Annotated in this window: 51 protein-coding genes (2 of these 51 running past the window's edge); 22 read left to right on the plus strand and 29 right to left on the minus strand. The window is 72.2% G+C overall.

Annotation, left to right across the window (positions count from 1 at the left end; all coding sequences use genetic code 11):
- The 3 genes from ACFVTF_RS31260 to ACFVTF_RS31270 all read left to right on the plus strand — a co-directional run.
- Positions 1-506, plus strand: partial view of an aldehyde dehydrogenase family protein gene (locus ACFVTF_RS31260; RefSeq protein WP_363369190.1) — the end only. Its footprint begins 970 nt before the window's first position; 506 of the gene's 1476 nt are visible here — the last part of the coding sequence; its start codon lies off the left edge, out of view; it ends in the stop codon at positions 504-506.
- Positions 499-1401 carry an aldehyde dehydrogenase family protein gene (locus ACFVTF_RS31265; protein ID WP_350877287.1) on the plus strand — a complete coding sequence of 301 codons (903 nt, stop codon included), beginning with the start codon at positions 499-501 and terminating at the stop codon, positions 1399-1401. The genes ACFVTF_RS31260 and ACFVTF_RS31265 overlap by 8 nt, the downstream gene beginning before the upstream one ends.
- 268 nt (positions 1402-1669) lie before the next feature.
- Positions 1670-2293 (plus strand): ATP-binding protein, encoded by a 624-nt coding sequence (locus ACFVTF_RS31270; protein ID WP_387817634.1) that lies wholly within the window; start codon positions 1670-1672, stop codon positions 2291-2293.
- A 277-nt stretch (positions 2294-2570) separates the two neighbouring features.
- Here the strand turns inward: ACFVTF_RS31270 and ACFVTF_RS31275 are convergent, their stop codons facing one another.
- Positions 2571-3233: a SigE family RNA polymerase sigma factor gene (locus ACFVTF_RS31275; protein ID WP_107453068.1), complete on the minus strand. Its 663-nt coding sequence runs from the start codon at positions 3231-3233 to the stop codon at positions 2571-2573.
- Positions 3234-3824: 591 nt separating this feature from the next.
- On the opposite strand from ACFVTF_RS31275, the gene ACFVTF_RS31280 reads away from it, so the two are divergent.
- The 5 genes from ACFVTF_RS31280 to ACFVTF_RS31300 all read left to right on the plus strand — a co-directional run bounded on the left by ACFVTF_RS31280 (position 3825) and on the right by ACFVTF_RS31300 (position 7973).
- Entirely contained in the window at positions 3825-4502 is a 678-nt protein-coding gene (locus ACFVTF_RS31280) for a response regulator transcription factor (RefSeq protein ID WP_063349065.1), read from the plus strand.
- 156 nt (positions 4503-4658) lie between these two features.
- Complete coding sequence (locus ACFVTF_RS31285) at positions 4659-6203, plus strand: ATP-binding protein (RefSeq protein ID WP_387817602.1); 1545 nt, start codon at positions 4659-4661, stop codon at positions 6201-6203.
- Positions 6200-6514 carry a hypothetical protein gene (locus ACFVTF_RS31290; RefSeq protein WP_387817603.1) on the plus strand — a complete coding sequence of 105 codons (315 nt, stop codon included), beginning with the start codon at positions 6200-6202 and terminating at the stop codon, positions 6512-6514. The genes ACFVTF_RS31285 and ACFVTF_RS31290 overlap by 4 nt, the downstream gene beginning before the upstream one ends.
- Positions 6515-6776: 262 nt before the next feature.
- Positions 6777-7262, plus strand: coding sequence for a VanZ family protein (locus ACFVTF_RS31295; RefSeq protein ID WP_387817635.1), 486 nt, complete (start codon positions 6777-6779; stop codon positions 7260-7262).
- A 240-nt stretch (positions 7263-7502) separates the two neighbouring features.
- On the plus strand, positions 7503-7973 hold the full coding sequence (locus ACFVTF_RS31300; RefSeq protein WP_387817604.1) for a hypothetical protein: 471 nt from the start codon (positions 7503-7505) through the stop codon (positions 7971-7973).
- A gap of 75 nt (positions 7974-8048) precedes the next feature.
- Here ACFVTF_RS31300 and aspS read toward each other — a convergent pair whose 3' ends face one another.
- Positions 8049-9326, minus strand: a complete 1278-nt coding sequence (gene aspS / locus ACFVTF_RS31305; RefSeq protein ID WP_387817605.1) for an aspartate--tRNA(Asn) ligase — start codon at positions 9324-9326, stop codon at positions 8049-8051.
- Between the two features lie 504 nt (positions 9327-9830).
- Here aspS and ACFVTF_RS31310 point away from each other — a divergent pair.
- A complete protein-coding gene (locus tag ACFVTF_RS31310) occupies positions 9831-10016 on the plus strand; it encodes a PspC domain-containing protein (protein WP_371518512.1) in 186 nt (61 codons plus the stop codon).
- A 109-nt stretch (positions 10017-10125) separates the two neighbouring features.
- Here the strand turns inward: ACFVTF_RS31310 and ACFVTF_RS31315 are convergent, their stop codons facing one another.
- The 3 genes from ACFVTF_RS31315 to ACFVTF_RS31325 all read right to left on the minus strand — a co-directional run bounded on the left by ACFVTF_RS31315 (position 10126) and on the right by ACFVTF_RS31325 (position 13024).
- Positions 10126-10479 carry an ATP-binding protein gene (locus ACFVTF_RS31315; protein ID WP_387817606.1) on the minus strand — a complete coding sequence of 118 codons (354 nt, stop codon included), beginning with the start codon at positions 10477-10479 and terminating at the stop codon, positions 10126-10128.
- 213 nt (positions 10480-10692) lie between these two features.
- Positions 10693-11850 carry an adenosine deaminase gene (locus tag ACFVTF_RS31320; protein ID WP_387817607.1) on the minus strand — a complete coding sequence of 386 codons (1158 nt, stop codon included), beginning with the start codon at positions 11848-11850 and terminating at the stop codon, positions 10693-10695.
- A 196-nt stretch (positions 11851-12046) separates the two neighbouring features.
- The gene (locus ACFVTF_RS31325; protein WP_363624598.1) at positions 12047-13024 is read right to left on the minus strand and encodes a LysR family transcriptional regulator; all 978 of its coding nucleotides are present in this window, start codon (positions 13022-13024) and stop codon (positions 12047-12049) included.
- A gap of 92 nt (positions 13025-13116) precedes the next feature.
- Between ACFVTF_RS31325 and ACFVTF_RS31330 the strand changes: the two genes are divergently transcribed.
- Positions 13117-14394, plus strand: a complete 1278-nt coding sequence (locus tag ACFVTF_RS31330) for an MFS transporter (protein ID WP_387817608.1) — start codon at positions 13117-13119, stop codon at positions 14392-14394.
- 232 nt (positions 14395-14626) lie between these two features.
- Here ACFVTF_RS31330 and ACFVTF_RS31335 read toward each other — a convergent pair whose 3' ends face one another.
- The 10 genes from ACFVTF_RS31335 to ACFVTF_RS31380 all read right to left on the minus strand — a co-directional run bounded on the left by ACFVTF_RS31335 (position 14627) and on the right by ACFVTF_RS31380 (position 26030).
- The gene (locus tag ACFVTF_RS31335) at positions 14627-14965 is read right to left on the minus strand and encodes a helix-turn-helix domain-containing protein (RefSeq protein WP_387817609.1); all 339 of its coding nucleotides are present in this window, start codon (positions 14963-14965) and stop codon (positions 14627-14629) included.
- A complete protein-coding gene (locus ACFVTF_RS31340) occupies positions 14962-15345 on the minus strand; it encodes a type II toxin-antitoxin system RelE/ParE family toxin (protein WP_387817610.1) in 384 nt (127 codons plus the stop codon). The genes ACFVTF_RS31335 and ACFVTF_RS31340 overlap by 4 nt, the downstream gene beginning before the upstream one ends.
- Positions 15346-15391: 46 nt before the next feature.
- The gene (locus tag ACFVTF_RS31345) at positions 15392-16669 is read right to left on the minus strand and encodes a thymidine phosphorylase (protein ID WP_371518505.1); all 1278 of its coding nucleotides are present in this window, start codon (positions 16667-16669) and stop codon (positions 15392-15394) included.
- A gap of 96 nt (positions 16670-16765) precedes the next feature.
- A complete protein-coding gene (locus ACFVTF_RS31350; RefSeq protein ID WP_063349052.1) occupies positions 16766-17170 on the minus strand; it encodes a cytidine deaminase in 405 nt (134 codons plus the stop codon).
- On the minus strand, positions 17167-18432 hold the full coding sequence (locus ACFVTF_RS31355; protein ID WP_350877261.1) for an ABC transporter permease: 1266 nt from the start codon (positions 18430-18432) through the stop codon (positions 17167-17169). Before ACFVTF_RS31355 ends, ACFVTF_RS31350 begins: the two co-directional genes overlap by 4 nt.
- A complete protein-coding gene (locus ACFVTF_RS31360; RefSeq protein WP_387817612.1) occupies positions 18429-19595 on the minus strand; it encodes an ABC transporter permease in 1167 nt (388 codons plus the stop codon). The genes ACFVTF_RS31355 and ACFVTF_RS31360 overlap by 4 nt, the downstream gene beginning before the upstream one ends.
- Before the next feature lie 5 nt (positions 19596-19600).
- On the minus strand, positions 19601-21127 hold the full coding sequence (locus ACFVTF_RS31365; RefSeq protein ID WP_387817636.1) for an ABC transporter ATP-binding protein: 1527 nt from the start codon (positions 21125-21127) through the stop codon (positions 19601-19603).
- Between the two features lie 347 nt (positions 21128-21474).
- The gene (locus ACFVTF_RS31370; RefSeq protein ID WP_387817613.1) at positions 21475-22536 is read right to left on the minus strand and encodes a BMP family protein; all 1062 of its coding nucleotides are present in this window, start codon (positions 22534-22536) and stop codon (positions 21475-21477) included.
- 467 nt (positions 22537-23003) lie between these two features.
- Complete coding sequence (locus tag ACFVTF_RS31375) at positions 23004-24257, minus strand: amidohydrolase (protein ID WP_387817614.1); 1254 nt, start codon at positions 24255-24257, stop codon at positions 23004-23006.
- A gap of 183 nt (positions 24258-24440) precedes the next feature.
- The gene (locus ACFVTF_RS31380) at positions 24441-26030 is read right to left on the minus strand and encodes a methylmalonyl-CoA mutase (protein ID WP_387817615.1); all 1590 of its coding nucleotides are present in this window, start codon (positions 26028-26030) and stop codon (positions 24441-24443) included.
- 140 nt (positions 26031-26170) lie between these two features.
- Here ACFVTF_RS31380 and ACFVTF_RS31385 point away from each other — a divergent pair, with 140 nt between their 5' ends.
- The 3 genes from ACFVTF_RS31385 (at position 26171) to ACFVTF_RS31395 (ending at position 29450) form a co-directional block, all read left to right on the plus strand.
- On the plus strand, positions 26171-26926 hold the full coding sequence (locus ACFVTF_RS31385; RefSeq protein WP_387817616.1) for an SDR family oxidoreductase: 756 nt from the start codon (positions 26171-26173) through the stop codon (positions 26924-26926).
- Between the two features lie 67 nt (positions 26927-26993).
- Positions 26994-28649 (plus strand): alpha/beta hydrolase, encoded by a 1656-nt coding sequence (locus ACFVTF_RS31390; protein WP_387817617.1) that lies wholly within the window; start codon positions 26994-26996, stop codon positions 28647-28649.
- Between the two features lie 363 nt (positions 28650-29012).
- Positions 29013-29450, plus strand: a complete 438-nt coding sequence (locus ACFVTF_RS31395; protein WP_387817637.1) for a 2-oxo-4-hydroxy-4-carboxy-5-ureidoimidazoline decarboxylase — start codon at positions 29013-29015, stop codon at positions 29448-29450.
- Between the two features lie 43 nt (positions 29451-29493).
- Here the strand turns inward: ACFVTF_RS31395 and ACFVTF_RS31400 are convergent, their stop codons facing one another.
- The gene (locus ACFVTF_RS31400; protein WP_387817618.1) at positions 29494-30285 is read right to left on the minus strand and encodes a hypothetical protein; all 792 of its coding nucleotides are present in this window, start codon (positions 30283-30285) and stop codon (positions 29494-29496) included.
- A 254-nt stretch (positions 30286-30539) separates the two neighbouring features.
- On the opposite strand from ACFVTF_RS31400, the gene sdhC reads away from it, so the two are divergent.
- From sdhC to ACFVTF_RS31420, 4 genes are read left to right on the plus strand one after another with little or no spacing between them, the layout of a single operon-like run.
- Positions 30540-30920: a succinate dehydrogenase, cytochrome b556 subunit gene (gene sdhC, locus ACFVTF_RS31405; RefSeq protein WP_063349043.1), complete on the plus strand. Its 381-nt coding sequence runs from the start codon at positions 30540-30542 to the stop codon at positions 30918-30920.
- A gap of 8 nt (positions 30921-30928) precedes the next feature.
- Complete coding sequence (locus ACFVTF_RS31410) at positions 30929-31420, plus strand: succinate dehydrogenase hydrophobic membrane anchor subunit (RefSeq protein ID WP_371518499.1); 492 nt, start codon at positions 30929-30931, stop codon at positions 31418-31420.
- Between the two features lie 54 nt (positions 31421-31474).
- Complete coding sequence (sdhA, locus tag ACFVTF_RS31415) at positions 31475-33217, plus strand: succinate dehydrogenase flavoprotein subunit (RefSeq protein ID WP_063349041.1); 1743 nt, start codon at positions 31475-31477, stop codon at positions 33215-33217.
- Positions 33217-33990 (plus strand): succinate dehydrogenase iron-sulfur subunit, encoded by a 774-nt coding sequence (locus ACFVTF_RS31420; RefSeq protein WP_387817619.1) that lies wholly within the window; start codon positions 33217-33219, stop codon positions 33988-33990. Before sdhA ends, ACFVTF_RS31420 begins: the two co-directional genes overlap by 1 nt.
- A 66-nt stretch (positions 33991-34056) precedes the next feature.
- Here ACFVTF_RS31420 and ACFVTF_RS31425 read toward each other — a convergent pair whose 3' ends face one another.
- Complete coding sequence (locus ACFVTF_RS31425) at positions 34057-35670, minus strand: hypothetical protein (RefSeq protein ID WP_387817621.1); 1614 nt, start codon at positions 35668-35670, stop codon at positions 34057-34059.
- A gap of 91 nt (positions 35671-35761) precedes the next feature.
- Positions 35762-36019, minus strand: coding sequence for an SCO4848 family membrane protein (locus tag ACFVTF_RS31430; RefSeq protein ID WP_387817623.1), 258 nt, complete (start codon positions 36017-36019; stop codon positions 35762-35764).
- Between the two features lie 142 nt (positions 36020-36161).
- On the opposite strand from ACFVTF_RS31430, the gene ACFVTF_RS31435 reads away from it, so the two are divergent.
- On the plus strand, positions 36162-37373 hold the full coding sequence (locus ACFVTF_RS31435; protein ID WP_387817624.1) for a D-alanyl-D-alanine carboxypeptidase family protein: 1212 nt from the start codon (positions 36162-36164) through the stop codon (positions 37371-37373).
- A gap of 34 nt (positions 37374-37407) precedes the next feature.
- On the opposite strand, the gene ACFVTF_RS31440 is transcribed toward ACFVTF_RS31435, so the two are convergent.
- Entirely contained in the window at positions 37408-38352 is a 945-nt protein-coding gene (locus tag ACFVTF_RS31440) for a YihY/virulence factor BrkB family protein (protein WP_371518494.1), read from the minus strand.
- Positions 38353-38406: 54 nt separating this feature from the next.
- Positions 38407-39405, minus strand: coding sequence for a glycosyltransferase family 2 protein (locus ACFVTF_RS31445; protein WP_387817625.1), 999 nt, complete (start codon positions 39403-39405; stop codon positions 38407-38409).
- 134 nt (positions 39406-39539) lie between these two features.
- Here ACFVTF_RS31445 and ACFVTF_RS31450 point away from each other — a divergent pair, with 134 nt between their 5' ends.
- Together ACFVTF_RS31450 and ACFVTF_RS31455 are read left to right on the plus strand one after the other, a co-directional pair.
- A complete protein-coding gene (locus ACFVTF_RS31450) occupies positions 39540-43112 on the plus strand; it encodes a CDP-glycerol glycerophosphotransferase family protein (protein WP_387817626.1) in 3573 nt (1190 codons plus the stop codon).
- A gap of 318 nt (positions 43113-43430) precedes the next feature.
- On the plus strand, positions 43431-45941 hold the full coding sequence (locus ACFVTF_RS31455; RefSeq protein WP_387817628.1) for a CDP-glycerol glycerophosphotransferase family protein: 2511 nt from the start codon (positions 43431-43433) through the stop codon (positions 45939-45941).
- 20 nt (positions 45942-45961) lie between these two features.
- Here ACFVTF_RS31455 and ACFVTF_RS31460 read toward each other — a convergent pair whose 3' ends face one another.
- The 6 genes from ACFVTF_RS31460 to ACFVTF_RS31485 form a co-directional block, all read right to left on the minus strand.
- On the minus strand, positions 45962-46450 hold the full coding sequence (locus ACFVTF_RS31460; RefSeq protein WP_347878545.1) for a 2'-5' RNA ligase family protein: 489 nt from the start codon (positions 46448-46450) through the stop codon (positions 45962-45964).
- Positions 46451-46512: 62 nt separating this feature from the next.
- Positions 46513-47553, minus strand: a complete 1041-nt coding sequence (gene trpS, locus ACFVTF_RS31465) for a tryptophan--tRNA ligase (RefSeq protein WP_371518488.1) — start codon at positions 47551-47553, stop codon at positions 46513-46515.
- 30 nt (positions 47554-47583) lie between these two features.
- The gene (locus tag ACFVTF_RS31470; protein WP_387817629.1) at positions 47584-48909 is read right to left on the minus strand and encodes a hemolysin family protein; all 1326 of its coding nucleotides are present in this window, start codon (positions 48907-48909) and stop codon (positions 47584-47586) included.
- A 125-nt stretch (positions 48910-49034) separates the two neighbouring features.
- The gene (locus ACFVTF_RS31475) at positions 49035-50027 is read right to left on the minus strand and encodes a malate dehydrogenase (RefSeq protein WP_371518484.1); all 993 of its coding nucleotides are present in this window, start codon (positions 50025-50027) and stop codon (positions 49035-49037) included.
- Positions 50028-50231: 204 nt separating this feature from the next.
- Complete coding sequence (locus ACFVTF_RS31480; RefSeq protein ID WP_063349030.1) at positions 50232-50657, minus strand: DUF3017 domain-containing protein; 426 nt, start codon at positions 50655-50657, stop codon at positions 50232-50234.
- A 35-nt stretch (positions 50658-50692) separates the two neighbouring features.
- Complete coding sequence (locus tag ACFVTF_RS31485) at positions 50693-51547, minus strand: bifunctional methylenetetrahydrofolate dehydrogenase/methenyltetrahydrofolate cyclohydrolase (RefSeq protein WP_371518483.1); 855 nt, start codon at positions 51545-51547, stop codon at positions 50693-50695.
- Between the two features lie 521 nt (positions 51548-52068).
- Between ACFVTF_RS31485 and ACFVTF_RS31490 the strand changes: the two genes are divergently transcribed.
- The gene (locus ACFVTF_RS31490; RefSeq protein ID WP_371518481.1) at positions 52069-52695 is read left to right on the plus strand and encodes a hypothetical protein; all 627 of its coding nucleotides are present in this window, start codon (positions 52069-52071) and stop codon (positions 52693-52695) included.
- A gap of 160 nt (positions 52696-52855) precedes the next feature.
- Here the strand turns inward: ACFVTF_RS31490 and purH are convergent, their stop codons facing one another.
- Positions 52856-54433: a bifunctional phosphoribosylaminoimidazolecarboxamide formyltransferase/IMP cyclohydrolase gene (gene purH / locus ACFVTF_RS31495; protein WP_350877213.1), complete on the minus strand. Its 1578-nt coding sequence runs from the start codon at positions 54431-54433 to the stop codon at positions 52856-52858.
- Entirely contained in the window at positions 54430-55089 is a 660-nt protein-coding gene (purN, locus tag ACFVTF_RS31500; protein ID WP_387817630.1) for a phosphoribosylglycinamide formyltransferase, read from the minus strand. The genes purH and purN overlap by 4 nt, the downstream gene beginning before the upstream one ends.
- Before the next feature lie 368 nt (positions 55090-55457).
- On the opposite strand from purN, the gene ACFVTF_RS31505 reads away from it, so the two are divergent.
- On the plus strand, positions 55458-56090 hold the full coding sequence (locus tag ACFVTF_RS31505) for a hypothetical protein (protein ID WP_371518478.1): 633 nt from the start codon (positions 55458-55460) through the stop codon (positions 56088-56090).
- Positions 56091-56160: 70 nt separating this feature from the next.
- Here ACFVTF_RS31505 and ACFVTF_RS31510 read toward each other — a convergent pair.
- Positions 56161-56794 carry part of the coding region annotated (locus tag ACFVTF_RS31510) for a DUF6350 family protein (RefSeq protein ID WP_387817631.1) on the minus strand (this coding region is incomplete at its 5' end). 291 nt of the annotated region lie beyond the right edge of the window, so 634 of the 925 annotated nt are shown.

Raw genomic sequence — 56794 nt, forward strand, 5'->3', positions numbered from 1 at the left:
CCCTGAAGCGCCGGATGTCCACCCTGCGGGTCGGCGACCCGCTGGACAAGAACACCGACATCGGCGCCATCAACTCGGCCGCCCAGCTGGCCCGGATCACCGAGCTGACCGACGCCGGCGAGGCCGAGGGCGCGGACCGCTGGTCGCCCGAGTGCGAACTCCCGGGCACCGGCTTCTGGTTCAAGCCGACCCTGTTCACCGGCGTCAGCCAGGCCCACCGGATCGCCCAGGAGGAGATCTTCGGCCCGGTCCTGTCGGTGCTGACCTTCCGCACCCCCGACGAGGCGGTCGCGAAGGCCAACAACACCCCGTACGGCCTCTCCGCCGGCATCTGGACGGAGAAGGGCTCGCGCATCCTGTGGACGGCGAGCCGGCTCAAGGCCGGCGTGGTCTGGGCCAACACCTTCAACAAGTTCGACCCGACCTCGCCGTTCGGCGGCTACAAGGAGTCGGGTTACGGCCGCGAGGGTGGCCGCCACGGTCTGGAGGCCTACCTCGATGTCTGATGTCGCCACGCGTCTTGACGTCTTCAAGACCTACAAGCTGTACGTCGGCGGGAAGTTCCCGCGCTCCGAGAGCGGGCGGGTGTACGAGGTGACGGACGCCAAGGGCCAGTGGCTCGCCAACGCCCCGCTGGGCACCCGCAAGGACGCCCGCGACGCCGTCCTGGCCGCCCGCGCGGCGGTCAAGGGCTGGGCCGGCACCACCGCGTACAACCGCGGCCAGGTGCTGTACCGGGTGGCCGAGATGCTGCAGGGCCGCCGCGAGCAGTTCGCCGCCGAGGTCTCCGCCGCCGAGGGCATCGGCCCGAAGAAGGCCGCCGCGCTGGTGGACGCCGCGATCGACCGCTGGATCTGGTACGCGGGCTGGACGGACAAGGTCGCCCAGATCGCGGGCGGCGCCAACCCGGTCGCCGGCCCCTTCTTCAACCTCTCCACCCCGGAGCCGACCGGCGTGGTCGGGATCGTCGCCCCGCAGGCCGGGTACGGGCACTCGCTGCTCGGCCTGGTCTCGGTGATCGCCCCGGCGATCGCCACCGGCAACACGGTCGTGGTCGCGGCCGCCGCGGACGCCCCGCTGCCGGCCCTGTCGCTGGGCGAGGTGCTCGCCACCTCGGACGTCCCCGGCGGCGTGGTCAACATCATCTCGGGCAGGACCGCCGACATCGCGCCCACCCTGGCCTCGCACCAGGACGTCAACGCCGTGGACCTCACCGGCGCGATCGCCGCCGACGGCCCCGGCGCGGCGCAGGCGCTGGAAGCGGCCGCCGCGGATACCCTGAAGAGGGTGGTCCGTCCGGAGCTGGACCCGTTCGCCCAGGACTGGACCAATGCGCCCGGTACCGACCGGCTACTCTCGTTCCTGGAGACGAAGACGGTCTGGCACCCGATGGGGATCTGACCGCCCCGTCGACCACCGAGTAACAACTCCACAGACTGGCCGTCCCCAGTGCCCTCTCCCCCCCAGGGCCCGGACGGTCATTGGACGGACCCGCGCCTCTCCCCCCCTGGCGCGGGTCCGTCGCCTTTCCGTGCCGTTCCGACCTTCCGTGCCGTTTCGACGCCGTCCTCCGGCTCGCCGGTCCCCGGAGCTCGCAGAAGGTGTGATCCAGCGGGTTTCGGCATCGGGCCCGGATGCGTCAGACTGGTGTCCCGTGAGTGACGACCCGCTGAATCCTGTGCCGACGACCCACGCCCGGGTCGTCCTGCTGTCCGGCCCCTCCGGCTCCGGGAAGTCCTCGCTCGCCGAGCGCAGCGGGCTGCCGGTCCTGCAACTGGACGACTTCTACAAGGACGGGGACGACCCCACCCTGCCGCTGCTGCCCGACGGCGCGGTCGACTGGGACTCCCCGCTCGCCTGGCACCGCGACCAGGCCGTCGCCGCGATCCGCAGCCTGTACGAGACCGGCCGCGCCGACGTCCCGGTGTACTCGATCCCGGACAACGGCCGGATCGCCACCCGCGCCCTGGACCTGGACGGCGCCCCCGCGTTCATCGCCGAGGGCATCTTCGCCGCCGAGATCACCGCCGAGTGCGCCGCCGAGGGCCTGCTCGGCGATGCCCTGTGCCTGCGCAACGGCGCGCTCACCACGGCCTGGCGCCGGCTGCGCCGGGACGTCCGGGAGGGCCGCAAGTCGCTGCCGGTGCTGCTGCGCCGCGGCTGGCGGCTGATGCGCGCCGAGCGGTCCATCGTCGGGCGGCAGGTCACCCTGGGCTCCCACCCGTGCGCCGGGGCCGAGGCCGAGCGCCGGATCCGCGCCGCGGCCGGGCGGCGGGAGCTGTCCTCCGTCTGAGCCGTCATCCGGTTGGGCCGTCATCCGGCCGGGCCGTGCTCCGTCGGAGCCTGCTCCGTTCGGGTGGGCCGTCTCCGGACGAGGGCTCGACGCGGAACGAAGACACGAAGAACGACGGGCCCGGTGCGTCTCCCCCGCACCGGGCCCGTCGCCTTCCCCGAACGGCCGTCGGGCTCCCCGTGTTCGTCGCTCCCCCGAGCCGGCGTCCACGCACCGCGACCGTTCGCTACCCGTCCCCCGACGGGAGTTCCACTCCTTCGCGTCACCCGCGTCCGCGTCAGGCGACCAGCTCGCCGAACGCCCGGACGGTGTCGCCCGACTTGTTCAGGTGCTCGTCCTCGCGCAGCCGGCGCAGCGCCCGCCAGATGCTGCTCTTGACCGTGCCGACGCTGATCCCCAGCACGTCGGCGATCTCCGGGTCGGTCTTGCCCTCGTAGTACCGCAGCACCAGCATGGTGCGCTGGTTCTCCGGAAGCTTCGCCAGCGCCTGCCAGAGCACGGTGCGCAGCTCGGTGCCGCCCATCGCGTCGGTGTCGCCGGCCGTCTCCGGCAGCTCCTCGGTCGGGTACTCGTTGACCTTGCGGCGCCGCCAGGCGGAGATGTGCAGGTTGGTCATGGTCCGGCGGAGGTACCCGCCGACCGCGGCCTTGTCGGTGATCCGGCCCCAGGCCCGGTAGGTGCTGAAGAGCGCGCTCTGCAGCAGGTCCTCGGCCTCGTAGCGGTCGCCGGTGAGGTGGTACGCCGTGGCGTAGAGGGAGGCGCGGCGCTCCCGCACGTACGCGGTGAACTCCGTGATGTGGTCCTCCGCGACGGCCGGGTGCTCGCCCTGCGCGTCCGCCCGTCCCGCCTCGGTGGTGCGGGCCGCCGCAGGGTTCAGCTGCAGCAGCGTCGCACCGGCGGCCTCGCGGCCGGCCGACTCCCCCGAGCCGACCGTCCGCAGGCCGTTCCCGCCGACGCCCCGGTTCCCCGCCGGAGCGTCCTTGCCCTCGACGCGGACGGGGAGGATCCCCCGCAGCGTGAGGGTGTTGCCGGAGTCGGCCGCGTTCCCCACCCGGCCGATCCCGTACAGCTCCCCCGTCCTTGCGCCGCCGCTCACCCGGCGGGCGACAGGGTTTCCACCGGTGCTGTGCGCGCACCCCCGTACGGTCACGGCACCGGAGTTCTCGTCGGTCCTGACCTCGTACCGGGTCCGCGGGGCGGTGGCTGACGAACGCGCGGTGCGGACAGCCGGGTTGGTCCGGGTCTGAAGCATGGCGTTCATCGTGCGCCCCCTGGGTCGGTACGAGCGGTTCCTGTTGCCGCCTTCCAGCCGGCCGGGTTGGCCCGCTGTCCTGCGGCGACATGGAAAATCTTGCCCGCCGGTTGTGATGGCGCTGTCCGCCGACTGTCACAGGGGTGTCACAGGGGCGGGCCTTTCGTCCCGGTCCGCCTCCCTCCGTACCGGACGCCGGTAGTGCTCCTTCCGGTTCCCGTACGGGCGGTGACCGGTCCTGGGGGTGATTCGACGCTTCGAGTGGGCCAAAATGGGGCCGTGCCTTTCCTCCTTCTGATCGAGGACGACGACGCCATCCGGACCGGCCTCGAACTCGCCCTCACCCGCCAGGGCCACCGCGTGGCCACCGCCGCCTCCGGCGAGGACGGTCTGAGGCTCTTCAAGGAGCAGCGGCCCGACCTGATCGTGCTGGACGTCATGCTGCCCGGAATCGACGGCTTCGAGGTCTGCCGCCGCATCCGCCGCACCGACCAGCTGCCGATCATCCTGCTGACCGCCCGTTCGGATGACATCGACGTGGTGGTCGGCCTGGAGTCCGGCGCCGACGACTACGTGGTCAAGCCGGTGCAGCCACGGGTGCTGGACGCCCGGATCCGGGCCGTGCTGCGGCGCGGCGAGCGGGAGAGCTCCGACTCCTCCGCGTACGGCACCGTGGTGATCGACCGGGCGGCGATGACCGTCACCAAGGACGGGCAGGACCTCCAGCTCACCCCGACCGAGCTGCGGCTGCTCCTGGAGCTCAGCCGCCGCCCCGGCCAGGCGCTCTCCCGCCAGCAGCTGCTGCGGCTGGTCTGGGAGCACGACTACCTGGGCGACTCCCGCCTGGTGGACGCCTGCGTGCAGCGGCTGCGGGCGAAGGTCGAGGACGTCCCGTCCGCGCCGACCCTGATCCGCACCGTCCGCGGCGTGGGCTACCGGCTGGACCCGCCGGCCTGAGCGCCTCCCCCGTTCCCCTGTTCGCCGTCCTCCTGCTTCCCGCCCTCCCGCTTCCCGTCCTCCTGGTTGCCGCCCTGCTGGTTGCCGCCCTGTTGACCCGCCTGGGTTGCCCGAAATTCCTGAACTCCCTGAACTTCCGTACGACGACAGGCTCTTGTGACTGATCATCAGACGACGGCCCGCCGCTTCGCCGCGGGCCCGTGGCGCAGGCTGCGTTCCCTGCGCGTACGGCTGATCGCGGTGTTCGCGGCGGTCGCGCTGCTCGCCGCCGTCTCGGCCTCCGGCATCGCCTACTGGCTCAACCGCGACGCGGTGCTCAAGCGAGCCCAGGACAACGCGCTCAACGACTTCCGGGTCTCGCTCAGCCGCAACGTCTCCGAGCTGCCGCTGAACGCGAGCTGCCCGGACCTGACCACGCTCGCGTCCACCGTCGCCAGCTCCGGACTGAGTTACGACGTGGTGGTGGCCGACCCGGCGCACCCGGAGTGCACGGCCTCCTCCGACCCGGGGCAGTTCACGCTGGCCGACGTCCCGGCGGCGCTCCAGTCCACCGTCGCCAGGCAGCGCGAGGTCACCGAGAGCAACCCGTACCCGTACCACCTGTACTGGCAGCGGCAGAACCTGGCGGGCCAGCCGTTCCTGATCGGCGGCACCAAGGTGGTGCCGACCGGCCCGACGGCGTACATGTTCAAGTCGCTGGAGAACGAGCGCAAGGACCTCAACACGCTGGGCTGGTCACTGGCCATCGCCACGCTGCTCGCGCTGATCGGCTCGGCGCTGCTCGCCCAGGCGGCCTCGTCGACCGTGCTGCGGCCGGTCAAGCGGCTCGGCGACGCCGCCCGACGGCTCGGCGAGGGACACCTGGACACCCGGCTGGAGGTCGAGGGCGGGGACGAACTCGCGGACCTGGCGCGGACGTTCAACCGGGCCGCGGAGTCGCTGCACGAGCAGGTCGAGGAGTTGAGCGCGCGCGAGGCGCAGAGCCGGCGGTTCGTCGCCGACATGTCGCACGAGCTGCGCACGCCGCTGACCGCGATGACCGCCGTCACCGACATCCTGGAGGACGAGGCCGAGTCGCTGGACCCGATGATCGCACCGGCCGTACGGCTCGTGGTCAGCGAGACGCGGCGGCTGTCCGACCTGGTGGAGAACCTGATGGAGGTGACCCGCTTCGACGCCGGAACCGCCAAGCTGGTCGCCGACGAGGTGGACATGGCCGACCTGATCATGTCCTGCATCGACGGCCGGGCCTGGTACGACGCCGTCGAACTGGACGCCCCGCGCGGCATCCTGGCCGTCGTCGACCCGCGCCGGCTCGACGTGGTCTTCGCCAACCTGATCGGCAACGCGCTCAAGCACGGCGGCTCCCCGGTGCGGGTCAAGGTCCGGCAGACCGCGGGCTCGGTCGTCATCGAGGTCTCCGACAGCGGCCCGGGCATCCCCGAGGACGTGCTGCCGCACGTCTTCGACCGGTTCTACAAGGCGGACCGGGGACGGGCCCGCTCGGAGGGCAGCGGCCTGGGGCTGTCGATCGCGATGGCCAACGCACAGATCCACGGGGGCACGATCACGGCGGCGAACGGGGAGGTCGGGGCGGTGTTCACGCTGACGCTGCCGCTGGCCCCGCCGCCTCCGCCGAACGAGGGCGACACCGGTGACGGCCCCGTCGGCGACGCCGCCCAGGACAAGGACGCCACGTGACCGCCCCCACCCGCACCGCCCTGCGCCGCACCGCCGGCGCCCTGCTGCTGCTCGCGCTCGCCTCCGGCTGCGGCATCCGGCCGACCGCCGTCCCGGTGGACGCGGGCGCCCCGGCCAGCCGGACGGCCTGCCCGACCGCCCCGCACATCCCGACCGCCCTGGCCACGCCGCCGGCGCCCACGCCGGCCCCGCCGGCCCGCGGCGGCGCCAAGGCCGGTGCGAGCCCGAGCCCGTCGCCCACGGTGGTGCCCGCCACCCCGCCGGCCGACAACGTGTTCGGCGCGGTGCCGACCTCGGCGCCCTGCCGGTAGTCCCGCCTGCCCGTCTGCCTGTTTGCCCGTCGCCCCGCCGTTCCGCCGTTCGGCGCCGGGGCGGCGGGCAGCCGGGGGCGCGCCTCGGAATGTTCACGCCCGGGGTGGAACCACTGCGCCACCGGCCCACGTCCTTCCCCCCGTGCAGCGAGATGGCACCAGGACACGCGACGAGCGTTCCGGCGCACGGACCAGGAACCGGCCGGCGACGGCCGTCCACCGTCCCCTTCGAACAGCCGGACTGGCGGGCCTGACCTGTCACCTGGCCCTCGTCCTCTGGCTGGTGGTGCTGAGGCCGCTGCCGGTTCCCTGGGTGTACGACACCAACCTGACGCCGCTGGCCTCCCTCCGCTCCTCCACCGGCTGGCAGGTGCTCGGCGAGCTCCTCCTGCTGGCCCCGCTCGGCGTGCTGCTCCCGCTGGCCGGCGGCCGGCTGCGGGCCCCCTGGCTGCCGTCCTTCCTGCGCACCACCGGCGCCTCCGCCCTGCTGGCGACCGGCCTGGAGTTCCTCTCCTCCTGGACGCCCGGGCACGTCCTCAACGTCGACCACATACTGCTCGCCGTGATCGGCGTGGCCATCACCCACCTGGCCCTCGTCCCCGGCCTGCGACGGCTGCTGCGCGACTGGCGCCCGCGGGTCCGGGTGCCGGCGCCCGGAGCTGCGCCCGCGCCCAAGGTGACCACCCTGGTCGGCCCACCGGTCGCCCGCGCCCGCGCCTACGCCGAGCCCACACCCCCCGCCCGCTGAGGCCTTACCTCCCGCACCCCGGCGAGTGCGCTCCCGCACTCGCCGCCGGTGCCACCGGGGCCGCAAAAGACCCGCAGCATCTCATAGCCAGTCATTTCCCACCTCGTCAATTGCCGTTCCGTCGGGGTGCGACGACTCCGTGATGAAAAGGCGACGCCGAATGTCGGCCGCCTCCGGTAATCTGCGCTGTCGCCCCAAAGGCCTCACCGCCTTAATCCCCCCGTCCCACAGGAATCCCCCTTGAACAATCTCGATTTCAGCGCCGAGCCGCTTTTCTCCTGGTACGTCGTCGCGCTGGCGATCAGCGGTGCCGCCATGCTGGTCCTCGGAGCGGTCAATCCCGGTAGCGGCCTGAAGGTCGGCTGGCGGATCATCAACGTCCTTGCCGGCCTCGGATTCCTGGGGTACGCCTACTACCTCGCGTTCGTCTTCGAAGGCGGCCGGTACGAGATCTTCTTCAAGGCGTTCATCCTGCCGATCGCGCTGATCGCCAACTCCGTGAAGGCGATCGTCGAACGCGGCAACGCCAAGAACCAGCAGCCGGCCCCGCAGGCGGCACCGTACGACCCCAACGCCCCGCAGGCGCCGTACGGCCAGCCCGTCCCGCCGCAGGGCGCCGCGCCGCAGGCCGCACCGTTCGCTCCGTCGGCGCAGCCCGTGCCGGACAACCCGTACGCGCAGCCGGTGCCGCCGGCCGGGCAGGCGCAGTAGCTGCTCGCCGATCCGCCACTGACGGGCGGGGGGCTCCGGTTCGTCCGGCGCCTCCCGCCCGTCGGTGTCAGGGCGTCAGGGCGTCAGGCGGTGCAGGTCGCGGGGGAAGAGCGTGGTCCGGCGGATGTTGTCGGTGCCGGTGAGCCGCGCCGTCCAGCGCTCCAGCCCCAGCGCGAACCCACCGTGCGGCGGCATCCCGTGCGCGAAGGAGCGCAGGTAGCCCTCGTACGGCTGGACCGGCTCGCCGCGGGCCGCCAGCGCGGCCAGGTAGTCCTCGTGCCGGTGCAGCCGCTGGCCTCCGGTGACCAGTTCGAGCCCGCGGAAGAGCAGGTCGAAGCTGTTGGAGTACTCCGGGCGGCCCGGTTCCGGGTGGGTGTAGAAGGGCCGCTTGCGCATCGGGTAGCCGACCACGAACAGGAACTCGCTGCCGTGCTCGCGCAGCGCCCACTCGCTGAGCCACCGCTCGTGCGCCGGGGCGAGGTCCGGCTCGTCGACGCCCAACAGCCGCATCGCCTCGGCGAAGTGGAGCTGCGGGATCTCCGCCGGGACCTCGGGCAGCTTCACCTCCAGCAGGTCGACGGCGGCGCCGGCCCGCTCGGCCACCGAGGCGACCATCCCGGCGACCACCTCGCGCAGCACGGCCATCACCTCGCGGTGGTCGGTGATGAAGCCGAGCTCCGCGTCGAGGCTGGTGTACTGCGCCAAGTGCCGTGCGGTGTCGTGCGGTTCGGCCCGGAACACCGGCCCGGTCTCGTAGACCCGCTCGAACACCCCGACCATCGCCTGCTTGAAGAACTGCGGCGACTGCGCGAGGTAGGCGGGGCGGCCGAACCAGTCCAGCGCGAAGACGTTCGCCCCGGACTCGGTGGCCGAGGAGACCACCTTGGGGGTCTGGATCTCGGTGAAGTCCAGGCCGTCGAGGGTGGCCCGGAACCCGCCCACCGAGGCCGCCGTGATCCGGTGCAGGGCGGCCAGGCGCGGGTGGCGGAGGGTGACGGGGGCGCCGTCGAGGATCACCGGGAGGGTGGTCTCGACGGTCGGCCGGAACAGGCTGAACGGGGGCGCCTCGGCAAGGCCGGACAGGACCTCGACGGTGGGCGAGGTCAGCTCGACGCCGGCCGGCGCCTGCGGGTTGGCGGTGACGGTGCCGCGGATCCGCAGGACGGTTTCCTCCGGCAGGTCGGGGCCGGCGCCGGTGGCGACCACCTGGGCCGGTCCGGAGCGGTCCCGGATCACCAGGAAGGTGACGGACTTGAGTGCGCGGCGGCGGTGCAGCCAGCCACTGATCTCTACGGATTCGCCGATGTGGCCGGGTAGTTCGGCGGCCAGGACACGGGTCGTCGGGTGGATCATCGCGGCCCTCCAGGGGCGTCGTGGTGATCCCTTCGGAGTGCGGGCGAGAAGGGCAACTCGCGGTGCCACCGCACTTTCGCCGCCGCCCGCGCGGGCGGCGGCCTCGTTGTGGCCCGTTGACGGGGGCCGGTCGGCGGGGCATTTCCTCCCCGCACTCGGGAGTGTCTTCGCTCCGGGGCGCGGGGCCGCCTTCACAGCTGCCGGCGGCTCTCTCGGCCCGCTGGGCCCGGAGGTACTCGTCTCCCTCGACGTGTTGCCGGAGAGGCTAGACCGGCCCGCCGCCGGACCGCAACGGGCTTTCCCGCCGCCGGGCGGGCGCCACCTGGGGCATCCGCGCTCCGGGCGACCCTGAGACGGACCCCGACACCCGGCTACGCCTCACCGGCGAGTCGGCGGGGTGTCGAATCGACTGCCAGGTGGACGTTTCCGGGGGCGCGGTGGCGGAGAGTGGAAATTAAGCCCGCCGGATCGGCCGGATCGGGTGCCACGACACGGAGTTGACCCATGAGCGCCCGTCTCGCCCGTCCCCGTCACAACCGCGTCATCGCCGGCGTCTGCGCCGGTCTTGCCGAGCGCTACGGCGTGACGCCGTGGACCGTGCGACTGATCTTCCTGATCTCGATCATCCTGCCCGGGCTCCAGTGCCTGGTCTACCTGGTCCTCTGGGCGGTGCTCCCCCAGGAGCCGTAAGCCCGGGAGCCGTACGCCCGGCGCCGTCGCGCCGGGCCCGGTACGACGGCGGGCCGCCCGCTCCCGGGATCACCGGGGCGGACGGCCCGTCGCCGTGCCTGCGGCCGGATCAGCCGGTCAGGCCCGGCAGCGGCAGGGTGTGGGTCAGCCCGCCGATGGGGGTCTTGTCGACGCCCGGGATGGTCGGGAGGGCGCCACGCGTGGCGGCACCGGCCTCGGCGGCCGGGGCGGGCGCCGCCTGGCCGGCGGCCGGGGTGAGGGTGCCGAGCGTGCCGGTGACCTTGTCGCCGCCGGGCAGCTTGGCGGCGGTGTCGGTGACCGCGCCGGTCACCGCGGGGTTCGTGACCGCGCCGGTGGGCAGCCCGAGGCCGCCGGGGGCGGCGGCGGAGGCGGTACCGGCGCCCACCGCCGCGATGGCGATGCCGAGCGCCGCGGTGCCGGCGGCCTTGAGAGCCTGCTTCATGGTTCGTCCCTTGGGTCGTCGTCGGTGGCCGACATCGGGACGGGGCGGACGGGCTACCGCCGCCACGGCCTGTCAGCATGGACGGGCACACCGTAGTGAGTGCGCCACGCGAGGACCAAAGGGCGTTCACTCACCCGAGTGAGTAGTCGGATGAACGCCAACTCCCCTTCGGGACATGGGCGTTCACCCGACCATTCGAACGGGAAAGGCCGCTCAGCTGTCGCCGGTGCCCGAGCTGAACAGCCACTCCGCCTTCAGTTCGGCGTACCCCGGCTTGATCACGTCGCTGATCATCGCCAGCCGCTCGTCGAACGGCAGGAACGCGGACTTCATCGCGTTCACCGTGAACCACTCCATGTCCCCCAGCGTGTAGCCGAAGGCCTCCACCAGGTGCCCGAACTCGCGGCTCATGCTGGTGCCGCTCATCAGCCGGTTGTCGGTGTTCACGGTGACCCGGAACTTCAGCCGGCTGAGCAGCCCGATCGGGTGCTCGGCGTACGAAGTGGCCGCCGCGGTCTGGAGGTTGGAGGTCGGGCACATCTCCAGCGGGATGCGCTTGTCGCGCACGTACGCGGCCAGCCGGCCGAGCTCGACGCTGCCGTCCTCGGCCACCGTGATGTCGTCGACGATCCGCACGCCGTGGCCGAGCCGGTCGGCGCCGCAGCACTGCAGGGCCTCCCAGATCGACGGGAGGCCGAAGGCCTCGCCCGCGTGGATGGTGAAGTGGTTGTTCTCGCCCTTGAGGTAGTCGAAGGCGGCCTGGTGGCGGGTGGGCGGGTGGCCCGCCTCGGCACCGGCGATGTCGAAGCCGACGACGCCCTGGTCCCGGTGGCGGTTGGCCAGTTCGGCGATCTCGGTGGAGCGGGCGGCGTGCCGCATCGCGGTCAGCAGGGTGCCGACCCGGATCCGGTGGCCGGCCGCGCGGGCGTTGGCCTCGCCGAGGCGGAAGCCCTCGTTCACGGCCTGGACGACCTCGTCCAGGGACAGGCCGGCCTCCAGGTGCTGCTCGGGGGCGTAGCGGACCTCGGCGTACACGACGCCGTCGGCGGCCAGGTCCTCGGCGCAGTCGGCGGCGACCTTGATCAGGGCCTCGCGGGTCTGCATCACGGCGCAGGTGTGCGCGAAGGTCTCCAGGTAGCGGACCAGCGAGCCGGAGTCGGCGGCCTCGCGGAACCACTCGCCGAGTTCCTTGGCGTCGGTGGTCGGAAGGCCCTCGTAGCCGACCGCGGCGGCCAGCTCGACGACCGTCTCCGGGCGCAGCCCGCCGTCGAGGTGGTCGTGCAGCAGCACCTTCGGCGCGCGGCGGATCTGGTCGGGGGTGGGGATGCGCGGGCCGGCGCCCGCGGCGGTGACAGGGATCTGCTTCTCCATTGCGGAAATATAGCCCCTACGCGCGTAGACCCACCACTGTTAACACGGCCGGTTCGACGAAAGTCCACCGGGAATTCCACCGCCCGGGTCATCCGCGGCACATTCGGCCCCGCTGCGGCCCCATTGCGGCCCCATTGCGGGTCAGTCGTGGCCTCATTGCGGCCCCATTGCGGCTCAGTCGTGGCCCAGCGGCGGCTCAGTCGTGCTGCAGCAACCGGCCCCGCCGGGACAGCACGAAGTCCCGGAACGCCGCCACCGGCGGGGTCAGCGGCCGCCCCGCCGCCCAGGCCAGCCCGATCGCCCGCCGGGTGCGCGGCGCCGTCACCTCCAGCTCCACCACCCCCGGCCGCGGCACCAGCGCCGGCGGCAGCAGCGCCACCCCCAGCCCGGCCGCGACCAGCCCGCGCAGCGTCTCCGCCTCCTCCCCCTCGAAGGCCAGCCGCGGCACGAACCCGGCCTGCGCGCAGAAGCCGTCCGTGATCGCGCGCAGCCCGTACCCCTGCTCCAGCCCGACGAACGGCTCCTCGGCCACCTCCGCCAGCCGGATCCGCCGCCGGCCCGCCAGCCGGTGGTCCGCCGGGACGACCAGGTGCAGCCGCTGCTCGTCCAGCGGGCGGGCCGTGAAGGCCGGATCGTCCGGCAGCGGCGCGACCAGGCAGAGGTCCAACTCCCCCGCCCGCAACCGCTCCAGCATCGCCCCGACGTAGTCCTGCACCAGCTGGAACCGGACCTGCGGATGCCCCGCCCGGAACCCGCGCAGCAGCGCCGGCACCGCGTCCGTCCCCATCGTGTGCAGGAAGCCGAACGCCACCCGCCCGGCCGCCGGATCGGCCTCCGCCCGGGCCGCCTCCGCCCCCCGCTCGACCTCCGCCAGCGCCCGCTCCACCGAGGCCAGCAGCAGCCGGCCCGCCCTGGTCAGCCGGACCGTCCGGCCCTGACGGGCCAGCAGGTCCACGCCCAGCTCCTCCTCCAGCCGGGCCACCGCCCGCGACAGCGTCGGCTGCGGCACCCCGAGCAGCGCGGCCGCCCGCGTCACATGCTCCAGCCGGGCCACCGCCGCGAACTGGGCCAGCCGGGGCGCCAGCAGTACCGCCGGCTCGTCCGGCCCCAACTCCGCCACCCGGTACCGCGGCTCCGTGCCGTCCGTCACGTCCGCCCTGTCCGCCCCGGCCATCCCGCCACCACCTCGACTCATACGACAACGCATCGATCATCCACCGTTCATGCATTGGACGCATCAACCGCAGCGCGCCTACCGTCGACGACATGCAGCCCGCCGATACCAGGGCATCCGTGACCACCCCGGATGCCCCCGCCCCCGCCGCCCCGCACGACGACCGCCACCGCCCCGGCCAGCGCGCCTTCCGCCGCGCCAACCTCGCCCTGTTCGCCGCCGGAGTCGCGACCTTCGTCCTGCTCTACTCCACCCAGGGCCTGCTGCCGATCCTCTCGGCCGACCTCGACCTCACCCCCGGCCAGGCCAGCTGGACGGCCTCCGCCGCCACCCTCGGACTCGCGCTCGCCCTGCTCCCCGCCAGCGCCCTGTCCGACCGGTACGGCCGCACCGCCGTCATGACGGCCTCCACCCTCGCCGCCGCCACCCTCGCCCTCGCCCTGCCGTTCGCGCCCGACCTCACCACCCTCGTCGTGCTGCGCGTCCTCCAGGGCGCCGCGCTGGCCGGGCTGCCCGCCACCGCCATGGCCTACCTCGCCGAGGAGGTCCACCCCAGCGCCCTGGCCTCCGCGATGGGCCTGTACGTGGCCGGCAACAGCATCGGCGGCATGGGCGGCCGACTGCTCTCCGGCTGGACCGCCGCGGCCTTCGGCTGGCGCTGGGGCCTCGCCGCCTCCGCCGCCCTCGCCCTGCTCGCCGCGCTCGCCTTCCGGCTGCTGATCCCCGCCGCCCGGCACTTCACCCCGGCCCCGGTGGACGCCCGCGCCCTGGCCCGCACCGTCGGCCGGCACCTGCACAACCCGCTGCTGGTGCGGCTGTACGCGCTCGGACTGCTGTTCATGGCCGTGTTCGGCGCGGTCTACAACACCGTCGGCTACCGGCTGATCTCGGCGCCGTTCCACCTGCCCGAGTCCGTCGCCGCCTCGATCTTCGTCGTCTACCTGGTCGGCACCGGCACCTCCGCCGCCGCCGGCCGCCTCGCCGCCCGGCTCGGCCGCCGCGGCGCGCTCTACGTCTCCATCGGCGTGACCGCCGCCGGGCTGCTGCTCTCCCTCACCGAGTCCCTGGTCTGCGCCCTGCTCGGCCTGGTCCTGATCACCGCCGGCTTCTTCGCCGGCCACGCCACCGCCTCCTCCGCGGTCGGCCGCACCGCCACCGAGGGCCGCGCCCAGGCCTCCGCCCTCTACCTGATCGCCTACTACCTCGGCAACAGCCTCGGCGGCACCCTCGGCGCCGACGCCTACCACGCCACCGGCTGGCCCGGCGCCGCCACCGTCGGCCTCACCGCCATGACCCTCGCCGCCGCCGTCACCCTCTACGCCACCCGCCAGGCCCACGCCGCGGCCCGCCCGACATCGGTAGGCTCCTGAAACGTCCTGGTCGATCCCCGCAAGGGCACCGGCGTCGTCCACGACGAGCCCGGGTACACCCGCCGCAAGGACTTCGTCTTCGGCGACAAGATCACCGTCGGCCCCTGGACGCTCGACACCAGCGTCCTGCGGACTTACGCCTGAGCCCCCGCGCGCAGGACACCGGCCGACCGGGCCTGAACACACGGAAAGAGCCCCTACCCGACAACCAGGTAGGGGCTCCGTCGGTCCCTCATGCAGCCGGCGCGTGAAAGCGAAGCTTCGTATCGGCGCCGGGCACCACGTGGAGGTCCAACTCGGCTTCCAGAGCCACCGCCAGCTTTTCCAGCAGCAACAGGGTGGGGACTGTGTCAGCTCCCTCGATGTTCTCGATCTCCGCCTCGGTCATGTTCGCGCGGCGGGCCACTTCGGCCTGCGACAAGCCGAGAGCAGTGCGGCGGTCGTAGAGAGCCTGTCCGAAGGCCAGCGCATAGCGGATCTCCCGCCGGTGCTCGACCACCTCGGGCGGTTCTTCGACCTGCTCGCCCAGCAGCGCACGCGTGCGAGCGGTCTTCCACTGGAGGTGGTTCATCGCTGCTCTCCCTTTCCGAAGATCCGGCTGAACTCTTCGTGCGCAGGGTCGTGCTCTGACTCGCAGATCTTCTGCGCCCACATCGCCCGGGTGACTTCAGCAGTCTCCCTCATCCGGGTTTTGGCGAACACCGTCAGAAGAATGATCCGCCGCTCAGGCCCGAGCCAGTACGTGACCCTGGTAGCCATACCCGCGAGGCCGAAGCGCAATTCTCGCAGCGGACCCGCCAGATGGCGCGTATACGGCTCACCGAGTGTCGTGGGGTGGTCGGCCAGCAGATCGACGGTCTCTTCGACCTTGCGATAGCACCGGTCCGGCAGCTCGCAGAGCCACTGTCGGACCTCCGGTTCGATCTCGACCGTGAAGCGGTCAACTCCCATGTGCGGCAGCCTAGGACACGCTGCCGCACATGGGGTAATCAAGCCGTCACGCGATGCGGTCGAGGACGATCGGGTTCGGGGTGAAGGCCGTGCCGGCCGGGGAGACCGCGATGCCGCCGGCCAGCGCCTCGATGGCGTAGTCGTAGCGCTCGGGGGTGTCGGTGTGCAGGGTCAGCAGGGGCTGGCCGGCCACGACGGTGTCGCCGGGCTTGGCGTGCATCTCGACGCCGGCGCCGGCCTGGACCGGGTCCTCCTTGCGGGCGCGGCCGGCGCCGAGGCGCCAGGCGCAGACGCCGACGGCGTAGGCGTCGAGCTCGGTGAGGACGCCGGAGGCGGGCGCCGGGATGACGTGCTGCTCGCGGGCGACCGGGAGCGGGGCGTCGACGTCGCCGCCCTGGGCGGCGATCATGCGGCGCCAGTGGTCCATCGCGGAGCCGTCGCGCAGCGCGTCGGCCGGGTCCTTGCCGTGCACGCCGGCCGCGGCGAGCATCTCGCGGGCGAGGGCGAGGGTGAGCTCGACGACGTCGGCGGGGCCGCCGCCGGCCAGCACCTCGATCGACTCGCGGACCTCCAGCGCGTTGCCGGCGGTGAGGCCGAGCGGGGTGGACATGTCGGTGAGCAGGGCGACGGTGTTCACGCCGGCGTTGGTGCCCAGGCCGACCATGGTGCGGGCGAGTTCGCGGGCGTTGTCGATGTTCTTCATGAAGGCGCCGGAGCCGACCTTGACGTCCAGGACCAGGGCGCCGGTGCCTTCGGCGATTTTCTTGGACATGATCGAGGAGGCGATCAGCGGGATGGCCTCGACGGTGCCGGTGACGTCGCGCAGCGCGTAGAGCTTCTTGTCGGCGGGCGCGAGGCCGTCACCGGCGGCGCAGATGACCGCGCCGGTGGAGCGCAGGACGTCGAGCATCTCCTCGTTGGAGAGCAGGGCGCGCCAGCCGGGGATGGACTCCAGCTTGTCGAGGGTGCCGCCGGTGTGGCCGAGGCCGCGGCCGGAGAGCTGCGGGACGGCGGCGCCGCAGGCGGCGACGAGCGGGGCGAGCGGGAGGGTGATCTTGTCGCCGACGCCGCCGGTGGAGTGCTTGTCACTGGTGGGCAGCGGCAGCGAGGAGAAGTCCATCCGGACGCCGGAGCGGATCATGGCGTCGGTCCAGCGGCTGATCTCGTGCGGCTTCATGCCGTTCAGCAGGATCGCCATGGCCAGGGCGGACATCTGCTCGTCGGCGACCTCGCCGCGGGTGTAGGCGTCGATGACCCAGTCGATCTGAGCGTCGCTCAGCTCTCCGCTGTCGCGCTTGGTCCTGATGACGGAGATGGCGTCCATGCGTGCTCCAAGAGGGGTTTCAAAAGCGAAGAGTGTCGCGAGATGACCGGGTTCCGGCCCACTCGCGACACTCTACGCGCGTAACAATTGTCGAAGCTAGAGCCGTTCCGGCCCGAACGCGTCGGGCAGGACCTCACTCATCGGGCGGATCCCGGAGGGCAGCTCGATCAGCAGTTCCGGCCCGCCGTGCTCGTAGAGCAGCTGGCGGCAGCGCCCGCACGGCATCAGCAGTTCGCCCGCGCCGTCGACGCAGGTGAAGGCCGTCAGCCGGCCGCCGCCGGTGGCGTGCAGCGCCGACACCAGCCCGCACTCGGCGCACAGCCCGAGCCCGTACGAGGCGTTCTCGACGTTGCAGCCGGTGACCAGCCGCCCGTCGTCCACCAGCGCGGCCGCGCCGACCGGGAACTTGCTGTACGGGGCGTACGCGTGGGTCATCGCCTCGCGCGCGGCCGCGCGCAGCCGCTCCCAGTCGATCGCGGCCGACGCCGCAGGCGCCGTCACTTGCCCTGGCCCTTGCGGTAGATCTGGCCGTCGGCCTTCGGCATCCGCAGCCGCTGGGAGGCCAGCGAGAGCACCACCAGGGTGATCACGTACGGCGTGGCGACGATCAGCGGGCGCTGCACCTCGTCGGTGAGCGCGTACCAGGCGCCGAGACCGCCGGCGACCACGAAGGAGATCGCCGCACCGGTGAACTTGCGCCGGTACAGCTGCCAGAGCGCGAGCAGCGCCATCGCGATGGCGACGGTCAGGATCAGCACGTGCACCGACTCCGGGTCGCGCAGCTGGAGGCTGTCGGTGAAGCCGAACAGGCCGGCGCCCATGGCGAGGCCGCCCGGCATCCAGTTGCCGAAGATCATCGCGGCGAGACCGATGAAGCCGCGGCCGAGGGTCTGGCCGTCCTTGTAGAAGTGCGCCGCGACCAGCGAGAGGTACGCACCGCCGAGGCCCGCGAAGGCGCCGGAGGCGATGACCGCGAGGTACTTGTACTTGTAGACGTTGACGCCCAGCGACTCGGCGGCGGTCGGGTTCTCACCGCAGGAGCGCAGCCGCAGGCCGAACACCGTGCGCCAGAGCACGAAGTAGCTGACCACGATCATCGCGCCGGCCACCAGCACGACCACCGAGATGTTGGTGACCAGGCCGCCGACCACGCCGGCCACGTCCGAGACCAGGAACCAGTGGTGCTTCTCGATGTCGGACAGCCACGAGGACAGCCCGGGGACGGTGATGTACGGCAGCGGATCCGCCGGCGGCGACTGGTTCGCACCCGCGCCGACCGCGATGTAGTCCTTGTAGTAGATCCGGTTGACGTACGCGCAGATGCCGGGGATCAGCAGGTTGATGCCGACGCCGGAGACGATGTGGTCGACGCCGAAGGTGACGGTCACGAGCGCGTGCAGCAGACCGCCGAGCGCGCCGCCGAGCATGCCGGCCAGCAGGCCGACCCACGGGTTGACCAGGTAGCCGGCCCAGGCACCGCAGAAGGTGCCGGCGACCATCATGCCTTCGAGGCCGATGTTGACCACGCCGGCCCGCTCGGACCACAGACCGCCCAGACCGGCCATGCCGATCGGCACGGCGGCGCTGAGCGCGGCGGTGATCTGACCGGAGGAGGTCAGCGCGTGGTTGCCGGTGGCCATGCCCACGGCGGAGAACAGGACCAGGGCGCCCGCGATCAGCAGCAGCACCACCGGCCAGGACATCTTGCGCTTCTTGGTGGGCGCGCCCGGCGCCTTCGGACGCGCGGCGGTAGCCGTGCTCATGCGGACACCTCCTTCTTCTCAGTGGCCGCGGGCTGAGCCGCGAGCTGGGCGGCGAGCTGGGCGCCGACCTTCTGCTGCTGGCGCTTCAGGCCGTAGCGGCGCACCAGTTCGTAGGCGACGACGACGCAGATGACGATGGTGCCCTTCATGACGTCGACGATCTCGAAGGGGAAGCCGCCCTGGAGCGGCAGCTGGGAGCCGGTGGTGTCCAGGAAGGCGAACAGCAGGGCCGCGAAGGCCATGCCGATCGGGCTGTTGCGGCCGAGCAGGGCGATCGAGATGCCGAGGAAGCCCAGACCGGGCTGGAAGCTCTGGCCGTAGTAGAACGAGTTCTGCACCAGCTCGGGCATGCCGATCAGACCGGCGATCGCGCCGGAGACCGCCATCGAGATGATCACCATGCGCTTGACGTTCACGCCGGACGCGGTCGCGGCCGACTCCGAGCGGCCGGTGGCGCGCAGGTCGAAGCCGAAGCGGGTGCGGGTCAGCGCGAACTGGAACACCACGCCGACCAGGGCGGCGACGAAGATGAAGCCCCAGAGCGGGCCACCCGCCGTCTCCATCGTGAAGAAGTGGCTGGACTGCGAGATCGGGTCGGTCTGGATCGAGTTGCTGGTGGAGCTCGTCTTCGGCGCGAAGACGCCGGGGACGAGCAGCAGGCCGACGACCGCGATCGAGATCGAGTTCAGCATGATGGTCGAGATGACCTCGCTGACCCCGCGGTAGACCTTCAACAGACCGGCGATGCTCGCGTACAGGCCGCCGACCAGCATGGCGGTGACCAGCAGCAGCGGGATCTGGATGATCGCCGGCAGGTCGACCTTGGCACCGACGAAGGCCGCGAACAGCGCCGCGACCTTGTACTGGCCCTCGACGCCGATGTTGAACAGGTTCATCCGGAACCCGAAGGCGGCGGCAGCGGCGGCCAGGTAGTACGTGGTGGACCGGTTGAGGATCCCCACTTGGCCGTCCGACTTGCCGGCGTACGTGAGCATCACGTTCCACGCGTCGAACGGGTTCTTGCCCGAAGTCGCCAGCAGGACGGAGCAGATCACGATGGAGAGCACGACCGCGAGCACCGGCGCCGCCAGTGCGAGCACGATCCGCTCACCGCTGATCCGCTGCGCCAGGCTGCGCTTGGCGGCGGTGTTGGGACTGGTCATGTGGGTTACTCCCCCGCCTGCGGGTCGTCGGCGGTGTCGGTGGGGCCGGCGTCGGACTCGGCCTCGGTGCCCTCCACGAGGATCTCGTGGAAGTGCTCGACGGCCTCCGCATCGGACTCGAGGTGGCCGCTGGCGGCACCCGTCATGGCGGTGCCGAGGTCCTCGGCGGTGACGGTGGCCGGGTCGGCGTCGGCGACCAGGCGCCCGCGGTAGATGACCCGGATGGTGTCGGACAGGCCGATCAGCTCGTCCAGGTCCGCGGAGATCAGCAGGACGGCCAGGCCGGCCCGCTGGGCGACCCGGATGTGCTCCCAGATCTGCGCCTGCGCGCCGACGTCCACACCACGGGTGGGGTGCGCGGCGATCAGCAGCTTGGGCTGGTGGCTCATCTCGCGGCCGATGATCAGCTTCTGCTGGTTGCCGCCGGAGAGGGAGGCCGCGGTGACCTCGATGCCCGGGGTGCGGACGTCGTAGTCCTCGACGATCCGCCAGGTGTCCTTGCGGGCGGCGCCCGGGTCGAGCAGGACGCCCTTGGAGTTGGGCGCCTCGGTGACGTGACCGAGGATCCGGTTCTCCCAGAGCGGGGCCTCCAGCAGCAGGCCGTGCTTGTGGCGGTCCTCGGGGATGTAGCCGATGCCGGCCTCGCGGCGGGCCCGGGTGAGCGAGCCGGAGAGGTCCTTGCCGTCCAGGGTGACGGTGCCGCCGTCCAGCGGCAGCATGCCCATGATGGCCTCGACCAGTTCCGCCTGGCCGTTGCCCTCGACGCCGGCGATGCCGAGGATCTCGCCCTTGTGGATGCGCAGCGAGATGTCGTCGAGGACGACGCGCTCGATGCCCTCGGCGTCGGTCTTGGCGATCCGCAGGTCCTTGACGTCGAGCATCTCGGTCGTGGTGACGGTCGACTCGCGGCTCTCCGGGGAGGGCAGCTCGGCGCCGACCATCATCTCGGCCAGCTGACGGGCGGTGACGGCCTTCGGGTCGGCGTCGCCGACCGTGGTGCCGCGCCGGATCACGCTGATCGCGTCGGCCACCGCCAGCACCTCGTGCAGCTTGTGCGAGATGAAGATGACGGTGACGCCCTCGGACTTGAGCTCGCGCAGGTTGTCGAACAGCGCGTCGACCTCCTGCGGGACGAGCACGGCCGTCGGCTCGTCGAGGATCAGGATCTTGGCGCCGCGGTAGAGCACCTTGAGGATCTCGACGCGCTGGCGGTCGGCGACGCCGAGGTCCTCGACCAGGGCGTCCGGGCGCACGCCCAGGCCGTACTGGTCGGAGATCTCCTTGATCTTCGCCTTCGCCTTGGCGCCGATGCCGTGGAGCTTCTCGCCGCCGAGGACGACGTTCTCCCACACGGTGAGGTTGTCGGCCAGCATGAAGTGCTGGTGGACCATGCCGATGCCGCGGGAGATGGCGTCGCCCGGGGTGTTGAACTCGCACGTCTCGCCGTTGATCGCGATGGTGCCCTCGTCCGGCTTCTGCATGCCGTACAGGATCTTCATCAGCGTCGACTTGCCGGCGCCGTTCTCACCCATGAGGGCGTGCACGGTACCGCTGCGGACGGTGAGGTTGATGTCGTGGTTGGCCACGACACCGGGGAAGCGCTTGGTGATGCCGCGCAGTTCGACGGCCGATGTCGCCGTCCCCGCGCTGGGGGTACCGTCCTCGCGCGGGGGGACGGGGTCGGATGCGGTGATGGCGATCTCCTGGTGGTCTGGAGGCGCGTCGTTGCGCTGGGAGGGCCAAGGGGAAGACGGGGGGACGGGACGGGGCCCGGGGGTACGCGTTGAGCGCACCCTGCCGGGCCCCTCCCGTGTTGCTCTGTCGTTCGTCGCGCTGCCGGGCAGGCGGCAGTCGCTGGTGCGTCCGGGACGCGCGGGCCTTACTGGGCCGGCGTGGTCGGGACGGTGGTGGCGCCGGAGGTGATCTGCGTGGTGGCAGCCTTCAGCTTGTCCTGGATGTCGTCGAGCTTGCCGCCGGTGGTGGCGAGCGAGACGCCCTCGGCCTTCAGGTCGAAGAGCTTGATGCCGGTGAACGGCTGGCCCTTCTTGACCGACTCGATGTAGGAGAAGACCGCGTTGTCGACGTTCTTCACCATCGAGGTGAGGATGCTGTTCTTGTACTTCGCCAGGGCCGGCTGGGCGGCCTGGTCGGAGTCGACGCCGATGGCGTAGGCGCCCTGCTTGTTGGCGACGGCCTCGATGGCGCCGTTGCCGGAGGAGCCGGCGGCGGCGTAGATGACGTCCGCGCCCTTGTCGAGCTGGCCCTGCGCGGCCTCCTTGCCCTTGTCGGGCGAGTTGAAGCCGGTGAAGTCCGGAGGCGTGGTCAGGTAGGTGGTCTCGACCTGGATGTTCGCGTCGACGGACTTCACACCCGCCTTGTAACCGGCCTCGAACTTCTTGATCAGCTCGGTCTGCACACCGCCGATGAAGCCGACGTGCTTGGACTTCGACTTGTTCGCGGCGGCGACGCCGGCGAGGTACGAACCCTCCTGCTCGGCGAAGACCAGCGAAGTGACGTTGGACGGCTGGTCCTTGTCGTTCGAGTCGATGATCGCGAACTTGACGTTCGGGTTGTCCTTGGCGACCTTGTCGACCGCCTGCTGGTAGACGAAGCCGACCGCGATGATCGTCTTGTAACCGCCGTCGATCAGGTTCTTGAGGCGGGTCTCCTTGTCAGCCTCCGCCTCACCGGTCTTGGCGTCGGCCTCGGTGACCGCGACGCCGAGGTCGGCCTTGGCCTTGTCGAGACCGCGGGCGGCGGAGTCGTTGAACGACTGGTCGCCACGGCCGCCGATGTCGTAGGCCATACCGACCTTGATCGAGCCGTCGCCCGAACCGGAGGAGGTGTTGCTGTCAGTGCTCTTTGCGCCGCAAGCGGCGAGCGAGGCCATGCCCAGGGAACCCGAGAGCACAACCGCAGCGAGCTTCATTGAACGGCGCAAGGGAGTATCTCCTTCTCACACGCACCTGATTAGCGTGGTCGGACGCCACCGTAACGCGCGTAGAACACGGTTGGGTTACGGGGTGCCGGACCATTCGGGTTGTTATCAAACCGTGGTCTCACGGTCTTCCCAAGGCCCTATTCCCGTGCGCGGACGGTGATCCAAAGCTGGTTTTGCGGCTCAGTCTACGGAACCGTTCGATAACCCCGGATCGCGGTAAACCGGCCGGTCACCGCGATGGGGTGCCGGCCGGTCGTCCGGAGGGTCGCCCTCGGGGGGCGTTCACGCAGTGCCCGTGGAGATGGCCGGGGACGGCGTGCGCCGCTCAATCCCGCGGCCCAGTCCTGCTGTTCGGTTTTCGCAACTCAGTTCGAGACTCGGTCCTGCGGCTCGGTCCTGCCGTTCGGTCTCCGCAGCTCAGTTCGCGACTCAGTCCGCAGCTCGGTCCCGTGACTCAGTCCCGCGGCTCAGTTCTGCGGCTCGTCCAGGGCGAGCGCCGCGAACAGCTCCACGCCGATCCCGATCGCGCGCTCGTCGGCGTCGAAGCGGCCCTGGTGCAGGTCGCGGACGGTGGTGTCACCGGGGGTGCGGACGCCGAGCCGGGCCAGCGCGCCCGGGGCGTGCTCCAGGTACCAGGAGAAGTCCTCGCCGCCCAGGCTCTGCTCGGTGCTCTCCACCACCTGCGCGCCCTCCCGGCCGAACCGGTCGGTCATCGCCGCGTCCAGCAGGGCGACCGAGACCGCCTCGTTGACCACCGGCGGCACCCCTCGGTGGTAGTCCAGCGTCCACTTCGCCCGGTAGGTCTCGGCGAGCTTGGCGATCAGCTCGTGCAGCAGGTCGGGCGCCTCGCGCCAGCCGTCCAGCTCCAGGCAGCGGACGGTGCCCTCCAGTTCGGCGTGCTGCGGGATGACGTTGGGCGCGGAGCCGGAGGCGATCCGGCCCCAGACCAGGCTGACGCCCCAGCGCGGGTCCATCCGGCGGGCCAGCGCGCCCGGCAGGTCGGCGGCCATCCGGGCGACCGCGGCCACCAGGTCGGTGGTCAGGTGCGGGCGGGCGGTGTGCCCGCCGGGGCCGTCCAGGTGCAGCACCAGGCGGTCGCAGGCCGAGGTGATCGCCCCGGTGCGCAGGGCGATCCGGCCCACCTCCACCTTGGGGTCGCAGTGCACCGCGAAGATCCGGCCGACGCCGTCCATCCCCCCGGCCTTGATCACGTCCAGCGCACCACCCGGCAGGACCTCCTCGGCCGGCTGGAACACCAGCCGGACGGGACGGCGCAGTTCGCCGGTGCGGGCGGCCTCGGCCAGCACCAGGGCGGTGCCGAGCACCACCGCGGTGTGCACGTCGTGGCCGCAGGCGTGGGCCCGGCCTGGGACGGTCGAGCGGTACGGCACCTCGGTCTTGGCGTCGTCGATCGGCAGCGCGTCGATGTCGGCGCGGAAGGCCAGGAACTCGGTGCCGGGGGCGGTGCCGACCGGGACGACGTCGACGATCAGGCCGGTGCCACCGGGCAGCACCCGCGGGCTCAGGCCGGCCGCCACCAGCCGGTCGCGGAGCAGGCCGGTGGTGCGGAACTCCTGGCGGCCGAGCTCCGGGTGCCGGTGCAGGTCACGGCGGAAGGCGATCAGCTCGGACTCCAGCCCCCGGACCCGGGCGCGCAGTTCGGCGGCGGGGCGTGCGGTGGCCAGAGTGGCGCCCGGCTGAGCGGGCTCAGGACGGTTCATCTCAACAAGGGTAGGCCTGTTGGGGGGATTTGGCCCGACTTCCGGAAAACTAGTCCCCGGATGGGCGCATACCGGCCGAACAGGTGGGTATGACATCTCGTTTCAGCCGCCTTCCCCGGTTGCTTGCCCTGTGCAACGATCCCCCGGAGCGGCGGTCACGGCCGCCCCCTCATTGACCAGGCGTCAGAAGCGCTCCACCGGGGCGTACACGCCCCACACCTCCCGCAGGGCGTCGCAGACCTCGCCGACGGTGGCCCGCGCGGCCAGCGCCTCCTTCATCGGGTACAGCACGTTCCCCGTCCCCTCCGCGGTGCGGCGCAGCCCGTCCAGCGCCCGGGTGACGGCCCCGCGGTCCCGCCCGGCGCGCAGCCGGGACAGCCGCTCGGCCTGCTGCCGCTCGACCACCGGATCCACCCGCAGCGGCCGGTACGGCTCCTCGGCGTCCAGCCGGAAGCGGTTGACACCGACCACCGTCCGCTCGCCGGAGTCGGTCTCCTGCTGGATCCGGTAGGCGGTGCGCTCGATCGCGGCCTTCTGGAAGCCCTGCTCGATCGCGGCCACCGCGCCGCCCAGCTCCTCGACCCGGGCCATCAGCGCCAGCGCGGCGGCCTCCACCTCGTCGGTCAGCGACTCGACCGCGTACGAGCCGGCGAACGGGTCGACGGTGGCGGTCACGTCGGTCTCGTGGGCGAGCACCTGCTGGGTCCGCAGGGCGAGCCGGGCGGCCTTCTCGGTGGGCAGCGCGATCGCCTCGTCGAAGCCGTTGGTGTGCAGCGACTGGGTGCCGCCGAACACCGCGGCGAGCGCCTGCACCGAGACCCGGACCAGGTTCAGCTCGGGCTGCTGGGCGGTGAGCTGCACCCCGGCGGTCTGGGTGTGGAAGCGCAGCATCCACGAGCGCGGGTCCTTCGCGCCGAACTCCTCCCGCATCACCCTGGCCCAGATCCGGCGGGCGGCACGGAACTTGGCCACCTCCTCCAGCAGCGTGACCCGGGCCACGAAGAAGAACGAGAGCCGGGGGGCGAAGTCGTCCACCGCCATCCCGGCGGCGATCGCGGTACGGACGTAGGCGATGCCGTTGGCCAGCGTGAAGGCGATCTCCTGCGCCGGATCCGCCCCGGCCTCGGCCATGTGGTAGCCGGAGATGGAGATGGTGTTCCAGCGCGGGATCTCCGCCCGGCAGTACCGGAAGACGTCCGCGACCAGCCGCAGCGAGGACTGCGGCGGGAAGATGTACGTGCCCCGGGCGATGTACTCCTTCAGCACGTCGTTCTGGACCGTGCCGGTCAGCCGGGCCGGCGCCACCCCCTGGGCCTCGCCGACCAGTTGGTAGAGCAGCAGGAGCAGGGCGGCGGGCGCGTTGATGGTCATCGAGGTGGACACCCCGCCCAGCGGGATGCCGTCGAACAGCACGGCCAGGTCCTCGACGCTGTCGACGGCCACGCCCACCTTGCCCACCTCCCCGGCGGCGAGCGGCGCGTCCGAGTCGTAGCCCATCTGGGTGGGCAGGTCGAAGGCCACCGACAGGCCGGTGCCGCCGCCCGCGATCAGCTGCCGGTAGCGGGCGTTGGACTCGGCGGCGGTGCCGAAGCCCGCGTACTGGCGCATCGTCCACGGCCGCCCGGCGTACATCGTCGGGTAGACGCCCCGGGTGTACGGGTACTCCCCCGGCCGGCCGAGCCTGCTCGCCGGATCCCAGTCGGCCAGCGCCTCCGGGCCGTACAGCGGCTCGATCGGGAAACCTGACTCGGCGCGGCGCGGCTCGGCTGCCATGAGGTCCCTCCACGGGATCGGCGGGGGCATCGGTCGGTCCTCGCAATGTAGGACAGGACCCGGAGCGGGACCGGTCGGCGCGGGCGCGGAGGCGGTTGAGATGATCGGGTGAACGACCGGATGAGCCCCAGGGAGTGGCAATGACCGAGCAGAAGGTGGCCGTGGTCACCGGTGCCAGCAGCGGAATCGGCGCGGCGACCGCCCGCCGGCTGGCGGCCGAGGGCTTCGACGTGGTGCTGACCGCCCGGCGGACCGAGCGGATCGAGGCGCTGGCCAAGGAGATCGTCGACGGAGGCGGTTCGGCCAGGGCGGTCACGCTCGACGTCACCGACCGGGCCGCCGTGGACGCCTTCGCGGCCGAGGTCGGCCGGGTCGACGTACTGGTGAACAACGCCGGCGGGGCGATCGGCGCCGAGACGGTCGAGCACGGCGACCCGGCCGACTGGCGGGCCATGTACGAGGTGAACGTGCTCGGCGTGCTGCACGTGACGCAGGCGCTGCTGCCGGCCCTGCGGGCCACCGGCGACGGCACCGTGCTGGTGCTCTCCTCGACCGCCGCGCTGGCCGCGTACGAGGGCGGCGGCGGGTACGTCGCGGCCAAGCACGCCGCGCACACCATCGCGGCGACGCTGCGCCTGGAGCTGTGCGGGGAGCCGATCCGGGTGATCGAGATCGCCCCCGGCATGGTGAAGTCCGAGGGCTTCGCGGTCACCCGCTTCCGCGGCGACGAGGAGAAGGCCGCGGCCGTCTACGCCGGCGTGGCCGAGCCGCTGACCTCGGAGGACGTCGCCGACACCGTCGCCTGGGCGGTCACCCGCCCCCCGCACGTCAACATCGACCTCCTGGTCGTCCGCCCCCGCGCCCAGGCCGCCAACCACAAGGTCCACCGCGGCTGACCCCTCCCGGACGGGCAGCCCGGGGGCCATGATCAAACGTGTCACCCGCCAGTGGTACACACGTGCGATGAGAACCTTCCGGGCCGCCCGCCCACGGGTCCTGCTGACCGCTCTGGCGGCAGGCGCCCTGCTCCTCACCGCCGCGTGCGACGACACCGCCAAGCCGTCCCAGGACCAGGCCGCCGGCACCTCCGCGCCCGGCACCACGAGCCCCACGGCCACCCCGCCGCCGACCCCGACGCCCAAGCCCACCGGCGAGGCCGACCCGGCCCTCCAGCCCTTCTACGGCCAGCAGATCGCCTGGGCCGACTGCCCGGCCGACCCCACGGCCGAGAAGCTCAAGATCGACACATCGGGGATGCAGTGCGGCAAGCTGCACGTCCCGCTCGACTACGCCAACCCCGGCGCCGACGCGATCGACCTCGCCCTGGTCAAGTACCCGGCTGCCAAGCCGGACCAGCGGATCGGCTCGCTGATGGTCAACCCGGGCGGCCCGGGCGAGTCCGGCGTCGGGATGGTCAAGTACGGCGCCAAGGACTACACCGGCACCCTGCACAACCGCTTCGACGTCATCGGCTTCGACCCGCGCGGCACCGGGGACAGCTCACCGATCGTCTGCTACGACGACAAGCAGCGCGACGCCGCCGACCAGCAGGACGCCCCGCTCGACCTGGCGACCCGCAAGGCCGAGCACGTCAAGCAGGCCACCGAGCACGCCGCCGCCTGCCAGGCCAAGTCCGGCAAACTGCTGCCGTTCGTCGGCACCCGCAACACCGCTCGCGACCTGGACGTGCTGCGCGCCGTCAGCGGCGACAAGAAGCTCAACTACCTCGGCGTCTCCTACGGCACCTACCTCGGCTCGCTGTACGCCGAGGAGTTCCCGAAGAACACCGGTCGGCTCGTCCTGGACGGCGCCGTCGACCCCTCCCAGGACACCATGGACCACGGCGTCGACCAGCAGATCGGCTTCGAGAAGTCCTTCGAGCGCTTCGCCGCCGACTGCGTGGAGAACCACGCCGACGAGTGCCCGCTCGGCAAGGACCCGGCCAAGGCCGCCAAGAAGGCCGCCGACTTCCTGGACGGTCTGTACGACCACCCGCTGACCGTCAAGGACGGCCGCAAGCTGGGCCGCGACCTGGCCTGGACCGGCACCATCCAGACGCTCTACGGCGACGAGAAGACCTCCTGGAAGTACCTGCGCGCCGCCCTGGGCTGGGCGATGGTGCGCGGCAAGGGCGACTACCTGATGAACTCCGCCGACGGCTACAACGGCCGCGACGAGAACGGCCACTACAGCCCGATGCAGGAGTCCAACGGCGCGATCAGCTGCGCCGACGCGGCCCGCCCGGCACCGACGCCGGAACACGCCAAGCAGGCGGTGGACCGGCTGACCGCCGAGGCGCCGCTGCTGTCCAAGGGCACCACCGTGGACGACTACAGCGAGGCCGGCTGCGCCTACTGGCCGTTCAAGACCACGGAGAAGCCGCACACCATCCGGGCGGAGGGCGCCGCCCCGATCCTGGTGGTCGGCTCCACCGGCGACCCGGCCACCCCGTACGCCTCGGCCGAGGCGCTGGCCAAGGGCTTCGCCAACGCCACCCTGCTCACCCGGGTCGGCGAGGGGCACGGGGCCTTCGGCAAGGGCAACGTCTGCATCGACCGGGCCCTGGAGGCCTACCTGACCGAGGGCACGATGCCGGCCGACGGAACCCGCTGCTCCTGAGGCGGGGACGCCGGGTCGACAGACGGCGGATTGACAGATGAATGCGGGGAGGGCGCTGACACGAAGATGTCAACGTCACAACTTGATAGCTCGTCCGGATGAATCCCGCGCGCGCCCTCCCCAACTGATGACGGCTCAACTACCTTTGAGGAGCTGCCCGACCGGCGCCGTGACGCCGCCCGCAGCCCCCATACTTCAGCTGCTTCACCCCACCCCACTTCACCGGCACCTTCCCGCCCTCACGAGGAGGACCCGCTGGCCAGCGACATCCCGCCACAGCGGCTCGATCCAAGCTCCGAGCCGACCCTCCTCGGGCTGCACCGCTTCAACGAAGCCGATGCCGGCGCCGCCGAGGAGGCCCTGCTGGCCTGCTGCGGCAGCCACCGCTGGGCCCTGCGGCTCACCGCCCACCGGCCCTACCCCGACATAGAGTCCCTGCTGGCCGCCGCCAGCGAGGCCTCCTACGACCTCCGCCCGGCCGACCTGGCCGAGGCGCTCGCCGACGAGAGCTGGATGCCGCAACCGCTGCTCGGCATGCGGGCACCGGGCAGCCAGGCCGCGCACACCGCGCTGCGGGCCGCCCACGCCGCGTACGAGGCCAGGTTCGGCCACGTCTTCGTGGTCTGCCTGGAGGGCGTGGCCCCGGAGGAGATGCTCGACACCGTGCTCTCCTCGATCCGCACCCGGCTGGCCAACGACCCGGACGAGGAGCGGCTGATCTCGGCGGACGAGCTCCGCCGGATCTCCCTCACCCGACTGGAGCACCTGGTCGCCACCCATTCGGAGGCCGGGGCGCGCTGAGCCGCCGACTCCTCCCCCATCCCGCCCACTCCCTCTCCGCCCGCTACTTCTTCTTCACCTGCGCGGCCCGCAGCTTGGCCACCTGCTGCCGGACGATCACCTCGTCCGGCGCGGCGGCCGGCTCGGCGGCGACCCCGAAGGTGGTGAACACCGCGAGCGCCGGCCCGATCCGGGCCAGCACCGCATGCTGCGAGAGCACCGCGTTCCCCGATTCATTCGTCAGGGTGAATCCGAGCGCGGCGTCCGCTCCCCCGGGGGTGGGCGTGTCCTCACGGTTCAGCCGGTGCCTGGTCCGGATCGGCGCCTTCTTCCCCGGCTTCTCGGCGGGCGGCGCCGGGGCCGTCGAGGTGAACGCGGCACACGGGACGAACAGCTTCTCCAGCTCCGCCTGGAGCGCGGCCGCCCGTCCCGCCCGGTAGCCGAGCAGCCCTCCGTACACACCGCCCCTGGGATCGGCGGCCCGGGCCACGCTCAGGTCCGTCTCCGCGTACGGGTAGCCCGGGGCCGGCGAGGCCGGGGCGGCCCCGGCGCCGGTGGCCGCCGGGGCGGCCGGGGTCACCGCGTCCAGCAGCGGCTGGCAGGCCGGGACGTCCGCGACCTCCCGCCCCGCGCCCGCCCCGGTGTCGCCGTGGCCGGGCGTCATCACCGTCACCGTGTAGCCCGCCCCGAGGTCGGCGTCGGCCACCGCGGCCGCCCGCAGCTCGGCCGCGGACAACTCGCGGCCTGGCCCGGCGGCCCGGTCCGCGGAGGAGCCGCCGACCGTGGTGCAGCCCGTGGCGAGCAGCAGCAGGGCCACGAGGGCGGCGGCGGGCGGTCGGGCGGGGCGAAGCGGCACGGGGGCCTCGGCAGGGTGTCGACGGCGGAGCGGGCCGCCACCGTAACGCAGTCGAGCGGTCACCCAGAGCGACCGAAGTGTCGCTGGTTCCCGTCCGGCTAGGCCAGTCGTGCCTGATTGATCACACCTACGACCCCCGGAGGCGGTTCGCGACGCAGCGTCGATAGGATGCTGGCGGCCGGTGGACCGTACCTGGCCGGGCTGACCGACACCGAAGCCGGCCGAGCCCCCAATCGCTTCCGGAGGGTTTTTCCGTGCCGGCTGGAACGCTGTACCGCGGCCGGGAAGGCATGTGGAGCTGGGTGGCTCATCGAGTCACCGGCGTCCTCATCTTTTTCTTCCTGTTCGCCCATGTCCTGGACACCGCTCTGGTGCGAGTGTCGCCCGAGGCGTACGACACCGTCATTCAGACGTACAAGACTCCTCTCGTGAACCTGATGGAGTACGGCCTGGTGGCCGCCATCCTGTTCCACGCCCTCAACGGCCTGCGGGTCGTCGCCGTGGACTTCTGGTCCAAGGGCCCGAAGTACCAGAAGCAGATGCTCTGGACCGTCGTGGCGGTCTGGGTCGTGCTGATGGCCGGCTCCTTCTACGGGATCCTGCAGCACACGCTGATCTCCTGGTTCGGGAAGTGAGCTGACACATGTCCACGGAATACTCCGACGCACTGGTCGTCCCCTCCGCGCAGGCGCACACCGGCAAGGGCCTCGGCACCGGCAACCCGGCCGACGCGTTCGTCATCGAGCCGCCGCGCAAGCGCACCGAGAAGACCCCGCGCCGCACCCGCACCAACTTCGAGATGCTGGCCTGGCTCTTCATGCGCCTGTCCGGCATCGTCCTCGTGGTCCTGATCCTCGGCCACCTGCTGATCATGCTGGTGCTCGACGGCGGCGTCTCCAAGATCGGCTTCGCCTTCGTGGCCGGCCGCTGGGCCTCGCCGTTCTGGCAGGTCTGGGACCTCACGATGCTCTGGCTCGCCATGCTCCACGGCGCCAACGGCATGCGGCAGGTCATCAACGACTACGCCGAGAAGGACTCGACCCGGCTCTGGCTGAAGGGGCTCATGGGTACCGCCACGGTCTTCACCGTGCTGCTCGGCACCCTGGTGATCTTCACCTTCGACCCCAACATCTGACGACAAAGCATCTAATCGGCAATCGGCAGAGGCCAGAGGCGAGTTAGAACCCCCATGCAGATTCACCAGTACGACACCGTCATCGTCGGCGCCGGCGGCGCCGGCATGCGCGCGGCCATCGAGTCGACGCAGCGCACCCGCACCGCCGTCCTGACCAAGCTCTACCCCACCCGGTCCCACACCGGCGCGGCCCAGGGCGGCATGTGCGCCGCCCTCGCCAACGTCGAGGAGGACAACTGGGAGTGGCACACCTTCGACACGGTCAAGGGTGGTGACTACCTGGTCGACCAGGACGCCGCCGAGATCATGTGCAAGGAGGCCATCGACGCCGTCCTCGACCTGGAGAAGATGGGCCTGCCCTTCTCCCGCACCGAGCAGGGCCGCATCGACCAGCGCCGCTTCGGCGGGCACTCCCGCAACCACGGTGAGGCCCCCGTCCGCCGCTCCTGCTACGCGGCCGACCGCACCGGTCACATGATCCTCCAGACGCTGTTCCAGAACTGCGTCAAGCACGGCGTCGAGTTCTTCAACGAGTTCTACGTCCTCGACCTGCTGATCAACGAGGGCAAGACGGCCGGCGTCGTCGCCTACGAGCTGGCCACCGGCGAGATCCACGTCTTCCAGGCCAAGTCCGTCGTGTTCGCCTCCGGCGGCACCGGCAAGTTCTTCAAGGTCTCCTCCAACGCCCACACCCTCACCGGTGACGGCCAGGCCCTGGTGTACCGCCGCGGCCTGCCGCTGGAGGACATGGAGTTCTTCCAGTTCCACCCGACGGGCATCTGGCGGATGGGCATCCTGCTCACCGAGGGCGCCCGCGGCGAGGGCGGCATCCTGCGCAACAAGGACGGCGAGCGCTTCATGGAGCGCTACGCCCCCGTCATGAAGGACCTCGCGTCCCGTGACGTCTGCTCCCGCGCGATCTACACCGAGATCCGCGAAGGCCGCGGCTGCGGTCCGGACGGCGACCACGTCTACCTGGACCTGACCCACCTGCCGCCGGAGCAGCTGGACGCCAAGCTCCCGGACATCACCGAGTTCGCCCGCACCTACCTCGGCATCGAGCCCTACACGGACCCGATCCCGATCCAGCCCACCGCGCACTACGCCATGGGCGGCATCCCGACCAACGTCGAGGGTGAGGTGCTGCGCAACAACACCGACGTCGTCCCGGGCCTGTACGCGGCCGGCGAGGTCGCCTGCGTGTCCGTGCACGGCGCCAACCGCCTGGGCACCAACTCGCTGCTGGACATCAACGTGTTCGGCCGTCGCGCGGGCATCGCCGCCGCCGACTACGCCAACGTGCACGAGTTCGTCGAGCTGCCCGAGAACCCGGCCGAGAAGGTCCAGGCCCTGGTCGACGGCCTGCGCGAGGCCGCCGGCACCGAGTCCGTGGCGCAGATCCGCAAGGAGCTGCAGGAGACCATGGACGCCAACGCGATGGTGTACCGCACCGGCGCCACCCTGAAGCAGGCGGTCGAGGACATCGCCGCGCTGAAGGAGCGCTACAAGAACGTCTCGATCCAGGACAAGGGCTTCCGGTACAACACGGACCTCCTGGAGGCCGTCGAGCTGGGCAACCTGCTCGACCTGGCCGAGGTGCTGGCCGTCTCCGCGCTGGCCCGCGAGGAGTCGCGCGGCGGCCACTACCGCGAGGACTTCCCGACCCGTGACGACGTGAAGTTCATGCAGCACACCATGGCGTACCAGGAGGTCGCCGCCGACGGCAGCACCTCCATCCGCCTCGACTACAAGCCGGTCGTCACGACCCGCTACCAGCCGATGGAGCGTAAGTACTGATGAGCACTCCTACCGTGGAGAAGCACTCGGCCGCTCTGGACGCGGTCGAGGCGGGCGGCGTCGAGCTGATCACCGTCACCTTCCGGATCCGCCGGTTCAACCCGGAGGAGCACCCGGACCCGGTGTGGGTCGACTACCAGCTGACGCTGGACCCGAAGGAGCGCGTCCTGGACGCGCTCAACAAGATCAAGTGGGAGCAGGACGGCACCCTCACCTACCGCCGTTCCTGCGCGCACGGCATCTGCGGCTCCGACGCCATGCGGATCAACGGCCGCAACCGGCTGGCGTGCAAGACCCTGATCAAGGACGTCAACCCGGAGAAGCCGATCACGATCGAGGCCATCAAGGGCCTCACGGTCCTCAAGGACCTGGTCGTGGACATGGACCCGTTCTTCCAGGCGTACAAGGACGTCATGCCGTTCCTCATCACCAAGGGGAACGACCCGACCCGCGAGCGCCTGCAGTCCGCCGAGGAGCGCGAGCGCTTCGACGACACCACCAAGTGCATCCTGTGCGCCGCGTGCACGTCGTCCTGCCCGGTGTTCTGGAACGACGGCCAGTACTTCGGCCCGGCCGCGATCGTGAACGCGCACCGCTTCATCTTCGACTCGCGCGACGAGGGCGCCGAGCAGCGCCTGGAGATCCTCAACGACCGTGAGGGCGTGTGGCGCTGCCGCACCACCTTCAACTGCTCCGAGGCCTGCCCGCGTGGCATCGAGGTCACCAAGGCGATCCAGGAAGTGAAGCGGGCGCTGGTCACCCGCCGCTTCTGATCTCCGCCTGACACGGCGAAGGCCCCCGTCCGATCATCCGATCGGACGGGGGCCTTCGCCGTGGGCTCAGCGCAGCGCGCCGAGGTCCTTCGGGGCGGACCAGCCGCTGAAGGTCACCAGGTGCCGGTCGGCGGTCACGGCCCACAGGTCCGGCGCGCCGTCCCCGTCACCGTCACCCGAGCTGCCGAGGGTCGGGTAGGCGGCGGTGGTGAAGCCGGTGGCGACCACGTTCGCCTTCGGGTCCGCGAGCGCGGAGAAGTCGAAGGTGCCGTCGGCCTTCTTCGGGACCGGGTAGGCGTGCAGGTCACCGGTGGCCCGGTCGCGCGCCCACAGGGCGAGGTTGCCGGCGGCATCCGGGCCGGGGGCGATCAGGTCGTAGCCGGCCCAGTCGCCGGTGGTGGTGAGCTTGCGCACCTTCTGGGTGCCGAAGCTGAAGTTGCCACCGGCGTGCAGCCAGAGGTCGCCTCCCTCAAGGGTCACCAGCGACGGGGCGAAGCCGCCGGCCGCCGGACCGAACGCGACGAGCTGGTCCGCCTTCGACCAGTCGGAGGCGTAGTCGGCGGGGCACGCCGCGTCCGCCCCGGTGGCGTCCACGCAGCGGGTCGAACGCGCGGCACCCGTCCAGCTCTGGCCGAAGGAGCCGTAGTCGAAGTTCCGGTACTGGTAGAGGTAGCCGTCGCCCGGCTTGTGGACGAAGAGGTCGTCCGAGGACGGCGCGTGCTGGTTCGACCAGCCCAGGTGGGCCACCTGGAACGGCGCCCAGTTGCCGTCGTACGGCGCGCGGGCGCCCTTGATCACCGTATTCGGCGTCGTACCGGACGCGTTCACGCTGAGGTACTGCAGGTTGCCCTGCGCGTCGGGCAGCAGGATGTCCGCGGTGCCGTCCCCGTCGACGTCGCCGAGGGTCTTCGGCGGGTTCGGGTTCGACGGTGCGTAGAAGGTGTAGGACGCCCCGCCGACGTTGCCCGCCTTGTCCATCACCTGGACGTTGAGGATGTTGGTCCCCCAGTCCCGGACCTTGAGGTCGACCGTCACCGTGCCGTCGGCACCCGGCTTGACGGCATCGGACGAGTCGCAGCCGCCGACACCGAGGTTGCTGAAGCCGTACCGGACGCAGTCGACACCGGAGGCCTGCCCGCCGGCCGGGGCCGGGTCGGCGGTCGTGAGGACGAAGGTCCCCCTCTGGCCCGCGTACTTGGTGGCGGTGCCGCCCGCCGGGAAGTCGGGCGAGGAGACCGTGACGGTCGAGCTCGTGGTGTCCACCCGGAAGTGGCAGTCCGCCGACGGGGCGGAGGTCTGCTGGTCCTGCACGGCCCAGGCGTGCCATGCGTAGCCGTGCCCGTCCACCAGGCCGGGGACGGCGACCTTGGCCTGCTGGCCGTACGCCTGGGCCGTTCCGGTGAACACCGGGTCCTGGGCGCCCGTGGTCTCGTCCCAGACGCCGAACCGGGCGCCGGTGCCGGTGACCTTGGCGTTGAGCGTCGGGCCGTTCATGGTCCGTCCGACCCAGCTCGGGGCGGTGGTCGAGTCGCAGGCGTCGGCGCGGTACTCGCTGCCCTGGCTGGTGCCGAGGACGGCCGGCGCGGTGTCGGCGGCGAAGGCGCCGGGCGCGGTGAGCAGGCCGGCCGCGATCGCGGCTGCCGTCACCCCGCCGAGTCTGCGGGCATGCCGAAGTGTCATGGAAGTACCCCACCCCTTTGATCGAGAGATCTCGTCACGTGTACGAGCGGTGAGGATCTTTCCAGTGGGGACCGACAGCGGCAACGGAGATTCAGTCGGTGGCCGGGGTGCGGCGGGTGGCGCGGATGCCGCGCAGGCCGATGGCGCCGACGGCGATGCCGAGGAGGAAGGAGGTGACGGCGAGGAGGAGGTGGATCCAGAAGAAGGCGGTGGGCTGGGAGTGGTCGCCGTTGGTGAAGGCCTGGCCGCCGGAGTCCTTCCAGAGGTTCTTGACGAAGGTGGTCCAGATGATGATCGACCAGACGCCGAAGGCGGTCAGGAACCAGGAGGTGCGGCGGCTGAGCTTCATGGGGGTCCTCGTCGGGGGTGTGGAGGCGGGGTGCGTCCCCCAGTATGCGCGGACCGCCGATCGGCGTAGGGCGGGCCCCTCATACGGAGGACCGGCTCGGTGTGGCGCACAGCGGATGCCCCGGAGTGGGTACGGTCTGCGCGTGTCCACACGTCGTCAGAAATTCGCGCATCTGTTCGTCACGACCGCCGCGGTCCTCCCGGCCCTGTTAGCCGCCCCGGGGGCGGTCGCCGCCCCGCAGGAGCCGCCCCCGGCCGCTTCCGTGGTCGGCGGCGAGCGGCTCGGGCGCTCCGGCGTCCAGGTCTCGCCGCTGGCCGGAGCCCCGGCCCTGCCGAGGGACCTCACCGGCGAGTCCTGGATAGTCTCCGACGCCACGTCGGGCGACGTGCTGGCGGCCAGCAACCCGCATCTGCGGCTCGCCCCGGCCAGCACCCTGAAGATCCTCTTCGCCGACACCGTGCTGCCCAAGTTCGACCGCAGCACGGTGCACAAGGTCGCCGACGAGGAGATCCTCGGGCTCGGTGAGGGCAGCAGCCTGGTCGGCATCAAGGAGAACCTGGAATACCGGGTCGAGGACCTGTGGCGCGGGGTGTTCCTGAGCTCGGGCAACGACGCCGTACACGTCCTGGCGCACATGAACGGCGGCGTCGAGCAGACCGTCGTCGAGATGCAGTCCCGCGCCGACGCCCTCCAGGCCCGGGACACCCGGGTGATCTCCCCGGACGGCTACGACATGGACGGGCAGCTCTCCTCGGCCTACGACCTGTCGCTGTTCGCCCGGGCCGGCCTGCGCAACCCCGACTTCCGGATGTACTGCGCCACCCGGCAGGCGATGTTCCCGGGCGCGGTGGACAAGAACACCGGCCAGCGCGGCAGTTTCGGGATCGCCAACACGGACCGCCTGCTGGGCAAGTACCCCGGCCTGATCGGCGTGAAGAACGGTTACACCACCAACGCCGGCTCGACCTTCGTCGGCGCCGCCGAACGCAACGGCCGCACCCTGCTGGTGACCGTGATGCACCCGGACGGCTACCAGAAGGTCTACGACGAGACCGCGGCCCTGCTGGACTGGGGCTTCGCGGCGGCCGGCAAGGTGCAGCCGGTCGGCAAGCTGGTCGACGAGCTCCCGCCGGACGGCGAGCCCTCCGGCCAGGCCGGCGGCACCGCCGGCGCGCCCCCGCCGCACTCCACCCCCGCCACCCGGCCCGGCACCGCCCCCGCCGCCGCCCCGGCGGCCGCCGAGGACGACGGGCTCGGCCTCGGCGGCTGGCTGGCCGTCGTGCTGGTGACGGCCGCGGCCGGCTACGGGGTGCTGGTCCTGCGGCGCGGCCGCCGCGGGCCCTCCGGCTGGTGACGGCCGGGCCAACGGACGGCCTGACGGCCCGGTCTCAGGGTTTCTCCTGGGGCCGGGCCGCCGCCGTGTCCGCGGCCGCCGCCTCGTCGGCCGCCGCCAGCAGCGCCCGGGCGTGCTCCCGGGTGCGCTCCCGGGCGGCCACCGGATCGGCCATCGCCGTCCAGGCCACGCAGTACATCAGCAGCCGGGAGACGAAGTTGATCCACAGCAGCAGCGCCACCGGCACGCCGAAGGCCCCGTACAGGCTCTTCCCGGCGACGGAGCCGAGGTAGGAGGCGAGCAGGACCTTCAGCAGCTCGAAGCCGACCGCGCCGATCAGCGCGCCCTGCAGCACGTCGCGCCGGCGCTGGCCGCCGATCCCGGGGAACGGCGCCAGCAGGTAGGCGAAGAGCAGCGTGTCGCACGCTATGGCGATGAGCACGCCGACCCCGGTCAGCAGGTAGCCGCTGCGCAGCCCGGTCCAGTCGGCGATCCGCCCGGCCAGCGTCGTCCCGGCGGTGGAGGCGCCCACCGAGATCAGCGACACCACGCCGAGGCCGGCCAGCACCGCGCAGTCCCAGCCCTTGCGCAGTACCACGTTGGTGTCGTCGTCGGGCAGCTGCCAGACGTCCCGGATCGAGGTGCGCATGGTGTCCACCCAGCCGAGGCCGGAGACCAGCAGCAGCGCCCCGCTGACCAGTCCGACGGCGCCCGCGTTGGCCACCAGGGAGGGCAGGTTGAGCGCCTCCGAGATGCCCGGCAGCTGGTCGGAGATGTGCTTCTGCAGGTCCGCGACCTGGCTGCCGCTGAGCGTCGAGACGGCGATCGCCAGGCCCACCGTGAGCAGCGGGAACAGGGCGAGGAAGCCGAAGAAGGTGACCGCACCGGCCAGCCGGTTGCCCCGGGCCGCGGAGAAGTGCTCGTACACCCGGTACGGGCGGCTGCGCAGTACCCACGTGACGAGCGGGCCGATGACCGGGAGGCGGGTCAGGAAGTCCACCCGACCGGTTATACCGGCCCGTCCTCCGAATGGCCGTCAGGCTCGGCGCAGATTCTAGCGTTTCACCAGCCGGCGGGCCCGGGCGAGGGCGCGGACGGTCTGGTAGGCGCCGTAGCGGCCGTGGCTGAGCAGTTCGGTGCGCACGCCGTCCACGCCGGGCGGCGGGCGGTAGCCGGCCGGCCGGAGCCGGGCGCAGTGGGCGGCGGCGCGGCGGAAGTACTCGCGGCGGTCGCCGGGCGGGATCCGGCCGGGCTTGGAGACGACGGTGTTGAGGTGGTGCAGCATCCGGCCGTAGACGACCGGGCGCCAGTGGTCGAGGTCGGGGCGGCGGTCCAGGAAGGCGAAGACCAGGTCGTACTGGGCGAAGACGTCGAAGTGCTTGCGGCTGGCGGTGGCCAGGATGTTGCCGCCCTCCTGGCGCTGGCGGTAGTGCACGCCGACCTCGTCGAGCAGGGTGATCCGGGCCGCGGCGAGCAGCGCCGGGTACGTCCAGGGGGTGTCCTCGTAGTAGCCGGCCGGGAAGACCAGCTGCTGGGCGGTGACGAAGTCGCGGCGGTAGGCCTTGTTCCAGACCACCTGGAGCAGGTCGAGCAGGTCGGGGCGGGCGGCGAGGTCGAAGACGTCCGGGGAGGCGGCGCCGAACACGTGGGCGGAGGCGGCCCGGGTGATCCGGCCGTCGGCGTAGGTGCGGGCGTAGTCGTAGACCAGGACGTCCGGGTCGCCGGTGGCGGCGAGCCGGTCGTCGACGCTCTTGAGCAGTTGGGGGGTGAGCGTGTCGTCGCTGTCGAGGAAGACCACGTACTCCCCGGTGGCGACCTCCAGGCCGGCGTTGCGGGCCCGGCCGAGGCCGACGTTCTCGGGCAGGTGCAGCACCCGGATCCGCGGGTCGGCGGCGGCGGCCTCGTCGAGCATCCGGCCGCAGCCGTCCGGGGAGCGGTCGTCCACCGCGATCAGTTCGAGGTCGGGGCCGCCCTGGCCGAGCACCGAGTCGAGGCACTCGACGAGGTAGTCCTCGACCTGGTACACGGGAACGATCACGCTGAAGCGGGGCACGGGCCCAGCGTAGTGGCCCCGAAGGGCCCCATGGCCCGGAGGTAGGATCGGTGCGCACGTACGCACCGATCCAAAGTGCGGTCAGGCCCTCACCGGGCTGCCACGCTCCTTCCCGAGAAAGGCCTGCGTAGCCGATGGCTCCCCGCCTCTCCATCGTCGTTCCGATCTACAACGTCGAGCGTTACCTGGTCGAATGCCTCGACTCGATCGCCGCCCAGACCTTCACGGACTTCGAGTGCGTCATGGTCGACGACGGTTCGAAGGACGACAGCGCGGCCCTCGCCGAGGCGTACGCGGCCAAGGACTCGCGGTTCCGGCTGGTCCGCCAGGTGAACAAGGGCCTCGGCGCGGCCCGCAACACCGGCATCCGGCACATCGACCCGGACGCCGAGTTCCTGTGCTTCGTCGACAGCGACGACTCGATGCCGCCGAGCGCGTACGAGTTGATGATCAACACCCTGGACGAGACCGGCTCGGACTTCGCCACCGGCAACGTGCTGCGGTTCCGCGCAGTGGGCTACTACCAGTCCGGCGGACACTCGAAGCCGTTCAGGGAGACCAAGCTCAAGACGCACATCACCGAGATCCCGGCGCTGGTCACCGACCGCACCGCGTGGAACAAGGTGTACCGCCGCTCCTTCTTCGACGCGGCCGGCATCCTCTACCCCGAGGGCATCCTGTACGAGGACGCGCCGGTCAGCGTGCCGCACCACTACCTCGCCAAGAGCGTGGACGTGCTCTGCGAGCCGATCTACCACTGGCGCGAGCGGGAGGTCGGCGAGATGTCGATCACCCAGATGCGCACCAACCCCAAGGGCCTGATCGACCGCGTCACCTCGGTCGAGCTGGTCCGCGGCTGGCTGCGCAAGCAGACCGACCCGCGCTTCGCCGAGTACCTGCGCTCCTACGACGAGAACACCCTCGTCGAGGAGATCCCGATGTTCTTCTGGTCCGTCGTGGACGGCGACAAGGAGTACCGGGACGCCTACATCAAGAACGTCAGCCGGCTGCTGCGGGCGATCGGTCCCGAGCAGGTCCGCAAGCTGCGGGCGCCGCTGCGGCTCAAGTACCACCTGACCCTCCAGGGCCGGATCGACGAGTTCGTCGAGCAGATCAAGTACGAGGGCGAGAGCAACGGCGGTGTCCAGGCCCGCGGTCTGCTGCGCCCGTACGCCGACTACCCGTTCCTGCGCGGCGGGCGCAAGAGCGTGCCGTCCGGCGTGCTCAAGCTGGACAACTCGCTGGTCATGCGCAGCCGGCTGTACGAGACGGCCTGGGTCGGCGGGCGGCTGCAGCTGACCGGGCACGCGTACCCGGAGCAGATGGGCGCGGCCGGCAAGCACGACATGGTCCGCACCCTGGTGCTGCGCGAGGCCAAGGGCCGCCGGGTGATCGCGGTGCCGATGAAGACCCAGTACAGCCCCGAGGCCACCGCCAGCTGCCACCACGACCTGTACAGCTGCGACTGGGCCGGCTTCACCGTCGGCATCGACCCGAAGAAGCTCAAGCACCGCGGCCAGTGGAAGGACGGCAACTGGCGCGTCCTGGTGGCCGGCGCGGGCAAGGGCGGCGTCTACAAGGGCCGGGTCTGGGCCGGCTGGAGCGACACCGCGCAGTACATCCCGGCGCACTGGGTCGAGCCGGACGTGCGGATCGTGCCGTGGGTCCGGGACGGCTCCGTCTACCTGCGGGTGGAGACGGTCAAGGCCCGGGTGACCGGCCTGGCTTCGCACGGCGGCCGGGTCGAGGTGTCGGGCGCGGCCCGCTCCGGCTCCAGCTTCGCCGGGGCGCGGCTGCGGCTCACCCACGTCGAGTCCGACCGCGAGCTGGCCTTCCCGCTGGAGCTGGGCGCGCCGGTCGGCAGCCTGCAGCCGTTCAGCGTGTCCTTCCCGGTGGCCGAGCTGACCGCCGTCCGCGAGGCCTGGGCCGAGCTGGACCCGGTGGCCACCGAGCGCGGCCGTGACCGCTGGGACACCGCGCTGCTGCTGGCCGACGGCAGCACCGTCCCGGTGACCTGGGACGACCGCAACGCCCCGGCGCAGCTGCACCTGCCGCTCAACCCGGACGCCCCGGTCGACCAGCGCCGGGCGCTCTACTCCAAGCCCTCCCCCAGCGGGTACCTGCAGTTCTCCGACCAGCTGCTCCAGCCGGTGGTGGACGAGGTCTCCTCCCGCGGCGCGGACGGCTTCCTGCTCAGCGGTTCGTTCCCGCTGTCCGGCGCGCACCGCTGGGAGCTGGTGGTCCGCCACGACTGGCGCGAGGAGGAGCACGTCTACCCGGTGGAGATCGCGGACGGACGGTTCCGGACCGCGCTGCCCGCCGTGCCGACGGCCTCCTTCGCCGGCCGGGTGCCGCTCGCCCAGGGCACCTGGAACGTCTTCTTCCGCCCGGTCGGCGTCGCGGCCGAGGAGCTTCCGAGCTCGTACGCGCTGATCTCGCCGGACTGCTTCGGCGCGATGCCGCTGGAGGTGGAGTCCCGGGGCAAGCGCATCGTGCTGGAGCGCCGCCACCACGACGGCCTCTCCCTGGAGTCGCACTCGGCGCTGCTGCCGGAGGAGCGCAGCGGCTACCGGCTGCGCCAGCTGCGGTACGTCGACTACCCGAACGCCCGCCGGCACCCGGTGCGCGACACCGTGCTGTACAACGTCGGCCTCGGCGGCCTGTACGCCGACTCGCCGCGGGCGGTCCACGAGGAGCTGGTCCGCCGCGGCCTGCCGCTGGAGCACCTGTGGGGCAGTGACGACCTCCAGGCCGACCTGCCGCAGTCGGCGAGCGCGATCCGGCTGTGGAGCCCGGAGTGGTTCGAGGCGCTGGCGACCGCCAAGTACATCGTCACCAGCACCCACCTGCCCGACTTCTTCGTCCGCCGCCCCGGACAGGTGGTCCTGCAGACCTGGCACGGCAGCCCGCTGAAGCAGATCGGCCTCGATTTCGAGAAGGTCTGGTTCACGGATGCGAACTACCTGAAGGGCCTCGCCCGGGAGGTGCCGAGCTGGAGCCTGCTGGCGGCCGGCAACAGCTGGTCGGCCCCGATCCTGCGACGCGCGTTCGACTACAAGGGCGAGATCCTCGAAAGCGGTTCGCCCAAGAATGACCTGCTCTTCGCGGCCGACCGGGAGAAGACCGCCGAACAGGTGCGCGAAAGGCTCGGCCTGCCCGAGGGCAAGAAGGTCGTGCTCTACGCACCGACCTGGCGCGAGGACCGGCGCCGGCCGAACGGCGGGTACCAGCTGGACCTGCGGCTCGACCTGGCGGCGGCCAAGGCCGCGCTCGGCGACGACCAGGTGCTGCTGGTGCGCCGGCACAGCATGATGTGCGGTCAGATCCCGGGCGCCGGCAACGGCTACATCTGGGACGTCGGCAGCTACCCCGACATGGCGGAGCTGCTGCTGATCGCCGACGTGCTGATCACCGACTACTCCGCCAGCGTGTTCGACTTCGCCGCGACCGGCAAGCCGATCCTGTTCTTCACCTACGACCTGGAGCACTACCGCGACAACCTGCGCGGCTTCAGCCTGAACTTCGAGGCGGAGGCGCCCGGCCCGCTGCTGGCCACCTCCGAGGAACTGGTCGACGCGCTCGGCCGGGTCGGCGAGGTCGCGGCCGAGTACGCCGACAAGGCCGCCGCGTTCCGCACGGCGTACTGCGACCTGGACGACGGCAAGGCCTCCGCCCGGGTGGTCGACGCGATGCTCCGCGCGCAGTAGCACCGAGCAGTACCGAGCAGCACGGGGTGCCCCGGAGCACCCCCGAGAGCCCCGCAGAGGCGCCCGACGCGAACCGCGTCGGGCGCCTCCGCGCTTTCCTGGGAATTCCCTGACAATATCCCAAGCCTTTGCCTGTACATTGCACTCGAACTAGTGTTTCGTCGGTGAATTTCACGGGAAATTCTCTGGTCCATACTGTTGACCGCGAACGGCGTTCCGGTATGGGATATGAATGCGGCCCCGGTTTCCTCTCGGCATCGGTCCGGCGGCCCCGGTCCACCGCCCATGGCCCGGCCCCCGTCCCGAAGGACCCCTGCCATGCCTGCGCTCACACGGTTCGTCCTTCCGCACGCCGACCCCCGCGTGAGCATCGACCAGCCCGCCGCCGACGAGGACGTCACCTTCGGCCTGCTGCGCGCCCGCTGGACCGGCCGCGGCCTGGAGCTCACCGGTTTCGCCCGCCCGGACGACCTCGACACCGGCCGCCCCGGCTCCGCCTGGACCTGGCTGACCCTGCGCCACGCCGACGGGGCCCGGCCGCCCGTCCACCTGCGCTCCCGGCCCCGCCGGCTGCCCGAGGTCACCGACGACAGCGCCCAGCCCGAGTTCAACCACGACTGGTCCGGCTTCACCGCCCTGATCGAGCCCGGCCGGCTGCGCCACGGCACCGACTGGCTGCTCGGCGACTGGCAGATCGAGACCACCCTGTTCACCCGCCCGCGCCCCACCCGGCTGCGCCGCCGGTACGGCGCCCTCGCCCCGCACTGGTGCGGTTCCGGCGAGTACCCGCCGGCCCACTGGGTGGACCACGACGTCCGCCTCCAGCCGCACTTCGCCGACGGGCGGCTGCGGCTGCTGCTCGAACGCCCCGGCATCCGGCTCACCCACGCCACCCCCACCACCGACGGCCTCGACCTGCGCGGCAGCGCGGACGCCTGCCCGTCCGGCACCGTGCTGCGGCTGCGCCACCGGCAGAGCGACGCCGTGATCGAACGGCCGGTCGCCCGCACCGGCAACACCTTCGCCGTCCACCTGCCGTACCGGCCGTTCACCGCCGACGGTCGCGGCAGCGGCGAACTGGAGCACTGGGACACCGAGTTCCTGCACCCCGACGGCAGCACCGAGCAGCTCTGCCTGGACGAGCGCGGCGGCCCGGTGGCCGGCCAGCACCGACTGCCCGACGCCCCGGACCGCGCCCTCTACCTCAAGCACCTCGCCGACGGCCGGCTCCAGGTGTGCGTCCAGCCCGCGGCCGGCCTGGTCGAGCGGATCGCCGTCCGGGCCGGCGGCTTCGAGCTCACCGGCCGCTGCCCGGACCGCGCCGCGGACCGGCTGGAACTCGTCCTGCGGCACACCGGCACCGCGAGCGAGGTCCGCTCCCCCGTCGAGGCCGACCAGGACGGCCGCTTCAAGGTCCTGCTGCCCGCCACCCGCACCGGCGCCGACGGCACCGCGCTGCCCCTGCGCAAGGGCATCTGGGAGGCCGCGCTGGCGCCCGCCGGGCGGCCCGGCCCGAGCCGCCCGCTGCTCGCCGCACCCGCCACCCTGCCCGCGCTGCCCGCCGCCACCACGGCCGGCGGCAAGCGGATCCTGCTCCAGCGCCGCTGGCACGACACCCTGCTGGTGGACTCCACCCCGGTGCTCACCCCCACCGAGCGCAGCGCCTGGACGCAGAGCCGCCAGCGCGCCGTCCACTACCCCGCCGCCCGCCGCGAACCGCTGCGCGAGGCCGTGCTCTACGACGTGTTCGGCGGCCGCGGCTACGCCGACTCCCCGCGCGCGGTGCACGCCGAACTGGCCCGCCGCGGCGCGCCGTTGGAGCACCTCTGGGTGGTCGACGACGCCCAGGCCGAACTGCCGCCCGGAGTCCGGGCCGTCCGGATCTGGAGCCCGGAGTGGTACCGCGCGCTGGCCACCTGCCGGTACCTGGTCGGCAACACGCACTTCCCGGACTTCCTGGAGCGCCGCCCCGGCCAGGTGGTGCTCCAGACCTGGCACGGCTCGCTGCTGAAGCGGATCGCCCACGACGTCGACAACCCCTGGCTGGCCGACCACGGCTACCTGGAGGCGCTCGACCGGGAGACCCCGCAGTGGAGCCTGCTGCTCTCCCCCAGCCCGTTCGCCACCCCGATCCTGCGCCGCGCGTTCCGCTACGACGGCGAGATCCTGGAGGCCGGCTACCCGCGCAACGACGTGCTCGCCCGCCCCGACGAGGCCGCCGCCGCGGCCGTCCGCCGCCGGCTCGGCATCCCGGACGGCAAGCGGATCGTGCTGTACGCGCCGACCTGGCGCGAGGACCAGCAGCGCGGTGACGGCGACGGCTTCCGGCTCGGCCTGCGGCTGGACCTCGACCACGCCCGGCGTCTGCTCGGCCGGGACCACGTGCTGCTGATCCGCCCGCACGCGCACGTCCGCGAGCCGCTGCCGGGCGCCGGGGACGGCTTCCTGTTCGACTGCGGGGACTACCCCGACCCGCAGGAACTGCTGCTGGTCGCGGACGTCCTGGTGACCGACTACTCGTCGATCATGTTCGACTTCGCCGTCACCGGCCGCCCGGTGCTCTTCTTCACCTACGACCTGGAGCACTACCGCGACACCCTGCGCGGCTTCTACTTCGACTTCGAGCCGCAGGCCCCCGGCCCGCTCGTCCCCACCTCGGCCGGACTGCTCGGCGCGCTGCGCGAACTCGCCGACTCCGGCGCGGACCTGCCGCCCGGGTACGCGGAGCGCCACCGGCGCTTCCGGGCCGAGCACTGCGTCCTGGACGACGGCGGCGCGTCCCGCCGGGTGGTCGACCGGATGCTCGAACTCGGAAGGTCAGTAAGGTAGTTGAAGGTCGGCCCGGTGGTTCAGGAGAAGAGGTAGCTCCGCCAGGGCCGCCAGACCTCGTCCGCGTCGAAGCGGGAGAGGCCGAAGCCCGGCACCGGGAAGGCCGCCCGGAAGCCGCGTGCCTGCGCGTACGCCTGGTCCAGCGCGTCGTCCGGCAGGCCGTGCGCGACCGTCACGTGCGGGTGGTACGGGAACGCCAGCTCGCGGGCCAGCGGGCCGGAGCGGACGTCCGCCTCCAGCAGCCGGCACTCCTGCGCGCCCTCCTCGACCCGGACGAACACCACCGGGGAGACCGGGCGGAAGGTGCCGGCACCGCGCAGCAGCATCCGGAACGGCCGGTGCGCGGCCGCCACCGCCGCCAGGTGCTCCTCGATCTTCGGCAGCGCCTCGGCCGGCACCTCGGTCGGCGGCAGCAGGGTGACGTGCGTCGGTATCGACCGGGCCAGCGGATCGCCGTGCCCGGCCCGGGCGTCCTGGATCTGCGCACCGTACGGATCCGGAACGCTCACGGACACGCCGATGGTGACGGTCCCGGGGAGACCGTCACCATCGGGCAGGCGTGTGAGGGGAGTCACCGCTTGGCGGCCGGGAGGAAGCCGACCCGGTCGTACACCGTCTCCAGCGTCTGCGCGGCCACCTCGCGGGCCTTCTCGGCGCCGATCGCCAGCACCCGGTCCAGCTCGGCCGGGTCGTCCAGGAAGGAGCGGGTGCGCTCCTGGAAGGGGGTGACCCACTCGGTGAACAGCTCGGCCAGCTCGGTCTTCAGGGCGCCGTACATCTTGCCCTCGAAGTGCGCGACCAGCTGGTCGATCGACTGGCCGCTGAGCGCGGAGTGGATGCGCAGCAGGTTGGAGACGCCGGGCTTGCCGTCCTCGTCGTAGGAGACGACGGTGCCGGTGTCGGTGACGGCGCTCTTGAACTTCTTGGCGCTGACCTTCGCCTCGTCCAGCAGGTTGACCAGGCCCTTGTCCGAGGAGGCGGACTTGCTCATCTTGGCGCCCGGGTCCTGGAGGTCCTGGATCTTCGCCGTCTCCTTGAGGATGTACGGCTTCGGCACCGTGAAGGTCGGGCTGTAGCGGGTGTTGAAGCGGTCGGCGAGGTCGCGGGTGAGCTCCAGGTGCTGGCGCTGGTCCTCGCCGACCGGGACGGCGTCCGCCTGGTAGAGCAGGACGTCCGCGACCATCAGCACCGGGTAGGTGAACAGGCCGACCGTGGTGCTGTCCGCGCCGTGCCGGACGGACTTGTCCTTGAACTGGGTCATCCGGGAGGCCTCGCCGAAGCCGGTGAGGCAGTTCATCACCCAGGCGAGCTGCGCGTGCTCGGGCACGTGCGACTGGACGAACAGGGTGCAGTGCTCCGGGTCCAGGCCGGCGCCGAGCAGCTGGGCGGCGGAGACCCGGGTGTTCTCGCGCAGCTCCTTCGGGTCCTGCGAGACGGTGATCGCGTGCAGGTCGACGACCATGTAGAAGGCGTCGTTCTCCTTCTGCAGGTCCACCCACTGGCGCACCGCGCCCAGGTAGTTGCCGAGGTGGAACGAGCCGGAGGTGGGCTGGATGCCGGAGAGAACCCGGGGACGGTCCTTGACCGGACCAGTGACCGCTGCGTTGACCATGCGGGCCATTGTTCCAGTTCCACCGGGCGCTCAGGAAACGTCCGCCCCAGGAGGTTCCGCCAGTGTGACCGCACTCACCCTCACCCGGGCGATCCGCCGCCCCTCCAGCTTGGCCACCGTCAGCAGCACCCCGCCGCCGCCCTCGACCGGGACGCGCACCTGGTCGCCGTCCCGGGGCAGCCGGCCGAGCGAGGCGACCAGACAGCCCGCCACCGTCTCGTACGGGCCCTCGGGCAGGGTGGCGCCGGTCTCCTCGGTGAAGTCGCCGAGGTTGAGCAGGCCGTCCAGCTCCATGCCGCCGCCGACCAGCCGGCGGGTGGCGGCGGTCTCCGGCCGGTCGTACTCGTCCCGGATCTCGCCGATCACCTCCTCGACCAGGTCCTCCAGGGTGACGATCCCGGCGGTGCCGCCGTACTCGTCCACCACGATGGCCAGGTGGTGGCCCTCGCGGCGCATCTCGCCCATCGCCTCCAGCACCCGCTTGGTGCCGGGCAGCAGCTTCACCGGGCGGGCCAGGTCGCGGGCCTTGGCGGCCTGCTCGCCGCGCGCGCCGTACAGGTCGCGGACGTGCACGAAGCCGACCACGGCGTCGGCGCTGCCCTCGACCACCGGGTAGCGCGAGTGCGGCGAGGTGTCCGCCTGGTGCCGGACGGCGGCCAGCGGGCGCTCGGCGTCCAGGAAGGTCACCTCGGTGCGCGGGACCATCACCTCGCGCAGCTGCCGCTCCCCGGCGGAGAACACGTCCGCGATCAACGCCCTTTCGTCGCTGCCGAGTTCGGTGTTGGCGGCGACCAGGCCGCGCAGTTCCTCGGAGCTCATCGAGCCACGGCCGGCGGCCGGGTCGCCGCCCAGCAGCCGGACCATCAGGTTGGTGGAGTGGCCGAGCAGCCAGATCACCGGGCGCAGCGCCACCGACATCACGTCCACCACCGGGGCCGCGATCACCGCGATCGACTCGGCCCGCTGCAGGCCGATCCGCTTGGGGGTGAGTTCGCCGAGCACCAGCGAGACGTAGCTGATCACCAGGGTGAGGCCGACCAGGGCGACCGCGTCGGCGACGCCCTGGGTGAGCCCGGCCCGGACGAACAGCGGGGCGACCTTGCCGGCCAGGGTGTCCGCGCCGAAGGCGGCGGACAGGAAGCCCATGCAGGTCACGCCGACCTGGACGGCGGCCAGGAAGCGGTTGGGGTCGGCGGCCAGGTGCGCGGCCCGGGCGGACCGCCGGGTGCCGAGCGCCTCCAGCGTCCGGATCTGGCCCTCGCGCAGCGAGATCAGCGAGATCTCGGCGACGTTGAACAGCCCGCCCAGCAGGATGAAGACGAGGACGAGCAGGGCGTCCCCGAGGGTTTCGTTCACAGCGGGTCAGTGTAGGACCGGCCGGCGCCCGGGGAGTGGAGGAACGGGCGACGGCCGGTCACACGGCGGCCCGCCGCCTCCGGGAAGGAGACGGCGGGCCGTCGGGAAAGCGGGTGCCGCGGGGCTCAGATGAGGCCCAGCTCCTGGACCGCGTCGCGCTCCTCGGTCAGCTCCTTGACCGAGGCGTCGATGCGGGCGCGCGAGAAGTCGGAGATCTCCAGGCCCTGGACGATCTCGAACTTGCCGGCCTTGGTGGTGACCGGGAAGGAGGAGATCAGGCCCTGCGGGACGCCGTAGGAGCCGTCCGAGACGACGCCCATGGAGGTCCAGTCGCCCTCGGCGGTGCCGTTGACCCAGGTGTACACGTGGTCGATGGCGGCGTTGGCGGCCGAGGCGGCCGAGGAGGCGCCGCGGGCCTCGATGATGGCCGCGCCGCGCTTGGCGACGGTCGGGATGAAGGTCTCGTCCAGCCAGGCCTGGTCGCTGCCGATGGCCTCGAAGGCCGGCTTGCCGGCGATCTCGGCCTGGAAGACGTCCGGGTACTGGGTGGCGGAGTGGTTGCCCCAGATGGTGACGCGCTTGATCTCGGAGACGGGCGCACCGGTCTTGATGGAGAGCTGGCCGACCGCGCGGTTGTGGTCCAGGCGGGTCATCGCGGTGAAGCGCTCGGCCGGGACGTCCGGGGCGTTGCGCTGGGCGATCAGGGCGTTGGTGTTGGCCGGGTTGCCGACGACCAGGACCTTGATGTCGTCCGCGGCGTGGTCGTTGATGGCCTTGCCCTGCGGGCCGAAGATGCCGCCGTTGGCCTGCAGCAGGTCGCCGCGCTCCATGCCGGCGGTACGCGGACGGGCGCCGACCAGCAGCGCGACGTTGGCGCCGTCGAAGGCCTCGTTCGGGTTGTCGGTGATCGTGATGTCACGCAGCAGCGGGAACGCGCAGTCGACGAGCTCCATCGCGGTGCCCTCGGCGGCCTTGAGGCCCTGCGGGATCTCCAGGAGGCGCAGGTTCACCGGGACGTCGGCACCGAGCAGGTGGCCCGAGGCGATGCGGAAGAGCAGCGCGTAGCCGATCTGGCCGGCCGCTCCGGTGATGGTGACGTTGACGGGGGTGCGGGTCATTTCTACCTTCTCCAGCAGATCGCCAGGTGCCCCAGGCACACCGGCGCGCTGGAGCCGAGGATGATCTCTCGACATCGAGAGACCGGCGTCAGGTTATCGCAAAGGGAAGCGTACGCCGCGGGTGCGGGCCTGGCTGATGCGTCACAACGGACGGCGGCCCCCGCCCTGGCTCGCAGGGCGGGGGCCGTCACGGTCACCCCGGCGTCAGTGCTTGGGCCGGCCGATCAACTTGCCGATGTTGTCGAGCAGCGGGATCTCCAGCCACGGGTTCGGCTGTGCCACCAGGGTCAGCAGCACGATCGACGCTCCCAGGAAGGTCAGCACGATCACGTCGGTGAAGCGGCTGCGCACCGCCAGCATCCCGACCTCGGGCAGCACCAGCCGCAGGACGGCCCCGAGCAGCACCCCGCAGCCGAGGATCAGCAGCCCGTACTTGAAGCCGTCCTTGAAGTCGGCGAACCAGGTGACCGCGAGGCCGGCCCCGACCACCAGCAGGACCAGGGTTATCGGCCACTGCCGGACCGGCAGGGTGTGGTCGCGCCCGAGCGCCGCGGCCGCGCCCTCGGGCGGCAGGGTGCCGGTGGTCTTGACCGGCCTGCGCGGGGTCCGCGCCGGTCGCGGTTCCGTCATGCTCGCCGTCCCTCGTGGTGGTGTCGGTCGCGGGGTCAGACGCCGGCGCGGCGCTCGGCCGCCACGACGATGTTGTTGAGCAGCATCGCGCGGGTCATCGGGCCCACGCCGCCGGGGTTCGGGGAGATCCAGGCGGCCACCTCGGCCACACCCGGGTGCACGTCGCCGACGATCTTGCCCTCGCTGCGGCTGACGCCCACGTCCAGCACCGCCGCGCCCGGCTTGACGTCCTCCGGCTTGACCAGGTGCGGCACGCCCGCGGCGGCCACGATGATGTCGGCCTTGCGCAGGTGGTAGCCGAGGTCCCGGGTGCCGGTGTGGCACAGGGTCACGGTGGCGTTCTCGCTGCGGCGGGTCAGCAGCAGGCCGATCGAGCGGCCGACGGTGACGCCGCGGCCGATCACGACCACCTCGGCGCCGTTGATCTCGACGTCGTGCCGGCGCAGCAGCTCGACGATGCCCAGCGGGGTGCACGGCAGCGGCCCCTCGATGCCCAGGGCGAGCCGGCCGAGCGAGGTCGGGTGCAGGCCGTCGGCGTCCTTGTCCGGGTCCATCAGCTCCAGGACCGGGTTCTGGTCCAGGCCCTTGGGCAGCGGCAGCTGGACGATGTAGCCGGTGCAGGAGGGGTCGGCGTTGAGCTCGCGGACGACGTTCTCGACGTCCTCCTGGGTGGCGGTGGCGGGCAGCTCGCGCTGGATCGAGGCGATGCCGACCTCGGCGCAGTCCTTGTGCTTCCCGTTGACGTACCAGCGGCTGCCCGGGTCGTCGCCGACCAGGACGGTGCCGAGGCCGGGCGTGACGCCCTTCGCCTTGAGGACCGCCACGCGGGCGGCGAGTTCGGACTTGATCGCGGCGGCGGTGGCCTTGCCATCGAGAATCTGGGCAGTCATGACCCCATTCTCCCGGATCGGGGCAAGCCGCCGTACCAGGGCCCGCCTTCCGGTCGGACGGGTACGGAAGGCCTGGACCACGTTGCGGTTGCGCCACAGTCTCGGTCCGGCGCGCGGAACCGGCTGGACACGGCCCCGCCGTCCGGTTGACGATATGCGGGCATTCCCTGCCGCGACCCGGCCCGGTGACGGGCCGACGGACACCCGGCGGGGGCGTACCCGGGGGAAAGAGCACGTGAGCCGACCACTTCAGACCGAGCCGCCCGACCACTGCGGCGCCGTCCTGCCCGCAGCGGGCCCGTCGACGACTCCGTTCTCACCGTTCTCGGCGCTCTCACCGTCCTCACCGTCCTCACCGTTCTCGGCGCTCTCACCGCGCGTCTGAGCCGGCCGCGCCCGGCTCCGCTCCGGGCTGTCACTCCCCTCCGTTAGCGTCCCGTTCCACCGGCGACCCGACTCGCCGAACCGGAACCGGGCCCTCCGTCCCGTCCCCACGTCCCCGCAACTGCCCGGAGGCACCGATGAGTTACCCGCCCGACCCGAACAACCCGAACAACCCGTACGGCCAGCCGCCGCAGGCTCCCGGCTACGGCTACCCCCAGCAGGCCCCGCCGGCCGGGTACGGCTACCCGCCGCCCGCGCCGGGCTACGGCGGGCCGGGCTACGGCTACCCGCCGGCCGTCCCGCAGAACATGCCGGGCCTGGTGGTCACCACCCGGGTGCTGCTGTTCATCATCGGCGCCGTGCAGATCATCGGTGGGGGCATCTACCTGATAGCCGCCGCGGCGGCCAAGGAGGTCACCAACCGGGCCCAGGAGATCGACGGGAGCGACCCGTTCAACGGCTTCGGCAACGCGGCGGCCGGCGTGCTGGTGGTCGTCGGCATCGTGTGCGCGCTGTTCGCGGCCTTCTCCATCACGCTGGGCGTGAAGTTCGGCAAGGGCGGGCCCGCGGTCCGCATCACCACCATGGTGTACGGCTCGTTCGGCGCGCTGCTCGGCCTGCTGGGGCTGGCCGGCTCGTTCGCCAGCAACGCCAACCCGATCGGCATCGTCTTCACGCTGATGTGGCTCGCGGTCTCGATCACGATGATCGTCGGGATGAGCGTCAAGGACGGCGTCGCCTGGTTCTCCCGGCCGCGCTACTGACCGGCGGCTCCGACCGGCCGGGTCACTGACCGGCCGCGCTGCTGACCGGCCCCGTCCGGGCCGATCGGACGACGAGCGGCCCGGCTCCCCTTCCGGAGGAGCCGGGCCGCTCTGTCATGCCGTCACCCGGGCGGTGCGCCGGGCGAGCGGTGGAACGCGATCAGTGGAAGAAGTGCCGGGCACCGGTGAAGTACATCGTCACCCCGGCCTCGGCGGCCGCCGCGACGACCTCCTCGTCCCGGATCGAACCGCCCGGCTGGACGATCGCCTTGACGCCGGCCGCGATCAGGATCGCAGGGCCGTCCGCGAACGGGAAGAACGCGTCCGAGGCCGCGTACGCGCCCTTGGCCCGCTCCCCGGCCCGCTCGACCGCGAGCTTGCAGGAGTCGACCCGGTTGACCTGGCCCATGCCGACGCCCACCGAGGCACCGCCCTTGGCCAGCAGGATCGCGTTGGACTTGACGGCCCGACAGGCCCGCCAGGCGAAGGCCAGCTCGGCCAGCTCGGCCTCGGAAAGCGCCTCACCGGTGGCCAGCCGCCAGTTCGCCGGGTCGTCGCCCTCGGCCTGCACCCGGTCGGCGTCCTGGAGCAGCACGCCGCCGGAGACCGGGCGCAGCTCCTGGCGGTTGGCCGGCGCCTCGGGGGCCAGCAGCACCCGCAGGTTCTTCTTCCGGGCCAGCACCTCGACGGCGCCGTCCTCGTAGCCGGGGGCCACCACGACCTCGGTGAAGATCGGGGCGATCTGCTCGGCCAGCTCGACGGTGACCGGGCGGTTGACCGCGATCACGCCGCCGTACGCCGAGACCGGGTCGCACTCGTGCGCCTTGCGGTGCGCCTCGGCGACGTCCGCGCCGGTCGCGATGCCGCACGGGTTGGCGTGCTTGATGATCGCGACGGCCGGCTCGGCGTGGTCGTACGCGGCGCGGCGGGCGGCATCGGTGTCGACGTAGTTGTTGTACGACATCTCCTTGCCGTGCAGCTGCTCCGCGCCGGCCAGGCCGCCGCTGCCGTCGCTGTACAGCGCGGCGCCCTGGTGCGGGTTCTCGCCGTAGCGCAGCACGTTCTGCCGCTCCCAGGTGGCGCCCAGGAACTCCGGGAACCGCTCGTCGCTCGGCGCGTAGCCGGCCTCGAACCAGGAGGCGACCGCGACGTCGTACGCGGCGGTGTGCGCGAACGCCGCACCGGCCAGGCGCTTGCGGGTGGCCAGGTCGAAGCCGCCCTCCTGGACGGCGCGCAGCACGTCGCCGTAGCGGGCCGGGTCGACCACCACGGCCACCGACGGGTGGTTCTTGGCGGCGGCGCGGACCATGCTCGGACCGCCGATGTCGATCTGCTCGACGCACTCGTCCGGGGTGGCGCCGGAGGCGACGGTGGCCTTGAACGGGTAGAGGTTCACCACGACCAGGTCGAAGGGCTCGACGCCCAGCTCGGCCAGCTGCGCGCGGTGCGACTCCAGCCGCAGGTCGGCGAGCACGCCGGCGTGCACGCGGGGGTGCAGCGTCTTCACGCGCCCGTCCAGGCACTCCGGGAAGCCGGTCAGCTCGGAGACCTCGGTCACCGGGACGCCGGCGGCGGCGATCCGGCCGGCGGTGGAGCCGGTGGAGACGATCGCGACCCCGGCGGCGTGCAGGCCCTGGGCCAGCTCCTCCAGACCGGTCTTGTCGTACACGCTGATCAGCGCGCGACGGATCGGACGGATGTTCTCGGAGACAGGGGGGGTGGTGGAGCTGGCACTCATGCCGGAATCCATACCTTTCGGTCCTCGATGCGGTGACCCTCGCGGGCCAGCCGGCCCACGACGTCGACGAGCAGCTTGCGCTCGACAGTCTTGATGCGCTCGTGCAGCGCTTCGCCGCCATCGGCGTGGTCGGCGTCGACGACCTCGACGACGCCCTGCGCGATGATCGGCCCGGTGTCCACCCCGGCGTCGACCAGGTGGACGGTGCAGCCGGTGACCCTCACCCCGTACGCGAGCGCGTCGGTGACGCCGTGGGCGCCGGGGAAGGAGGGCAGCAGTGCGGGGTGGGTGTTGACGATCCGCCCGGCGAAGGCCGCGATGAACTCGGGCCCGAGGATCTTCATGAAACCGGCCGTGACCACCAGGTCCGGCTCGTGGGCGGCGACGGCGGCGGTCAGCGCGCGGTCCCAGTCGGCCCGGTCGGCGAAGTCCTTCACCCGGTGGACGAAGACCGGCAGGCCCGCCTTCTCGGCCCGCTCCAGGCCCGCGGTGCCGTCGCGGTCCGCACCCACGGCGAGGATCTCGGCGCCGTACGCCGGATCGGCGGCGGCGTCGAGCAGCGCCTGCAGATTGGTGCCGGAACCGGAGACGAGCACCACCAGGCGGGCCGGTCCGGGCGTACGGGGCGGGAAGAGCTGGGCGGGGGCGGCGGCCACTGCGCGATTCTCCGTAGGTCGGGCGCCGCCCGCTGGTACGTCCACCGGTGGTGGGGCCACTACGAACGGCAGGTCGAGCGAGGGGGAACACCAGGAGAACCCACCGCGACGCGGGCACCCGGGAACCTCTGCGAGCTGCTGACCGTCACCACGATAACGGCTGGTCGGACGGCCTCCGCACCCTCCCGGCGGCGCTACGCGCGTAGTTGAGACGGGGATCTCCTCCGTCCCGCGCGGCGGAGTCGCCCCGGGCACGGGGCCGCCCGGCACCCGCGCAGCGGGCAGGCCGCCGGAGGACCGGCGAACGGCTGCGGGATCATAGGGGAGGCGGGAGACCGCCCCTCCGACCGAGAAGGAATGGCTGAACCATGAGCAGCGGTGACGACACCGGCGAGCGCAACCCCTTCGCGCCGCCGCCGGCGGATGCCCCGGACCAGCCGTGGCAGCCGCGCAACCCCTGGCCCGGCGAGGGCCGGGACGGCACCGGCGACCAGGGCGCCGGCGAACGCCCGCAGCTCCCGCCGCCGCACCCCTGGGGCCCCGGCCGGCCCGAGGACGGCCGCCCCAACCCCCCGGCCCCGCAGCCGCCCAAGCTCGACCCCGCCGACCCCGCCCAGCGCCGGGCCCGCAACGCCGCGCTGGCCGGGCCGCTCGCGCTGGTCTGCCTGTTCGTCGGCTTCCACTGGGCCGCCCTGTTCGTCGGCGCGCTCGGCATCGTGTGGGGCATCAGCGCACTGCGGACCCCCAAGCCCGCCCCGGCCTCCGCCGTCACCGGCGCCGCCCACCAGCCCGCCACCCCGAACCCGCTCACCCCGGCCGCGCTCGCCGGAATCCTCACCGGCGCGATGACGGTCGTGGTCGCGACCTCGGTGATCGGCCTCGGGATGTACTACAACGACTACGTCACCTGCGTCCGGGACTCGCTGACCTCCGTCGGCGCCGACAACTGCGACCGGTTCGCGCCCAAGTGGTACGTCGACTTCACCGGGAACGCGGGCTAGGCCTGTCCGGCCGGTCCTGCCGGACAAGGCCTGGCCAGGACGGGCAGGGCCTGGCCAGGACGGGCAGGGCCTAGTCGTTCCCGGGGGCCCGCCCTCCCAGGCGCAGCACCGCCGCGTACCCGCGGGCCCGCAGCAGCAGCGCCCCCCGGCGCAGCCGCTCGGCCGACCGGGCGCGGGCGGCGGGCGGGGCCCCCTCGTCGGCGTCCGCGTCGAGCTCCTCGGCGGCCTGCCCGTCGGCCTCTCCGTCGGCCTCTTCGTCGGCCTCTTCGTCGGCCTCCGGGACGGTCGCGGGGCCCAGCGCCCGATGGCGGACCAGCAGCGCGCCCGGCACGGCCACCAGCGCGAACCAGCCCGCCGCCGCCGACCCCGTCCACCAGGGCGACGGCCCCAGCCGGGCCATCCGGCCGCCCGCCAGCGCGCCACCCGACAGCCAGCCCGCCGCCGCCACCGCGACGCCCGTCAGCAGTGCCGCCGCCAGCACCGCCACCACCGTCGCCGCGAGCGGCCACGGTCCGTCGCCGCCGCCGTCACCGTCGTCGAACCCGTCGCTGTCGTCGGCCCCGGCCGCCGCGCGCGGGCCGGCCGCCGCCCGGCCCAGCAGCACCGCCGGCACCACCCCCGCCAGCACCGGCAGCAGCAGGGCCGCCAGCCGCCAGCCGCCCGGGCCCTCCGCCGGCAGCAGGGCGAACATCGGGAACTCCGGG

The organism is Kitasatospora sp. NPDC057940 (genome assembly GCF_042887425.1).
GTDB lineage: Bacteria > Actinomycetota > Actinomycetes > Streptomycetales > Streptomycetaceae > Kitasatospora.

Bases quoted from the DNA above. Each gene is read 5' to 3' on its own strand.
- ACFVTF_RS31480 (WP_063349030.1), bottom strand. From the start codon at position 50,657: ATGACGGAACCGCGACCGGCGCGGACCCCGCGCAGGCCGGTCAAGACC.
- ACFVTF_RS31490 (WP_371518481.1), top strand. From the start codon at position 52,069: ATGAGTTACCCGCCCGACCCGAACAACCCGAACAACCCGTACGGCCAG.
- ACFVTF_RS31505 (WP_371518478.1), top strand. From the start codon at position 55,458: ATGAGCAGCGGTGACGACACCGGCGAGCGCAACCCCTTCGCGCCGCCG.
- purH (WP_350877213.1), bottom strand. From the start codon at position 54,433: ATGAGTGCCAGCTCCACCACCCCCCCTGTCTCCGAGAACATCCGTCCG.
- ACFVTF_RS31485 (WP_371518483.1), bottom strand. From the start codon at position 51,547: ATGACTGCCCAGATTCTCGATGGCAAGGCCACCGCCGCCGCGATCAAG.
- sdhA (WP_063349041.1), top strand. From the start codon at position 31,475: ATGCAGATTCACCAGTACGACACCGTCATCGTCGGCGCCGGCGGCGCC.
- ACFVTF_RS31265 (WP_350877287.1), top strand. From the start codon at position 499: ATGTCTGATGTCGCCACGCGTCTTGACGTCTTCAAGACCTACAAGCTG.
- ACFVTF_RS31450 (WP_387817626.1), top strand. From the start codon at position 39,540: ATGGCTCCCCGCCTCTCCATCGTCGTTCCGATCTACAACGTCGAGCGT.
- ACFVTF_RS31425 (WP_387817621.1), bottom strand. From the start codon at position 35,670: ATGACACTTCGGCATGCCCGCAGACTCGGCGGGGTGACGGCAGCCGCG.
- ACFVTF_RS31360 (WP_387817612.1), bottom strand. From the start codon at position 19,595: ATGACCAGTCCCAACACCGCCGCCAAGCGCAGCCTGGCGCAGCGGATC.
- ACFVTF_RS31420 (WP_387817619.1), top strand. From the start codon at position 33,217: ATGAGCACTCCTACCGTGGAGAAGCACTCGGCCGCTCTGGACGCGGTC.
- ACFVTF_RS31345 (WP_371518505.1), bottom strand. From the start codon at position 16,669: ATGGACGCCATCTCCGTCATCAGGACCAAGCGCGACAGCGGAGAGCTG.
- ACFVTF_RS31355 (WP_350877261.1), bottom strand. From the start codon at position 18,432: ATGAGCACGGCTACCGCCGCGCGTCCGAAGGCGCCGGGCGCGCCCACC.
- ACFVTF_RS31455 (WP_387817628.1), top strand. From the start codon at position 43,431: ATGCCTGCGCTCACACGGTTCGTCCTTCCGCACGCCGACCCCCGCGTG.
- ACFVTF_RS31410 (WP_371518499.1), top strand. From the start codon at position 30,929: ATGTCCACGGAATACTCCGACGCACTGGTCGTCCCCTCCGCGCAGGCG.
- ACFVTF_RS31325 (WP_363624598.1), bottom strand. From the start codon at position 13,024: ATGGCCGGGGCGGACAGGGCGGACGTGACGGACGGCACGGAGCCGCGG.
- ACFVTF_RS31335 (WP_387817609.1), bottom strand. From the start codon at position 14,965: ATGAACCACCTCCAGTGGAAGACCGCTCGCACGCGTGCGCTGCTGGGC.
- ACFVTF_RS31310 (WP_371518512.1), top strand. From the start codon at position 9,831: ATGAGCGCCCGTCTCGCCCGTCCCCGTCACAACCGCGTCATCGCCGGC.
- ACFVTF_RS31365 (WP_387817636.1), bottom strand. From the start codon at position 21,127: ATGGGTGAGAACGGCGCCGGCAAGTCGACGCTGATGAAGATCCTGTAC.
- ACFVTF_RS31380 (WP_387817615.1), bottom strand. From the start codon at position 26,030: ATGGCAGCCGAGCCGCGCCGCGCCGAGTCAGGTTTCCCGATCGAGCCG.
- aspS (WP_387817605.1), bottom strand. From the start codon at position 9,326: ATGATCCACCCGACGACCCGTGTCCTGGCCGCCGAACTACCCGGCCAC.
- ACFVTF_RS31475 (WP_371518484.1), bottom strand. From the start codon at position 50,027: ATGACCCGCACCCCCGTCAACGTCACCATCACCGGAGCGGCCGGCCAG.
- ACFVTF_RS31385 (WP_387817616.1), top strand. From the start codon at position 26,171: ATGACCGAGCAGAAGGTGGCCGTGGTCACCGGTGCCAGCAGCGGAATC.
- ACFVTF_RS31330 (WP_387817608.1), top strand. From the start codon at position 13,117: ATGCAGCCCGCCGATACCAGGGCATCCGTGACCACCCCGGATGCCCCC.
- ACFVTF_RS31340 (WP_387817610.1), bottom strand. From the start codon at position 15,345: ATGGGAGTTGACCGCTTCACGGTCGAGATCGAACCGGAGGTCCGACAG.
- ACFVTF_RS31320 (WP_387817607.1), bottom strand. From the start codon at position 11,850: ATGGAGAAGCAGATCCCTGTCACCGCCGCGGGCGCCGGCCCGCGCATC.
- ACFVTF_RS31430 (WP_387817623.1), bottom strand. From the start codon at position 36,019: ATGAAGCTCAGCCGCCGCACCTCCTGGTTCCTGACCGCCTTCGGCGTC.
- ACFVTF_RS31315 (WP_387817606.1), bottom strand. From the start codon at position 10,479: ATGAAGCAGGCTCTCAAGGCCGCCGGCACCGCGGCGCTCGGCATCGCC.
- ACFVTF_RS31375 (WP_387817614.1), bottom strand. From the start codon at position 24,257: ATGAACCGTCCTGAGCCCGCTCAGCCGGGCGCCACTCTGGCCACCGCA.
- ACFVTF_RS31390 (WP_387817617.1), top strand. From the start codon at position 26,994: ATGAGAACCTTCCGGGCCGCCCGCCCACGGGTCCTGCTGACCGCTCTG.
- trpS (WP_371518488.1), bottom strand. From the start codon at position 47,553: ATGGTCAACGCAGCGGTCACTGGTCCGGTCAAGGACCGTCCCCGGGTT.